Origin of the sequence: Streptomyces sp. NPDC090442, from assembly GCF_044769405.1 — a bacterium.
Lineage (GTDB): Bacteria > Actinomycetota > Actinomycetes > Streptomycetales > Streptomycetaceae > Streptomyces.
In genome coordinates, this window is record NZ_JBIVXW010000056.1 from 1 (window position 1) to 53,155 (window position 53,155).

The window sequence follows — 53,155 nt, forward strand, 5'->3', positions numbered from 1 at the left end:
TCTTCAGCGAGAAGACATGATCACGCAAAGGCCGTCCCTCTGCCTGCAGAACGGCGAAGCCCGTGGCCAGCTCAACGAGCTGACCACGGGCGGACGTTAAACGCCAAGCTGAGGGCTGGTCATATAGCCACCGGCTCGGGCCGCGAGGGGTCCGCAGGCCCGAGCCGGGGCGATCGGGGGGGTCTGTCAGGCGGTGTTGAGGCTGGTGTGGTTCCACCAGCCCTGGCGGCCGACGATGAAGTCGACCGTGAGGTTGCTGCCGCCGATCTTGCCCTGGTACTGCTGGCCCTTCTTCAGCATGCTCTCCTTGATCACGCCCTTGGGGTCGTTGATCGACTCGATGCCGATGCGTGTGACCTTCTTCAGGGTCTCGTCCTTGCTGTAAAGGTCCGCGTCCCTGAGCGCGTCGCCGTAGTCGCGTTCGGGCTGGTCCGGGCTGCGGCGTGCCGCGGTGCGCCCACCGCGGCCGTGTCGATCCGGGTCGGTTCGACACGGCCGTCGTGCGGTGCCGTGATCGTCAGGCGGTGGGCGTCACGGGTGCCAGCCACAGTCCGGTGAGGGCGTCGACGAGTCCGTCGGCGTAGGTGTCCCAGTCGGCGTGGACGGTGGTGGTGCCGTCGGCGAGGGCGCGTTCGCGTTCGGCGAGGATGTGCACCATCAAGTGGCGGGCCATGTCGCCTCGTTGGAGGCGTACGGGCACGGGGAGTCAGCAGCGTGGCGCGGTCGCCGCTGGGGAGAGTCACGGGGGCCACCGGGCACGAGGCGCGCAGCTCGCCCCATTCCGCGGGCGCCGCCAACGCGCTCGGTGCCGTGAGCGGATAGTCCAGTGCGGGGCCGCCGTTGTCGTGGCTCACCACCGTCTCCCTTCGTCCGGAAGTCGCTCGAAGTCGCTCGAAGTCGGCGGTCAGTCAACGCCGGCCAAAAACGTAAGTCAAGCAACTGATTTAAAATTGACGGGGGTCGGGGCCCGCGACGCGCTCGGGCTCCGGCTGCGGTGCTGGTCATCTCAACTGATCGAGTGCACTCCCGGAGAAGGTCGTCGCGCGTCGGCCAAGTAATCTCCGCGCCATGGGGACCTTCGCCGACGAAGCACGCATGGCCGGGAACAGCGAGCGGGACCGGGCGTTGATCATCGCGTATGTGGAGTCCACGCCCGAGCCTCCGCCGCTCGGGCCGCGCGGCATCCACACCAGCGGCTGCCCGCGGTGCCGGAACACCATGTGGGGTCAACGGGATCGGGACGGGCGCTCGATCTCCGTCTGCGCGCGGTGCGGATTCGTCAAGGAGGCCGACGGTGGACTGTCCTGACTGCGGCTTGCCGATGCTGGAGCCGGGCGCCCAGAGTAACCGGCACTGGTGCTATCGGTGCGGTCGCGTCGCGGCGACGGGCGAGACCGCGGACGACATCGCCACCCGCGAGCGGGGCCGGCAAGAGGCGTTCGTCCTGCTCGATTACGCACTGGCGCTGCGCGGCGGGTGCCGTGCGCGCCCCCCGATGGAGGATCTGCGCATGGGTCAGCTCATTGAGACCAGAGGCTGCGGCAAGTGCGGCGGCACCATGTACCGGACGGTCGAGACGGACGAGGACGGGAAGCCGACGCAGGAGAGTCAGTTCGTCTGCTCGGTCTGCGGACATGTGGAGTGAGGGGATTCGTGGAGTGAAGAGCCGTCAACCGGCCGACGTACAACGGCTGTTGGTGCGGTGGTGGGGTGCGAGGTCGAAGGGCCTGGGGTAGGGGCCGGGGCGGAAGGCTATGTAGCGGGCCGCGGTGGTGGGGTCGAGGCGGTGGGCCTCGGTGTTGAGGGCGGTGGGGCCGGTGTCGCCCCAGTGGCCGGTGGTGATCCGGCGGTCGACGGTGTGCAGGGCGGCGGCCCGTTCGGCGGGGGTGAAGGTGCAGTGACCGGCGTTGTCCACGTATGCCTGGCGGAGTAGGCGTGCGGTGCCGGCGGCGGACGTCGCGCGTCGGTAGGCGCTTTCGGACTGTACGGGGATGAGGGGGTCGCCCGTGGTGTGGATGTCCAGTTGGGGTTTGCGGAGGCGGCCGGTGAAGGCGATGTTCCGGGTGAGGTAGGCGACGGCGGAGGGGTCGGCGTGGAGCCTGGGGGCTTGTTGAGTGTGGCGAGGTCGTGGGCGAGGGATCGTCCGGCGGCCTTGTAGAGGGCCTTGACCTCCGGGTAGTTGGCGGAGTGGCGGAGCAGGGCGGCGTAGTTCACGCCGGTGTTCCAGGAGGGGGAGCCGCCGGCGCGGTGTTCGGTCTCCTGGCGCCAGGAGAAGGCGGGCATCGCCAGGAGGCCGATTATCGCCTGGTACTGGTTGGCCTGTTGGGCGGCGTAGTCGGTGGGGGCGGGGCGGGTCTGGGTGGGGTCGTTCCAGCCGGGGATGTTGTGCAGGGCGGCGGCGAGCGCGATGCGGGCCCGGCCGGTGGCGCTGCGCTGTGCGCGGGTGACGGCGCCGGTGAGGGCGTGGGCGGCGGCGCGGGCGTTGGTCTGGCTGCCGCGGCGGGTCAGCGGGAGGTGTGCGCCGGGGGCGAGGAGGGTCTTGAGGGCGAAGACCGGGTCGAGGGTGGAGTTCCAGTTGGCGACGCCGCCCTGGACGAGGCCGCAGGTCGACAGTGAGCCGTCGAGGCGGTCGGGGTGGCGTTCGGCGAGGGCGGTGGTCACCAGGCCGCCGTAGGACTGGCCCCAGGCGATGGTGCGTCGGGCCCGGCCGACGCGTGCGGTGAAGGCGTCGAGGGTGGCGAGTTGGTCGGGGACGGCCTGCGCCACGGCCCATCCGGTGGTGGCGTAGGAGGATCCGGCGAGGGCGTATCCCTCCGCGAGGAGCAGTCGCGCGGTGTGGGCGTCGGAGGCGTCCTCGGCGGGGTTCGGGGAACCGGCGGCGCGGTAGCCGTGGCTGAAGAGCAGGAGGGTGCCGTTCCAGTGGGCCGGTGCGTCGAGCACGTAGGTGGCGCCGGAGGCGAGCGTGCCGTGGAGGTGGACGGTCCGGCCGGTGGCGTACGCGGGGCGGCGGCGGTGAGGGTGCCGGCGGCGAGCAGGGCGGCGGTCAGGACGCCGGTGGTGCGTGGGGCCGGGGTGCGGGGTTTCACGGGCGGTTCCTCCTCGGTCGATGGGTGGGAGGGAGGACGTGCGGCCGGGCCGCACGTCGGGTACCGCGTGTGCGGCCCGGTCAGGGTTGGTCGGGCTCCGAGGTGCGGAGCAACAGCCCGTGCAGCGCGGTGCGTTCGTCCTCTGCGAGCGGTGCGAGCAGTCGCTCGGTGACGTGGCGGCTCATCCGGTCGGTGTCGCGCAGGAAGGCCCGGCCGTCTTCGGTGAGGACGACGAGGCGGCTGCGGCGGTCGGTGGGTGCGGGGCGTCGTTCGACGAAGCCGAGCCCTTCGAGGTCGTCGACGAGGCCGACGATGGCGCTGGGGTCGTAGCCGAGGCGGGTGCTCAACTCCCGTTGCAGGGCGCCCTCGGCGGTGGCGAGGTAGCGCAGCAGCGCGTAGTGGCGCAGCCGCACCCCGGATTCCTGGAGGGCGGCGTTGAACATCTGTCCGGAGCGCAGGCCGAGTCGGTAGAGGAGGTAGCCGGTGTCGGAGTGCAGGCCGCGCATCCAGGGTTGGTCGGGGGCGACGGATTCCGTTCCGCGGGTGGGCGGTTGCTTGCTGGCGATGGTGTGCTCCCTGGTCGGGGCCCGGGTGGGGCCGGTGCGCGGGGCGTGCTGCGCTCAGCATGGCGCAGCACTGGTGCCGCCGACAACCATTGACGTCAACAATTATTGGTCTTAGCTTCGCTGTGGATCGTCCGACGTGGATCGAGCACAGCTCTCCGACGCCTCTACCGCCCTGCGCAACTCCCCGCTCCGCGAAGGGACTTCCCATGGCACACCCCTCCCCCGTCGATCTCACCGGCAAGGTCGCCGTGGTCACCGGCTCCGGCCGCGGGCTCGGCCTGGCCTATGCCACCGCCTTGGCCGCCGCGCGCCGCGGTCGTCGTCAACGACGTCGACGAGGCGGCCGCCGAACAGGCGGTTTGAAGATCATCCTGGCCCATCCGTCGTTCCCGTGGCAGGACGAGGCGCTGGCCGTGGCCACCCACAAGCCGGGCGTGCACATCGACCTCTCCGGCTGGTCCCCGAAGTACTTTCCGCCCCAACTCGTGCGCTACGCCGACTCCCTGCTCCAGGACAAGGTCCTCTTCGGCTCCGACTACCCCGTGCTGACCCCCGACCACTGGCTCGCCGACTTCGCCGACCTCCCGATCAAGGACGAGGTCCGCCCCAAGATCCTCAAGGCCAGCGTCGACGAGGTGCCCGGCGGCGTGCAGTTCACCGTCGACGGCACGCTGGAGATCGAGGGCGGCACGAAACCGGCCTGCGTCCTGCAGAGCCTGTCCCGCTTCCTCCTCTGGCGCCGGCCGCCGACGCCGGCCTTCGCCCCGCACGACGTGTTCAGTCCGCCCGACCGGACGCGGCCACGGTCACCCCGAGGCCGATCATCGCCAACCCGCCGGCGCCGCCGACCGCCGACAGTCGCCGGGGCGAGCGCGCGAACCAGGCCCGCGCGGTCCCCGCGGCCAGCCCCCAGACGCTGTCGCAGGCCACCGCGATCAGGTTGAACACCAGGCCGAGCAGCAGCATCTGCCCCGCCACGCCGCCCCGCTCGCGCTCGACGAACTGCGGGAGCACGGCCGCGAAGAACACCATGGTCTTGGGGTTGGCCACACCGACCGCGAAGCCCTCCCGGAGCGTGCGCAGACTGCCCTTGGCGGCCCCTCGCTCGGCGGCGAACTCGGCCCGCAGTGCGCCGCGTTGTCGCCACGCCTTCACTCCGAGAAGGACCAGATAGGCCGCGCCCGCCAGTTTCAGCGCAGGTGAAGAGCAGGAGGGAGCGTTCCACCAGGGACCCGAGTCCCAACGCCACGGCCAGGATGAGGACATAGCAGCCCAGGGTGTTTCCCACCACGGTGGTCAAGGCGGCCCGGCGGCCGTGCGCCAGTGCCCGCCCGATGACGAACAGCACGCTGAGCCCCGGGATCACGATCAACAACAACGACATGCCCGCGAAGGCCAACAACCGGTCGGCTGACACCATGGCGCCCATACAAGCACGCACCCGCGCAGGACTCCACCGGGTTGCGGCAAGACACCCGCGGCGCCGGCGCGCAGTGAGGGGCACGCCTCGACAGTGGCATGCTCCTCTCCATGCAGGACGATCCGCGAAACAAGGCAACGACGGGGATATCGGGGCTGTGGGGGCGTAGCGCGTGTGCCTGGGCGGTCGCCTTCGCCGCGCTGCACTTCTACTGGGCGCTGGGCGGAAGTTGGGGGCTGAGCGTCTCGGCGGGGCCGCTGGCCGAGGAGCGTCCCGGGTGGTTCGTGGCGGCGGGCTTGTGGGGTGTGGGGGCGCTCTGCCTTGTCGGTGGTGGGTTGGGATGGCTGCTCGCCAGGCCATGGCCCGGAGACCCGGCGGGGTCGGTGCTCAAGGCTCTGGGGTGGTGCGCCTGCGCTGTGCTGCTGGTGCGTGGGGTCGCCGTCGAGGTGTTGCTGCTCAGCGGGGCGGCGGGCCCGGAGAGAGGCATAAGCCCGGCGCAACGGCTGTGGACGCTGGTGCTGTGGAACCCGTGGTTCCTGGTCGGCGGTCTCCTCTTCGGCCTGGCCGCCCGGAGGTTCGGACGGACGTGGGGCCCGCGTGACGGTGCCACCGAACAGTCGCTCACGCCCTGTCAAGAGCCCGATCGGTGAGGGCCGCCGCCGCTCCGGTGTAGTGGGCGGGGTCGGTCAACGCGTCCACGTCGACGCCGTCCAGGGCGGGTTCGGTGGCGAGCGCCTCGGCCAGGGTGCCGCCCTGGGTGCGGACGGTGCGCGCCGCCTCGGTCACCAGGCGGCGTGCTTCGGCCCGGCCCAGTCGGTCGGTGAGGGCGGCGGACAACCGCTCGGACACGATCATGCCGTCGGTCACGTCCAGGTTGGCGCGCATCCGCGCCGGGTGCACCTGGAGGCCGTTGACGAGTTCCGCGGCGTCCCGGGCCGCGCCCCCGGTCAGGCGGAGCAGGTCCCGCAGCGTCTCCCACTCCGCGTGCCAGGCACCGGCGGGCCGTTCGTCCTCCGCGGCCAGGCACCCGTAGAGGATTGCGGCCAACGCGGGTGCCCGGCGGGCCGCGGCGGCGAGGAGTGTGGCCCGCACCGGGTTGGCCTTGTGCGGCATGGCCGACGAGCCGCCGCCGGCGCCCTCGCTCACCTCACCGACCTCGGTACGGGAGAGGACCAGCACATCGGCGGCCATCTTGCCGAGCGCCCCCGCGGCGAAGGCGAGGCCGCCGGCGAGTGCGGCGAGGGGAGTGCGCAGGGTGTGCCAGGGCAACTCGGGTTCGGCCAGCCCCACTTCACGGGCGTACGCCCCGAGCAGCCCCAGCACGGCCTCCGTGGGGTCCGGCACCCGCTCACCCTCCGCATACGCCTGGCTGGCCGCCAACGTTCCCGCCGCGCCTCCCAGTTGTGCCGGAAGCGCGGCGCGCACCGCGGTGAGGCGATCGCGGGCGTCGAGTACCAGGCTGCGCCATCCCGCGGCCTTGAGGCCGAAGGTCGTCGGGACGGCGTGCTGGGTGAGGGTCCGGCCGGGCATGGCCGTCGCGCGGTGCTCGGCGGCGAGGTGGGCCAGGGCGCCGGCGGTGCGCTCCAGATCGTCCAGGAGCGGTCCCAACGTCCGGTGGGCGACCAGCATCGACGCGGTGTCGAGGATGTCCTGGCTGGTGGCGCCGCGGTGGACGTAGGGCGCATGGCGTTCGTCCACCGCGGCGGTGAGCGCGGCGACCAGCGGGATGACCGGGTTGCCGCCTGAGCGCCCGCGCAGCGCGAGGTCGCGGGCGTCGAAGCGTTCCGCGTGGGCGGCCGCGTCGACGGCTCGTGCCGCCTCGGCGGGGGCCAGGCCGACGGTCGCCTGGGCCCGGGTGAGGGCGGCCTCGGCGTCCAACATCGCCTGGAGATAGGCGATGTCTCCGGTGGCGGCCTCGGCCGGCGTCCCGACCCGTCCCGGCGCGAGCAGCCCGAAGTCGCCCTGACCGCCCTGCTCGTCACGCTCAGCACTCATCCGAACTCCAAGAACACGGTCTCCGCGCCGCCCTGTAGGCGGATGTCGAACCGATGGGTGCCCCGCGGCTCGGCGGTGGCCAGCAGTGTCGCGCGCCGTTCGGGTGGCAGGGCGTCCAGCAGTGGGTCCGCGGGCGTCGGTCGTCCGTCCGGTTCCGGTAGGTAGACCCGGGTGAACAGGTGGCGGGTGAGGCCGCGGGCGAAGACGCAGACCGCGAGGTGGGGGGCGCGCTCGCCGCGGGCGGCGGGCCGTAGTGTGCGGATCGTCCAGTGACCGTCGGCGTCGGTCGGTACGCGGGTGAAGCCGGTGAAGCCGACGCCGTCCCGGCCGAGGAAGCCGCCGGTTGCCGGGTTTCGGCGCAACGATCCGGCGGCGCGCGGCAGTTCGCCGTCGGGTCCGGGCCCCCAGAATTCCAGCAGCGCGTCGGGGACGGGGGCGCCGGCGCCGTCCAGGACGTGGCCGTGCAGGGTCAGCGCGTCGGGGTGTCCGTGCGGGGTTGCGTCACCGCCGTCGGGGAACGGTAGGGCGTATCCGTAGAACGGGCCGATGGTGTGGGCGGGCGTCGGTAGCGCGGGTGGGGGCGTCATCTCAGCGTCCCTCCTCGATCCAGGTGGCGGTGGGCCCGTCGAGCACGATGTCCCAGTGGTAGCCGAGGGACCACTCGGGCTGTGACAGGTCGTGGTCGTAGCGCGCCACCAGCCGTTGTCGCGCGGCCTCGTCGGTGACGGACTGCAGGATCGGGTCGCGGGGGAAGAGCGGGTCGCCGGGGAAGTACATCTGGGTGATCAGGCGCTGGGTGAACGCGGCCCCGAAGAGCGAGAAGTGGATGTGGGCGGGGCGCCAGGCGCCGGTGTGGTTGTGCCAGGGGTAGGCGCCGGGCTTGATCGTGGTGAAGGCGTAGCCGCCGTCGCCGTCGGTCAGCGTGCGGCCGACGCCGGTGAAGTGGGGGTCGAGCGGGGCGGGGTGCTGGTCGCGTTGGTGGGCGTAGCGGCCGGCGGCGTTGGCCTGCCAGATCTCGATCAGTTGGCCGCGTAGGGGACGGCCGGTGCGGTCCAGCAGGCGGCCGCTGACAGTGATCCGTTCGCCCAGGGGCTCGCCCGGGTGTTGGCGGGTGAGGTCGTTGTCCAGTGCGGTGATGTCGGTCTCGCCGAAGACGGGTGAGGCCAGTTCGACGGCTTCCGGGTCCCGCTCCAGTGTGATGGGGATCGGCGGTTGCGTGGGGTGGCGCAGCGCGCTGGAGCGGTAGGGCGGGTAGTTCCGGGCGGGGTGGTGGGTGCGCGGGGCTCCTGCGGCGACGGCTTCCTCGTACGCCGCCCGCTCCCGCGCGATCTCCTGGTCGATGTCGCCTTGCGTCGCTGTCATGGGTGGTGAACTCCCTTGATTCGATGGCTGCGTGGGCTCGCGCGCTCAGTTCCCCGCCTCGACGCCGCTCACCGACCCTCCGCCGCACCGGTCCGCTAACCGGACCGGTGCGGCGGTCTTCTCGACGATCTCCTCGGCCGTGACGCCGGGCGCCCGTTCGACGAGGGCGAAGCCGTCTGCGGTGACGTCGAGCACGGCGAGGTCGGTGATGATCCGGTCGACGCAGGCCCGGCCGGTGAGTGGGAGCGTGCAGTCGTCGACGAGTTTGGCCGAGCCGTCCTTGGTGGTGTGGGTCATGACGACGAGGACGGTGCGGGCGCCGTGCACCAGGTCCATGGCGCCGCCGATTCCGGTGATCAGCTTGCCGGGGACGGCCCAGTTGGCGAGGTCGCCGTGGTGTGAGACCTGCATCGCGCCGAGCACCGCGACGTCGATGTGGCCGCCGCGGATCATGCCGAAGGACAGGGCGGAGTCGAAGTAGGCGGCGCCGGGCAGGACGGTGACGGTCTCCTTGCCGGCGTTGATGAGGTCGGGGTCGAGTTGGTCCTCGGTGGGGTATGGTCCGGTCCCCAGGATTCCGTTCTCGGATTCCAGGATCACCTCGACGTCGTCGGGCAGGTAGTTGGGGATCAGCGTGGGCAGTCCGATGCCGAGGTTGACGTACTGACCGTCCGTCAGTTCTCGGGCGGCGCGGGCGGCCATCTCCTCGCGGCTCCAGGGCATCAGCGCGCCTCCCTTCCCGATGTCTCCGGCACGGCGACGGTGCGTCGTTCTATCCGCTTGTCGGCGGCCTGTTCCGCGGTGAGCGCCACGACCCGTTGCACGAAGATGCCCGGCAGGTGGACGTGGTCGGGGTCGATCTCGCCGGGCTCGACCAGTTGCTCCACCTCGGCGATGGTGACCCGTCCGGCCATCGCGGCAAGGGGGTTGAAGTTCCGTGCGGACTTGGCGAAGACCAGGTTGCCGTGTCGGTCGCCCTTGGCGGCCCGGACGAGCCCGAAGTCGGTGCGGATTCCGTGCTCCAACACGTAGCGGCGTCCGTCGAACTCCCGTACCTCCTTGGGTGGCGAGGCCACCGCGACCCCGCCCGAGCCGTCGTAGCGCCAGGGCAGTCCTCCGTCGGCGACCTGGGTGCCGACCCCGGCGGGGGTGTAGAAGGCGGGGATGCCGGCGCCCCCGGCGCGCAGCCGCTCGGCGAGCGTCCCCTGCGGGATCATCTCGACCTCCAACTCGCCGGCCAGGTACCGGCGCGCGAACTCCTTATTGGCGCCGATGTACGAGCCGGTGACGCGGGCGATCCGGCCCGCGGCGAGCAGCACGGCCAACCCCCGTTCCATCGCGCCGCAGTTGTTCGACACGATGCCCAGTCCGTCGACGCCCTTGTCGTACACGGCTTGGACGAGTACGTCGGGCACCCCGCTGAGCCCGAAGCCGCCGACGGCCAGCGTCGCCCCGTCCCGCACGTCGGCCACCGCCTCCGTGGCCGAGGCCACCACCTTGTCCATCCGCCCTCCTCTCGACGCATCACATACTCAGCACACTGACTGTCTTCGCCAATTCGGCAGCGTGGCATGATGAGATGACAAGGGCAAGACCCTCAGTGCACTGAGCATTGCGTGGCGAGCGTCGCGCAGTGCACACCGCCCGGGAGGACAGGACCGCCGTGCCCCCGCTCGATCTCAGCACCCACCCCGGCCACTTGGCCCGCCGACTGCAACAGGCGCACACGTTGCTGTGGACCGCGATGGTCTCGGAGGACGTCACCTCCCCGCAGTTCGCGGTGCTCAACACCCTGGTCGGCGCGGACGGCCTGGACCAGCGCACCGTCGGTGAGCGGGTCGGCCTGGACCGCTCCACCATCGCGGAGGTGGTGCGTCGATTGGTCGGCCGCGGCCTGGTAGACAAGGTCCGGGACAGCAGGGACGCCCGGCGTTCCGCGCTCCGTCTCACCGCGGAGGGCACCCGCCTTCACCGCAAGCTCGCCGCACGAACGGCCCGGATGAACGAGGTCTTCCTGGCCCCGCTGGACCCCCAGGAGCGGTCCGCTTTCCTGGAGTTGCTGCAACGAGTGTCCGACGCGGCCGAGGACCTGCGCGCCCCCATCACCCGCCCACCGGAGCGACCGGCGCCGTGAATTGCCGCGGCCCGCTCCCCCGCGCGCACAACGGACCCGCCCCGTCCCTGACCGAGGAGATCGGAACAGGGACGGGGCGGGTCCGTCGCGTCGAAGCCGTGGCTCAGCCGCTCAGTGGCGACCGCCACCGTGGCCGTGGCGGCCTTCCTTGTGGTGCTTGAAGTGGCCGTTGAAGCAGTGGTTGCCGAAGGCCGGGTTCAACAGCCCGATGAACTCGACGGTGTTGCCGCACAGGTTGATGGGAACGTGCACCGGGATCTGGATGACGTTGCCCGAAATCACGCCGGGTGAACGGACGGCGCTACCCTTTGCGCCGCTGTCGGCGAAGGCAGCCGAACTCCCGCCCAGAGCAGTGGTGGCAGCGAGAGCAGCCATGGCGGTAATTCGAGTGATCCGTGACATTCCAAACCTTTCGATCATTCCAAGCGGCCCATTGCCGCCCTCTGCTCTTCCCTTCGGCATACAGAACGTCACCATTAGGGCAGTTGCGGACAGTTCGCTCTTTCGCGCTGTTTCCTCTGGCATAGGCGTGTCATTCCTGGCATCGACCTTGCCATGCGCCTCAACCGTCGCCGTCGGCCCGCCCGGTCGCCTCGGCGTGCCGGGCGCGGGCCCGCCGCAGGGCGGCGTCGAAGTCGCGTTGGGTGTCGTCGCACCAGTGCAGCAGGTCGGCGAGGACGCACTGCAAGGTCTCGCCGGGGCTGCGGCGCCACCCCTCGGCGGACAACGTGTACGCCTGCAACGCCTCGTTGACGCGACGTACCGCCGCATCGCGACTCTCCATGCCGGTCATGCCGCCCCTTCCCCTCTCATCAACTCCCGCTCACCCGCGGGCACATCGGACATCGGGCGGTGAGCATCGTCTCTGCCCGAACCCAGAAAAGAGTAACGCATTGCATGTTTACAGTAGGATTCAATGAAGTCGATGCGGTGCGGGTGACCAGGTGGCTGGTCGCCGGGCGCCCGTGGCGGATCCGGAAAGGAGGGCGGGGCCATGACCTCGGCATCAGGGGGGCTGCGGGCGGTGACGGCCGTCCGGTACGTGACGCCGCTGCGCACTGGTGGATCGGTGCCCGGCGTCGTCGAGGCCGACGACCTGGGCACCTATGTCGTCAAGTTCACCGGCTCGGCGCAGGGACGGAAGGCGCTCGTCGCCGAGGTCATCGTGGGCGAGCTGGCGCGGCGACTGGGCCTGCGGGTGCCGGAGTTGGTCCTGGTCCACTTCGATCCGGAGGTTGCCAGGGAGGAACCGCATCAGGAGGTGCAGGACCTGTTGTGGGCCAGTGCGGGGCTCAACCTCGGCATGGACTTCCTGCCGGGGGCGGCCGACTTCACGGCCGATGCGGTGCACGTCGAGCCCGCGGAGGCGGCCCGGATCGTCTGGTTGGACGCGTTCACCGCCAACGTCGATCGCACCACGCACAGCCCCAACCTCATGGCCTGGCCGACCTCCGGGCATCAGCGGCCCCGCCTGTGGCTCATCGACCACGGTGCCGCCCTGGTCTTCCACCACCGTTGGGACACCGCGGGGGGCGCGGCAGGGCGGGCCTACGACTTCCGGCACCATGCGCTCGGCGCCCATCGCCCCGATGTGGCCGCCGCGGACGCGGAGTTGGCGCCACGGGTGACCGCCGGGCTGCTGCGCGAGGTCGTTGCCGCGGTGCCCGATGCCTGGCTCGTGGGCGAGCCGGGGTTCGCGACGCCGCAGGAGGTCCGCGCCGCCTATGTCGCCCATCTCGCGGCGCGCGCCCGGGAGTCGGGGCGTTGGCTTCCGGCGGGGTTCGCGGTCCGGGACGCCTGACGGCGCAGGTGCTCGGGCGCTCCGGTGGCCCGGCTGGATCGGCGGCGCGGCCTGCTTGCCGTCAGTGGGGCCAGGTGCCGAGTCGTCCGGGTGGGTCGTCCCGGCTCTGCGCTCCGGCCCGCTGCCGGTCCAGGGCGTCGTCCAGCGTGGTGGCGGCCATGATGAGGGACAGGTGGGTGAATGCCTGGGGGAAGTTGCCCAACTGTTCGCCGCTGGGGCCGATTTCCTCGGCGAAGAGGCCGACGTGGTTGGCGTAGGTCTGCATCTTCTCGAAGGCGTAGCGTGCCTGGCGGAGACGGCCGGCGCGGGCGAGGGCGTCGACGTAGAGGAAGGTGCACAGGCTGAAGGTGCCTTCGGAGCCGCGGAGACCGTCGGGTGAGGCGAGGGGGTCGTAGCGGTAGACGAGGCTGTCCGACACCAGGGTGCGTTCCATGGCGTCCAGCGTCGACAGCCAGCTCTCGGTCCTGGGTGAGAGGAAGCCCACGCGCGGCAGGAGCAGGAGCGAGGCGTCGAGCACCGTGCCGTCGTAGTGCTGGACGAGGGCCCGTTGCTCCGCGTCCCAGCCGCGCTGCATCACCTGTTCCAGGATCGTGTCGCGGGCGGCGGTCCAGCGGGCGGTGTCTGCGGGCCGGCTGTACTCGGCGGCCAGCCGCAGGCCGCGGTCGAAGGCCACCCAGGACATCATCCGGCTGAAGGTGAAGTCCTTGCGGCCGCCGCGGGTTTCCCAGATGCCCTCGTCGGGGCGGTCCCAGGAGTCGGCGAGCCAGTCCAGCGTCCGGGCGAGGTTCTTCCAGCCGTGGTAGCCGGCCCGCATGGCGGTCTCCCGGGCCTCCGACAGGGCGTAGAGCGCCTCGCCGTAGATGTCCAGTTGCAGTTGGTCGGTGGCAGCGTTGCCGACGCGCACGGGGGACGAGTCGCGGTAGCCGGCGAGGTGTGGCAGGAGTTCCTCGGGGAGGTCGGGGTCCCCGTCGACGCGGTACATGATCTGGAGCGGTTCGCCCCGGGCGTCCTCCGGGGGCTGGAGGCGGTCGCCCAGCCAGTGGGTGAACTGCGCCGCCTCCTCGGCGAACCCCAGGTCGAGCAGGGCCCGTACGGAGAGTGAGCCGTCGCGGACCCAGGTGTAGCGGTAGTCCCAGTTGCGTTCGCCGCCGATCTGCTCGGGCAGGCCCATGGTGGCCGCGGCGACCGGTGCCCCGGTGGGGAGGTAGGTGAGCAGCTTGAGGGTGATCGCCGAGCGGTGCACGACTCCCGGCCAGCGGCCGCGGTATCGGGAGGTGAGGATCCAGCGCTGCCAGAACTCCACGACCTGCCAGAGGCGTTCCGTCAGGGCCTCTCGGCACAGGGGTGGCGGCGTCGGTGCGTTCGGTGCGGCGTCGACGGTGAGGACGGCCGCGGCCAGCTCTCCGGCGCGCAGGGTGACCGTGCCGCGCACGTCGGTGCCGTCGGGACGCAGCGGGAAGGTGCTCTGCAAGTGTGCCGTCATGCCCGGTGCCCGGAAGGTGGCGATGTCGTCGCGCAGGTCGCAGGTGTGGTCGGCCCGTGCGTAGTCGAAGCGCGGGCGGCACTCCAGGTCGAAGCGGACCGTTCCGCGGACCGCTCTGGCGCCGCGGATCAGCACGTGCCGGTCGGACGGCGTGCCCGTGCGGTCGGGTGGCATGAAGTCGATGACCTCGCCGACGCCGTCGGGGGACATGAACCGGGTCACGAGGACCGCGGTGTCCGGGTAGTAGAGCTGTTTGCAGGTGCGGCTGCCCCGGTCTTCGGGGGCGAAGCGGAAGTGGCCGCCGCGGTCGTGGTCGAGCAGGGCGGCGAAGACGCTGGGCGAGTCGAACCGGGGCGCCGGGAACCAGTCGACGACCCCTTGGGAGGAGATCAGCGCGGCGGTCTGCAGGTCCCCGACGACTCCGTGGTCCGCGATGGCTGGGTACCGTTCCATGATCATCACGCTTCCGAGGGGCGCATACCTCCACTGTCCGCTCCCGTCGTCCGGCGCGCGAAAGCGGAGGCAGGCGCCGCGGCAGCCCTCGCGGTGCCGGCCCGGCTCTACCCCGGCCGTCCACCTCGCCGGCGAGGGGCACCGCAGCGCTCTCCCGCCGGGCGATCCTCAGGCCGAGGGCCCCGGCCTGCAAAGGTACGGCGATCGTGCAGGTCATGAAGCCGCGGCGGCCGAAGGGGGCGCGGTAGGGCCGTACGACGTCGGGTCGGCGGAGCCGGAACCGGACGAGTGCGGGGACGATGACCAGGTAGGACAGCAGCAGGGTGGGGGCCGCCCAGATCCTCGCGCGCCGCGCGGGCGCCCGCTCAGAGTTCGGTGGGTCGGATGGCGATCTCCCGGAGTACGTCCATGACGGCGCGGGCGCGGGCGGTCTGGGTCATGCTCCTCAGGGAGGCGATCCTGACTTCGAGCGGCGGCCCGCCGTCCCGGAGTTGGAGTTCCGCGATCTCGCCGCCGCCGTAGGTCTGGCTGGTCGCCGGCCGCTGGTTGAGCACGGAGTAGCCCAGTCCGCGGGCCACCAGGGAGCGCACGGTCTCGTAGCTCCGGGTGCGGTAGCGGACATCGGGTGCGGTGCCGGTGGCGGCCACCAGCGAGCGGAAGTAGTCGCGGCTGTACGGGAGGTCGAGCAGGACGAGCGGTTCCCCGGAGAGTTCGGCCAGCTCCACGCTGTCCTTGCCGGCCAGCGGGTGGTCGGCCGCCACGATGACGTACGCCGGGGCGTGGGCGATGGTCTCGTCGCGCAGGTCCGGCTCGGCCGACAGGCCGAGGTCGTAGGTGAGGGCGAAGTCGATGTGTCCCGCCGTCAGGGCCTGGACGAGTTGGTCGGTCTCCCCTTCCACGACGTCGATCTCGATGCCGGGATGGCGTCGGGTGCACTCGCTGAACAGGGGTGGCAGGTAGTAGGGGGCCAGGGTCACGAAGCAGCCGACGGCGACCGGCCCGGAGAGGGACTCGCCGTCTCCCCGGGCCTCGCGTTCGACCTCGCGGGCGCGGCCGAGCAGTTCCCGCGCCTGTTGTCGGAGCCGCTCGCCGGCCGGTGTCAGCGTCAGGCCCCGGCCCCGTCGGCGGATGAAGAGCTGCACCCGAAGGTCCCGTTCCAGGTTGTGGACGGCCGTGGAGACGGCGGACTGGGCGATGCGCAGCTCCGTCGACGCCTCCGTCATCGAGCCGCGTTCGGCGGCGACCAGGAAGTAGCGGAGCTGAACGAGCGTGAATCCCACTGGTGATGACATGCGTGGCCCTTGTGCCTGGTGATCCGGTTGGCGCCGACCTTAATTCCGCCCGGCCCTGGCCTGTCGGGCGGGCCTTGGTTCGGTGCCGGTTGGCGGGTCTCAGGGGGCCGCCGGCTCGGACACGTCCTCGGGGTGCAGTAGGGCGGAGCCGGCCGTCTCCCGCAGGGACAGGGCGGCGACGAGGCCGCCGGCGGCGAACACCATCAGGTACGGGCCGGGTACCAGGGTGCTGCGGGTCGCGGAGATGAGCACGGTCATCAGGTACGGCACGGTCCCGGCGAACAGGGCGGCGGTGAGGTTGTAGGCGACGGACAGGCCGCTCTGGCGGGTGCGGGTGGGGAAGACCTCCGCCGACCACACCGCGTACGTGCCGAGGATCGCCGCCAGGATCACGCCGAGCAGCAGACCGGCGATCCACGTGCCGACGAGCCCGGTCCGCATCAGCAGGAAGGCCGGGGTGGCGACGACCAGCAGCGCGGCCGTGGCGCCGACGAACACCGGCTTGCGCCCCACCCGGTCGGACAGCAGCCCGAACAACGGCACGAGCACGAGGCCGAGCAGCGAGATCGCCGTGGACAGCAGGGCGGCGTTGCCGGCCGAGCGCCCCAGGTGGTCGGTCTCGTAGGTGACGAGGTAGGTCAGCACCGCGTAGAAGGGCACGTGCATGGCCGCCATCAGACCCGCCGCCTGGAGCAACTGCCGCTTGTGACGGCACAGAAGTTCCCGTGCGGGGCTGCGGGGAACGGAGTCGTTGGCTTCGAGCGTGCGGTACTCCGGGGTGTCCTCGATCTTGTTGCGGATGACGAAGCCGATGACGCCCAGCGGCGCGGAGACCAGGAAGGGGATGCGCCAGCCCCAGGAGGTCAGCTGGTGGGTGTCGAGCTCCGTCGACAGCAGCAGGAAGACGAACGAGCCGGCGAGGAAGCCCAGGAGGGAGCCGACCTCCAGCCAGCTGACGCCGAAGCCGCGGCGGTGCCGGGGCGCGCTCTCGGCGAGGAAGCTCGCCGCGCTGCCGAACTCGCCGCCCGCGGCGAAGCCTTGGACGAGGCGCAGGACCACCAGGATCACGGGGGCTGCGATGCCGATCGAGGCGTGGCCGGGCAGCAGACCGATCGCCAGGGTGGCGCCGGACATCAGGAAGATGACCAGCGACAGGGTGCGCTTGCGGCCGATCCGGTCGCCGAGCGGCCCGAAGACCAGGGCGCCGACAGGGCGGATGCCGAAGGACACGGCGAACACCCCGAACACGGCGAGCAGTCCGCTCGTGCTGTCCTTGGCCGGGAAGAACACGGTCGCGACGGTGCCGGCGAGGTAGGCGTAGGCAGACCAGTCGAACCAGTGCACGAACACGCCGATGGCTCCCGCGATGACGCTCCTGCGCAGATCGACCACGTCGGTGGGCGCCGCGACGTCGGTCTGAGCGGTGCCGCTGTTCTGGGTGCGCATGCGCGCCTCCTTGTGGGGACGGGGTGAAGGGGCCGGAGCCGTGCGGGTGTCGGTGGCGGTGTTCAGTGCGGGGGCGGGCGGCGGCCGCCCCCGTCACTCCGCCGCTCCCCCGGCCAGTGCGGCGCGGTCCACGCCGGTCCAGGCGAGTGCGATCGCCCCGTCGAGCAGGGCGCGTTGCGCCGTCCCGCCCACGCAGTACGCGGCGAACTCGTGCTGGTGGTTGGTGGCGGGCAGGGAGCCGATGCCGATGTAGGGGTGGATGGCCGGCACCACCTGTGAGACGTTGCCCATGTCGGTGGAGGCGCGGTTCATCCGAGCGGCCTGGCCGGGCGGCGCGAACTCCCTGCCCAGGGCGAGGGCGTTGGTGCGGTAGTGGCCGAGGGCGGTCTGGTCCGTGCGGAACTCCGCGTACGGTTTGCTCTCCGGTTCGATCTCCAGCTCGCAGCCCGTCGCGAGGGCACCGGCCTCGAAGGCCCGCATGATGCGCGGCTCCAGCGCGGCCAGTTCGGCGAGCGTCTCGGCCCGCACGTACCAGCGTCCGCTGGACCGCTCGGGGATGGCGTTCGGGGCGTCCCCGGCGTGGGTCACCACGCCGTGCACCCGGGCCGAGGCGGGCAGTTGCTGGCGGAGCAGGCCGATCGCGACCTGGGCCACGGTGAAGGCGTCGGCGGCGTTGACCCCGGCCTCCGGATAGGCCGCGGCGTGCGCGGACTTCCCGGTGTAGGAGATCCGGGAGTGGCTGACCGCGAACGGCCGGGCCTCGGCGACGTCGACCGGCGCCGGGTGCACCATCATCGCGAGGTCGACCCCGGCGAAGGCGCCGCGGTCGAGCATCTCGATCTTCCCGCCGCCGCCTTCCTCCGCGGGGGTGCCGTAGACCTCGACGGTGAGGCCGACGTCATCGGCGACGGCGGCCAGGCCGAGGGCGGCCCCCACCGAGCTCGCCGCGATGAGGTTGTGTCCGCACGCGTGACCGAGGCCGGGCAGCGCGTCGTACTCGGCGCACAGCGCGATGCGGACGGGACCGCTGCCGATCCGGGCGTGGAACGCCGTCTCCAGGCCCAAGTAGGCGGAGGTGACGTCGAATCCGGCGCGGTCGAGCAGTTCGGGGACGGCGGCCGCGGCCCGGTGTTCCTCCCAGGCGGTCTCCGGGTCGGCGTGCAGCCGCTCGGAGAGACCGGTCAGCTCCTCCGCCCGGCGGTCGACCGCCCGCCGGGCCGCCTCCTTCGGCGCGCCCCTCACAGGTCGCCCGGGACGCCGTACGAAGGGGAGGCGGCGGGGTCGAGGCCGCGCCGTACGTAGTCGTCCCGCTGCGGCAGCCAGACGGCGAGGAGTTCGCCGAGTCGGTCCACGGGCTCGTCGGCCCAGTCGACCCGTAGGTCGGTCACCCGCCAGTCCACGTCCGCGACGACCGCCAGGCCCGCGGAGTACACCGGCCCCTCCTCGCCGCCGGCCGCGACGGCGGCCTTCAACGCGGCGAGCAGCCGCTCTTCGAGCTCCCCCGTGGCCTCGGCGAAGGCGTCGAGGAGAACGCGGGGAATGTGCTGGCCGGAGAGCATGTTGCCGGCCGCCACCGCGCCGTCCGCGGTGGCCGAGCCGTAGGTGCCGAGCGTCCGTGCGCCGCTGTGGGCGAACCCGGCACCGGAGCGGCCGAGGACGGTCAACTGCCGGTAGTCGACAGTCTTGGCGTTGCGGGGCGCGCCGGTGACGTCGGTCAAGGCGCGTGCCGCGTCGCCGTGGTCGGCCAGTCCCTCCAGGAGGCTCGTGCCGAGGGTGGGGTCGGTGATGTTCTGCGAGGTCGCCGCGCCGACCCCGGGCCGCAGGTGGGCGACCCGGGCGAACACGGCCGGACTCGACGAGGTGGCCACGACGCCGAATCGGGCGCCGTCGCGCACAACAAGGGAGAGGGTCATGCCAGTTGCTCCTCGGGGATCACGGCGATCGCGTCGATCTCGCACAGCCACTCCGGGCGGGCCAGGGCGGAGACGACCAGTCCGGTGGAGATGGGGTGCACGCCCTTGGTCCAGCGGCCCACGGCGCGGTACACCGCCTCGCGGTAGCGCGGGTCGATCAGGTAGATGGTCACCTTGACGAGGTGCTCCAGGCGGCTGCCGGCTTCTTCGAGCAGCATCTTGATGTTGGCCATGGCCTGCTCCGCCTGGGCCTCGGCGTCGCCGATGCCGACGGACTCGCTGGTGTCGAGGTCCTGGCCGATCTGGCCGCGCACGTACACCGTGTTGCCGGCGACGACGGCCTGGCAGAGGTCGTTGTCGAGGTTCTGCTCGGGGTAGGTGTCGCGGGTGTTGAACGGGCGGATCCGGGTGTGGCCACCGGCGACGATCGGGGCGTTGGCCCGTCGGCCCCCACCGGTTGGGGTCGTGGAGGTCATCGTCTGCTCCTCAGTGCTTCGGGGTCACGGTCGCGGCGTCGGGCGGTCGGTGAGGTCGTAGGCGAGGTATCCCCGTTGGGTCGCGATGTGGTCGGCGACGTATCTGGCGTCGTGCCATACGCCCCAGATGAAGCTGGACCCGCGGCGGGACAGCCAGGGCAGGCCCAGGAAGTAGAGGCCGGGTTCGCAGGAGACTCCCCGTCGTTGGTCCGGCCGGCCGTCCTCGTCGAACGCGTCCACGTCGAGCCAGCCGTAGTCGGTGGCGAAGCCCGTTGCCCAGACGATGGAGGTGACGCCGGCCCCGGCCAGGTCGAGCTCCAGGCGGGGGCTGGTCACGCAGTCCGGGTCGGGTCCCAGGACGTGGGCCGCGGGCTCCTCGGGGAGGTCGAGTCCGTTGCGCTCGACGTACGCGTCGACGGTTCGGAGGAATTCCAGGTGCTTGGCGTCGCCGAGGGCGATGTTCGCGGCGAGGTCCGGCGCGAAGTGCAGCATGCCGTCGTCGAAGGACGCGGTGAGGCCGACGAGTTCGACGCCGGTGTCGGCCAGGGTGCGGAAGTCCACGGTGTGGCCGCCCCGGGCCCCGCTGACCGCGATGGTGACGTGCTCCGCTCCCTGGGGAGGCGTCTGCGCGTCCCAGATCCCGAGCACGCCCATCCACCAGCAGAAGTCACGTCCGCGGTACGCGCGCGGCGGCCGGTCGTGCGGACCGACGGAGAGCAGCACGCGGCGGCCGGACCGGTGCAGTTCGTCGGCGATCTGGACCCCCGAGGATCCGGCCCCGACCACGAGGACCGTGCCTTCGGGAAGTTGCTCCGGGTTGCGGTACCCACTGGAGTGGATCTGCACGGGGACGGCGCCGTCGGGAACGATCGGCGGGATCACGGGACGCTGGAACGGTCCGGTCGCGGCCACGACGAAGCGCGCGTCGAGGGAGCCCTTCGACGTCTCGACCCGGAAGCCGGGCCGGCCGGCGCGCTTGCGCACCGAGGTCACGTCAACTCCGCACCGGATCGGGGCACTTACCTTCTCGGCGTAGGCGACGAAGTACTCCGCGACCTGCTCCTTCGACGCGAAGGCGTCGGGGGCGAGGCCGGGGAACTCCAGGCCCGGGAACCGGTCGTGCCACGCGGGCCCGTTCGCGACCAGGGAGTCCCATCGTTCGGAGCGCCATCGCTCGGCGATCCGGTGCCGCTCCAGGACGATGTGCGGGATGCCGTGGGCGCCCAGGTGCTCGCTCATCGCCACGCCCGCCTGGCCCGCCCCGACGACGACAACTTCGGTCTCTTCACTCGGCATTTGCGCCTCCACTCAGGCGGTAGTCCATCCCGGTGTCGCGGTGACTGCGCTACCGCAGGAGTCATCCTTGAGCGCGCCCGTGGAACTGTCCAACAGATGTTTTCGTTATGAGCAATCTGTTCTTTGGATGTTTGGGGCGCCTGTTGCGAGCGTGGTTCTATCCCGCGCCGGTCGCTCACGGTCGCTCATCTCACGGCCCGCGGCCAGGAGTTGGCGCGTATCCCGTCCGCCGGCGTCCGTGGCACGCCGCACCCTGCGGCGCTCGGGACGGACCACCGAAAGCGCAATGGAATGCAAAGATGCAGTGCGGTTCGGTGTCCGGGTTAGGGTTGGGGCATGAGTGAAGGGCTGCGGGAGCGCAAGAAGCGGCAGACACGGCAACGCATCTCGGAGGTGGCCATCGGCCTCTTCGTGGAGCGGGGCTTCGACCGCGTGACCATCGCGGAGGTCGCCGCGGCCGCAGAGGTCTCGGTCAACACCCTCTACAACTACTACGAGTCCAAGGAGGACTTGGTCCTGCCGCCGGACCAGGCGTCCCCGCAGCGGCTCGCCGACATCGTCCGCGCCCGCCGGGCCGGCGAGTCCGCCGCCGGGGCCGTCCTCGCCCACCTCCGCGACGAACTGCGGCGCCGCGACCGCGCGGTGGGCCTGACCTCGGGCTTCGGGCGGGTCTTCGAGATGATGCGGGCCGCGCCCACCCTCACCGCCCGCCTGGAGGACCTCGGCCGGCAGATGACCGACGCGCTCGGCGTCGTCCTCACCGAGGAGACCGGCGCCGCCGCGGACGATCAGACACCCCGCGTGGTCGCCAGTCAGATCGGCTGGTTCCACTCCCTGGTCTACGCCGAGGTCGGCCGGCGCATCGTGGCCGGCGAGGGCCCGGACGCGATCGCCGAGGCGGTCCTGGAACTCCTCGACCTCGTGGAGGGGACGTTGAGCGAGACCGCCCTCGGCTACGCCACCCGTCCGACTGACGGGTCGTCCGGTTCGTCAACCGCCTGATGGTGACGGGGCGTTGACCTCGGGTGCCTGGCCCGAGCGGGCCAGGCACCCGAGGTCCGGTGGGGGTGGTCAGCCGTTGAGTGCGGCGATGCCCGCCTGGGCGAACTGCTCGTCCTGGTCGCCGCTGGGGGCGCCCGCGACGCCGACGCCCGCTATCGGGGCGCCCTTGGCCTGGACGGGGGCGCCGCCGGCGAGGAACAGGGTGCCGGGAATGTCCTTCAGGGTGGGCGCCGTCTCCAGGCGCTTGGCCAGCGCCGAGGTGGGCGCGTTCCAGGACACCGCGGTGAACGCCTTCGCCTCCGACGCCTTGTACGACTGGGGGCCCGCGCCGTCGCCGCGCAGCGTGACGAGGGTGTTGCCGTTGCGGTCGACCACCGACACCGACACGTGCTGGTCGGCCTTCTCGGCGGCGGCGAGCGCGGCCTGCGCCGCCTTGGTCGCCGCGGCGACGGTCAGGTGGTCGGTAGCGACGACGCTCTGGGTCGGCGCCTCCCCCGCGGTCGCCGCGGCGGGCTTGCCGCTCTTCTCCGGGGCCGCGACGGCGACGGCGCCGACGGCGGTCAGTCCGACGGCGGCCAGCGCGGCCGCGCCGGTGACGATCCGGACGCGCTTGGACGGCATCTGCATGGGAGTGCTCCTCTTCGTCGACCCGGGGCCGGGCGGCCCGCGGCCCGCAGTGGTTGCGGTGTGTCCATCCTTGGCGGGCCCGGCGCGGGGGCGGTCGGCGGAGCGGATGGCGTCACGGAGCATGATGGATGACGTCGGTGTCAACCGATCGGATGACAGGTGTGGGTCGGAATCCGGGCTACGAATCAGGGATGAACGTGAAGCACGTGAGCCGCGAAGGTACCGGAGCCGCGGACGACGGAGCGCCGGCGGGAGTCGCCGCCGGCTCAACCGGCCGCGGGATGGAAGCGGTGATCTCGGCCTCGTTCGTCCTGCTGTTGATCGCCGCCATGGCGCGCTTTCTCACCCACCACCCCGGCGCCTCCAACACCTGGTGGGTGATCGGGCTGACCTCGCTGCTCGCGGTGGCCTACGTGGCCCGGCCGGCGGTGGACGGGGAGATCCCGGTGCCGTGGCGGCGTGCCTGGCTCGGCGCGTTCGTGTTGGGGTGGGTGGTCCTGGTGCTCCAGGCACCCAGCTTCGCCTGGAGCGCGGTGGCGATCGTCTACACCGCGCTGCAACTGCTGCCGACCCGGGCCGCGCTGGCGCTGATCACCGTACTGACCGTGTTGGTGGTGGTCGCGCAGTTGCGCATCAACGGGCCCGATCCGCTGCTGATCGTGGTGCCGCCGGTGGTCGCCGGGTTGGCCGCGGCGGTGTTCGTGCACATGCAGCGGCAGTCGATCCGGCAGCGTTCGCTGATCGAGGACCTGGTCCAAACCCGTCGCGTGCTGGCGTCCAGCCAGCGGCAGGCCGGCGTGCTGGCGGAACGGGAGCGGCTGTCGAGGGAGATCCACGACACCCTCGCCCAGGCGCTGTCGAGCCAGTTGATGCTGCTCCAGGCCGCCGAACGGATCTGGGACGCGGATGCGGAGGCGGCGCACCGTCATATGTCCACCGCGTCGGACATCGCCGAGCGCAACCTCGTCGAGGCGCGTCGGTTCGTCCATGACCTGGCGCCCGCGGACCTCGCGAGCGGCGGGCTGCCCGAGGCTCTACAGGCCCTGGCCCGGCGGGAGTCCGCCGCCGGGGCCGCGGCGGGATCGTCGCCCGGTGGGCCGGTCGTGCGCTTCCGGGTCGACGGCGAGCCCGTCCCGTTGCCGCCGGCCGTCGAGGCGGGGCTGCTGCGGGTGGCCCAGGGCGCCGTCGCCAACGTACGGGAGCACGCGCACGCCAGCGACGCCGTGTTGACCCTCAGCTACCTGGACGAGGACGTGGTCCTCGACATCGCCGACAACGGCCGCGGCTTCCCGCCCGAGCAGGACGCGCGGCGGTCGGCGCCGCACCGGGGCCACGGACTGCGCGCCATGGAGGCCCGGTTGCGGCAGCTCGACGGCACGCTGACCGTCGAGTCCCGCCCCGGGGAGGGCACGGTCGTCTCCGCCGCCGTCCCCCTCCGGGCCGCCGGCCCAGCCCCTGCCCCGGAAGACGAGGAGTGACCGCATGTCCCCCACCGCCCCGAACTCCCGCGCGGGCGCGCCGGAACGACGCATTCGCCTGCTGCTCTGCGACGACCACGCCGTGGTCCGGGCCGGCCTGCGCGCCCTGCTCTCCGCCGAACCGGGCATCGAGGTCGTCGGCGAGGCGGCCACCGGCGAGGAGGCGCTGGCCGTCGCCGCGAAGCAGCGGCCCGACGTGGTGCTGATGGATCTCAGCCTGGGCACCGGCATCGACGGGATCGAGGCCACCCGCCGCCTCGTCACCGAGGTGCCCGGCACCCGCGTCCTCGTGCTCACCACCTACGACACCGACGCCGACGTCACCCGGGCCATCCAGGTCGGCGCGACCGGCTACCTCCTCAAGGCCGAGCGCCCCGAGCAGCTCTTCGCCGCGATCAGCGCCGCCGCGGAGGGCCGGGCGGTACTGTCCGCGCCCGCGGCCGACCGCGTGCTGGAGCACGTTCGCAAGCCCCGTGCCGCACTCACCGAGCGCCAGTTGGACATCCTCGGCCAGCTCGCCCGCGGCCTGGGCAACCGGGAGATCGCCCAGGCCCTGTTCATCAGCGAGGCGACCGTCAAGACCCATCTGGTCCGCATCTACGCGAAGTTGGGTGTCGAGACGCGCGCGGGCGCGGTGGCCGCGGCCAAGGAGCAGCGCCTGATTCCGTGAGCGGTGGATGCCGACTGGGCTTGGAACCCGCAGCAGATTCCTGTAACTACTAGTATGTACAGCCCATGTGTGCCACCGGTGACAACCGTCAGGCACACAACACAGGAGACACGGGAGACCACCATGCCCTTCGTTCGCATTGACGCGCTGCGGGCCGATCCCGAGCGGCTCGACGCGCTCGGTCGCGCCGTGCACGAGGCCCTGATCGAGGCGATCGGCATCCCGGCTGACGACCACTTCCAGGTCCTGGTCAGCCACGACGGGGTCAACAGCACGCTGCACCACGGCACTTACCTGGGCGTGCGGCGTGACGACGGCATCGTGTACGTCGCGATCACGATGCGCGCGGGACGCACACCGGAGCAGAAGCAGGCTCTCTACCGCCGGATCGCCGAGCTGGCCCAGGCGTACGCGGGGACCGAGCCGCGCAATGTGTTCGTCACCGTGACGGAGAACGCGTCGGCGGACTGGTCGCTCGGCAACGGCGAGGCGCAGTACCTCGCCACGCCATAACCATCGGCTATCACCGCAACTCTTGGACCGGCGTGGTGGCGTGCCGGCAAGCTGTGGCCGGCAGACGTCGAGGCGATCAGGGGAGTGCGAGAGATGAGCAAGGTGTGGCTGGTCACGGGGGCGAGCAGTGGCTTCGGCCGGGCGATCGTCGAGGCCGCGGTCGCCGCAGGCGACATCGTCGTGGCGGCGGCGCGCCGCGCAGCGGCGTTGGACGATCTGGTCGCGGCGCACCCGGGCCGGGTGGAGGCGTATCCGCTGGACGTCACGGACCTCGACGCCGTCGAGGCCGCGGTACGCGAGATCGTCGAACGGCACGGCCGGATCGACGTGTTGGTCAACAACGCCGGTCGGGGGCATGTCGGCGCGGTCGAGGAGACCACCGACCGGGAGTTGCGGGACTTGATGGAGCTGCATGTGTTCGGGCCGGCCGCGTTGACCCGGGCGGTGCTCCCGCACATGCGTGAGCGCAGGTCGGGGGCCGTCGTCCAGATGTCGAGTATGGGCGGCCGGTTCGCGTTCGCCGGCGTCGGGGCCTACTGCGCGACGAAGTTCGCGTTGGAGGGGCTGTCGGAGGCGCTCGCCGCCGAGGTGGCACCGTTGGGGATCAAGGTGCTGATCGTCGAACCGGGCGCGTTTCGCACGGGGTTCGCCGGTCCTGGCGCGCTGAACCGGTCGACCGCGCTCCCTGCCTACGAGGAGACGGTCGGCCCGGTCCGGGCGTCGCTCGCGGACAGTGACGGGCAGCAGCCCGGCGACCCGGTCAAGGCCGCCGCCGCGATCCTCACCGCCCTGGATGCCGAGAACACCCCGCTGCGACTGCTGCTCGGCAGTGATGCCGCCGATGCGGTCTCCATGCAACTGGACGGCTCCCGGGCGGAGTTCGAGGCGTGGGAGGAGCTCACCCGCTCCACCGATTTCGACGCGTAGCGATTCGGCATCCGGCGGAGGCGCGGCGAGGCCCCGTGGGCCGGCAGCGGACTGCCGACCCACGGGGCTTTGACGTCGGTCGGGCGATCAGTGGTGCTGGTGCCGGTCGCCGCCGTTGTTCTCCCGCCAGAAGCGGTAGACGTCCACCGCCGCGTCGCGCCGTTCGTAGCGCAGAGGGAGGCGGCGCTGCTGCCAGGGCTTGGCGAACTCGTCGTAGAAGGTGGCGAGTTCGAAGTACTTGCGGTCGTCCACGTAATGCGGCTCGTAGGCGTCGCGGGTGGTGAGGAAGACGACCTCGTCCGGCGAGCAGCGGTAGAGCGCGCCCAGGCACATCGGGCAGGGGTGGGCGAGGACGTAGACGGTGGTGCCGGTCAGGTGCTCGGTGCCCAGCTTCGTGCACGCCTCGCGAAGGGCGAGGACCTCGGCGTGCGCGGTGGGGTCGTTGGTCTGGGCGACCTCGTTGGGGCTCTCGGCCAGGACCTCACCGTCCTTGACGATGACGGTGGCGAAGAGCCGGCCGCCCTCGGCGACGTTCTGACGGGCGAGGTCGATGGTGCGTTGGACGAAGTCCATGGTGTCCCTTCGGCGCGAGGGCGGTCGGGTGCCTGGGGCCGGGGTCAGAAGGGCTTGGTCGGCAGGTACTTGCCGTCCAGGGTGATCACCGCGCGCTCGCCGCCCTCGGGGTCGGCGACCTTCTTCACGTCCAGCCTGAAGTTGATCGCGGAGATGATGCCGTCACCGAACTGCTCGTGGACCAGGGCCTTGAGGGTGGTGCCGTAGACCTGGAGCATCTCGTAGAAGCGGTAGATGGTCGGGTCGGTGGGGATGCCGCCGGGGATCGAGCCGCGGGTGGGGATGGCCTGCAGCAGCATCACCGCGTCCTCGTCGAGGCCCAGCAGGCCGGCGACGGCGCGGGCGGACCGCTCCGGCAGGGCGTGCTGGCCGAGCACGGCGGCGGTGACGAAGGCGACCGACAGCTCGGCGGCGTCGGCGATCTGCTGCCAGGTCAGGTCCTTGCGGGTCTTGGCCTCGACCGCGGCGACGGCGAGCGCCTGGCGCGCGTCGGGGTGGAACTGGGCGTGGGCGGTGGGGTTCGTCATGGGGTGGGTTTCCTTACGTTGTAGGTGGGTTGGTTGGGGTGGGGGCGGGCGGTGCGGGCGGGGCCGCTGCCCGGCAGGTCAGGGGGTGGTGGTGACGGGGTCGACGGTGCCCGCGGCGATGTCGTAGACCCAGCCGTGGAGGCGGACGGTGTTCTCGGTGAGCGCGTGGGCGACCGAGGGGTGGGTGGCGAGGTTGGCGAGCTGTGCCCGCACGTTCTGCCGGACCATGGCGGCCACGTCCACGGGTTCGCCGGCGGCCTCGGCGCGGGCCCGGGAGGCGTCCGCGTGGTGCAACCAGTGGGCGAGGGCCGGCGCGTCGGAGAGGTCGTGGCCCTCGGCCAGGGCGGTCATCGCGCCGCACGCCGAGTGTCCGCAGACCACGATGTCGCTGACGCCGAGCGCGGCGACGGCGTACTCGATGCTCGCCGTCACGCCGTCGCCGGAGCGGCGGCGATAGGCGGGGACGAGGTTGCCGGCGGTGCGGATGACGAACAGTTCGCCCGGTTCGCAGGCCGTGATCAACTCGGGGACGACGCGGGCGTCGGAGCAGCCGATGAACAGGGTGTGGGGTTGGTGGTGGGTGGCCAGGTGGCGGAACAGGTCTGCCTTGGCCGGGTAGACGTCCCGCTGGAAACGCGTGAGGCGTTCGGCGAGGTCGGGCATGGGCGGTCCCTTCGATCCGTGCCGGCCTGTCCGTTCTGGCCGGCGAGATTCACCTTGCACGACCTGCCTCCATAGAGTCCAAGAGTAATCAGCCATGTTTGCCATAGATGGCATCTATAGTTGCTTCTATAGTGGCGGGTATGGCCCTGGAACTGCGTCATCTGCCCTGTTGGACGACGACCTCGATCTCGGCATCGCGTTCACGGGGCCGCATCTGCCCGGGATCGAGGCGGCGGACCTGTTCACCGAGACCCTCAGCCTGGTCACCGCCGCGCCCGAACCCGGCACCGACCGCCCGCAACCACTCCCGGTGACCGATCTGGCGGCACGCCAACTCGCGCTGCTCAGCGGCGACTTCGCCACTCGCGTTCACATCGACCGCTACTTCGACCAGCACCACGTCGACCCCCGCATCACGGTGGAGGCCAACTCCATCCAGGCACTCACGAGATCGTCCGGCGCACCTCGCTGGCCACCGTCCTGCCCGACGCCATCACCCACGACCACCCACACCTGACGCCCCTCCCCCTGGCCCCCGCGCTCCCCACCCGCACGGTCGCCCTGCTCCGCCGCTCCGACGCCTACCGCAGCGCCGCAGTACGCGCCTTCACGCTCCTCGTCCGCGAGCTGGTCCGCGGTCGGGGGTACACGCCGGCCTGAACGACGGGTGCGGCCCGCACGGAACGCAGGAAGTCAGTCGCAACTCCGGCCCACGGCAACCACACTGGGACGCGCAGGCACCACACGTAACGAAGGAGCGCACCGCAGTGAAGATCGCCGTGGACGACCTCTCCGGACCCGAGATCGCCGCCTTCCTCGCCGCGCACGTCGAGCAGATGCGTGCGGCCTCGCCGCCCGAGAGCAAGCACGCCCTCGACCTCGACGGCCTCCGCAGGCCCGAAGTCACCTTCTGGACGGTGCGGGACAACGACCAACTGGTGGGGTGCGGCGCGCTCAAGCGGCTGGACGCCCGTCACGCCGAACTGAAGTCGATGCGCACCGACCCGACCCGCAAGCGGAGCGGGATCGCCTCCCTGCTGCTGGAACACCTCATCGCCGAGGCCAGGTCCCTCGGCTGCACCCGGCTGAGCCTGGAGACCGGGGCGAGCGACTTCTTCCTACCCGCCAGGAAGCTCTACGAGAAGTTCGACTTCGCCGCCTGCGCGCCGTTCGCGGACTACCGTCCCGATCCCCACAGCGCGTTCCTGACACGGGAGCTGTGACGCCGGGGCCGTCCCGGTCCGTCGGGCGCGCGCCGGACCGGGGCGGGCGGATCCCGCTGCGTAGCATGAGGCGGTGGCAGTATTCCGGATCGCTCGCACGGCACCGCTCTCCCCCGAGGTCGCGTGGCGGCGGTTGACGCGCTGGGAAGCCCACGCGGCGCGCGTGCCGTTGACCACGATCACCGTGACGACGCCGCCTCCCGCCGGGTTGGGCACCACCTTCGTCGCCCGCACCGGCCTCGGCCCCGTGTCCTTCGACGACGTGATGCGCGTCGTGGAGTGGGAACCGCCGTCGGGCAGTTCCGCCGCCGGGGTGGTGGGCCGGTGCCGGGTGGAGAAGCGGGGGCGGCTGGTCTCCGGCTGGTCCACGATCGAGGTGGCCCCCTGGGACGAGGGCTGCCGCGTTGCCTGGAGCGGCGAGATCCTCCTGCGCGCGCTGCCTGGTGTCTCGTTTCCGGTGCCGGCCTGGTTGGCGCGGTGGCTCTACGAGCGGATCTTGCAGGGGTTGTTGGAACGCTAGGGGCAGGAAGTTCCCTGGCGCCTCACCGTGCGGTGTCCGGCTGTGCGGGCTCCGACTGTGCAGTCAGGAACTCCCTTACCACCGCGGCGAATTCGACGGGGGCGTCGTCGTGTACCCAGTGGCCGCAGTGGGGGAACTCCCGCAGGGTGGTGTTCGGTCGGCGTCCGGCCATGTCCCGCGCCATCGGCGTCGGCAGGATGCCGCTGTCCAGGCCGTGCACCAGCAGCGTCGGGCAGGTGGAGCCGAGCCAGTCGGGCCACCAGTCACCGATGAGCGACTCCTGCGAACGGACCATGTCGTCGTAGTCGAAGAGGAACCCCCAGCCGTCGGGCTGTTCGACGGCGCTCTCCAGGAAGTAGCCGGCGTCCGGGATGCCGTGCGCCTCCACCTGGCGGCGCAGTTCGCCCAGTGTCGGCGCCCGGCGCGGCCAGTCGCGTACGTCGAGGACCGGATGCGCCATCTCGGGGCGGCGGTTGAGCGCGCCGCCCTCCTCGACGATCAGCGACCGGACGAGTTCCGGGTGGCGCGCGGCCATCCGGAAGCCCATGACGCCGCCCATCGAGTGGCCGAGCACCGGCAGCGGGCCCAGTCTCAACTCCCGTACGAACGCGGCGGCGTCGGCGGTGTAGGCGTCCGGGGTCAGGTCGTCGTGGCGTTCGCTGTGGCCGTGGGCGCGCTGTTCCAGTGCGATCACCCGGAACTCCGGCGCCAGCGCGGCGGCCAGCCCGGCGAACTGTCGGGCCCGACCGAAGTGCCCGTGCAGCGCCAGCACCGGCTGCCCCGGCCCGCCGGCATCCGCGTAGGCGAGGCGCAGGCCCCGTACGGTCATCGTCTTCACGGTCATGGGGATCTGCGTGGCAGCGGCAGTCATGGGGTGCCTTCCTGTGGTGGTATACCGTCGGATGGGTTTCTGGGCCGTGGACCACGTGCCGTCACCGCAGACGAACTGCGCCGGCGGAAGGGGGCGTTCGGCCCCGCGCCCGCATCGCTCCCGAAAATCGGTTGCCACCGTTCGTATCGTCTCTTGTGTGGCAGACATCGACCCGGGTATCGACCCAGACATCGACTCTAGTGCGGCGGACAGTGCGGACGTCGCCGGTTTGCTGGTGGCCTACGACCAGCAGATGCGGGGCGAGCCGCCCAACCCCGCGGACGGGGTCGTCTACGAGCAGGACGGTCCGCTGTTGCGGGTCGTCGGGCAGTTCCGCGGCTTCGTCAGCGCTCCGCGCGATGTCGGCGTGCGCGGCGCCGAGTTGGACCGGTTGATCGCCCGTCAGCGGGACTTCTTCGCCGCGCGCGGGGAGGCGGTGGAGTGGAAGACCCGGGGGCACGACCGCCCCGCCGATCTCACCGAGCGGCTGCGCGCGGCGGGCTTCGTTCCCGAGGAGCGGGAGACGGTGCTCATCGGCCGGGCGGAGCGGATGGCGGCGGCGCCGGTCCTGCCGGACGGGGTCACCCTGCGGCGGGTGACCGCGGATGCCGACATGCATCGCATCGCCGCGATGGAGTCGGAGGTCTGGGGGCAGGACTGGGGTTGGTTGGGCGAGGACCTGATCGGCCGGGTGGCGGCGGCGCCGGAGGCGATCGCCGTTCTGGTGGCCGAGGTCGGGGGCGAGGTGGTGTCCGCCGCGTGGCTGGTGGTGCGGGAGGGGACCGAGTTCGCGGGGCTGTGGGGCGGTACGACGCGTCCGGCGTGGCGCGGTCGGGGCATCTATCGGGCGCTCGTCACCACCCGCGCCGAGCTCGCGGTGGCCCGTGGCGTCAGGTACCTCCAGGTCGACGCGTCGGACGACAGCGCGCCGATCCTGCGTCGGCTGGGTTTTCAGGCGGTGACGACCACGACGCCGTATGTGTGGTCGCCGTGGTCAGGGGCGTGATGCGGGCGGGGAGGTAGCGAGCTCGGTTCGTCGGCCGGGCAGTCGGGGCGGGTTCGCGGCCGGGCGGCCGTGGAAGGCGGTGCGGTAGGACTGCGGGGTGGTGCCGACCACGCGGCGGAACCGGTCCCGGAAGGCGGTCGGCGAGCCGAAACCGGCCTGGTGGGCGATGCGTTCGACCGGGTGGTCGGTGTTCTCCAGGAGGTACTGGGCCCGGCGGACCCGGGCGCGCAGCAGCCACTGGAGTGGGGTGGTGCCGGTCTGTTCGCGGAAGCGGCGGCTGAAGGTCCGTTCGCTCATGCCGGAGCGGGCGGCCATGGCCGTGAGGGTGATCTCGTGCGCGAGGTTGTCCTCGATCCAGTCGAGGACGGGCTGGAGTGTGGAGCCCTGGGGCATCGGTGGGTGCTCGTGGACGATGAACTGCGCCTGGCCGCCCTCGCGTTCGAGCGGCATGACGGACAGCCGGGCGGCGTCCGCGGCGATCGCCGAGCCGAGGTCGCGGCGGATCATGTGGAGGCAGAGGTCCAGGCTTGCGGCGGCGCCGGCCGAGGTGAGGATCTGGCCGTTGTCGACGTAGAGGACGTCGGGCTGGACCTCGATGTGCGGGTAGCGGCGGGCGAGTTCGGCGGCCGCGATCCAGTGGGTGGTGGCGCGCAGGCCGTCCAGAAGTCCCGCCTCGGCCAGGACGAAGGCGCCGACGCAGACCGAGGCGATGCGGGTGCCGGCGGCCGCCGCTTCGCGGAGTGCCCGCAGGGCCTCCGGGTGCGGTGCGCCGGCCTGTTCCGAGCAGCCGGGCACGATGACGGTGTCGGCCTCCGCCAGTGCGTCCAGTCCCCGTTCGACGTTGAGGGTGAAGCCGTCGGTGCGTACCTGGGGCGTGGGGGCGCAGAGCCGTGTCCGGTAGGGGCGGCGTCCGTCGGGCAGGCGGGTGCGGCCGAAGATCTCCAGGGGTGCCGCCATGTCGAACGGCACCACATGGTCGAGGACGAGGATGGCCACGGTGTGCATGGCGACACGATAGTTGGATTCCCGCCAGTGGTCAGTTCCCTGGATAGCGGCGGTGGAGGCCACATAGGCGCTCTGCAGAGCGTTGGCGGGAATCCGTGGAAAGTTGTCATTCTGGCCACTGTGTGGCGCGGGTCGGACTTTCTAGCGCGCACTGCTGATCACGACTGGAGAAGAGGCACCGCATGCTCGTCCACTGCGTACTGTTCGACGGCTTCGACCCGCTGGATGTCATCGCGCCCTACGAGGTGCTGCACTGCGCCGGCATGCTCACCGAGGGGGCCGTCCGCGTCGAGTTGGTGAGCGCCGAGGGGGCGCGGGAGGTGCCCAGTGGGCTGGCGGCGGTGTCCCTGCGCGCCACCACGGCGTTGGATCCGGCGCGCGCCGACGTGGTCGTGCTGCCCGGGGCGGTGGGCGATCTGCGCGATCCGGCGGGGCTGAGCGCGGCGGAGCGGGCCGGGACCATTCCGGAGATTCTGCGGCGGGCCGTCGACACGGACCTGACGCGGTTGGCCGGTGCGGCGCTGGCCCGGCCGGACACGTTGGTGACGACGGTCTGCGGCGGGTCGCTGCTGCTGGCCATGACGGGTCTCATCAAGGGGCGTTCGGTCAACAGCCATGACATGGGGCGGGAGTTGCTGGTGGCCACCGGCGCCGAGCACGTCGACGCGCGGGTGGTCGACGACGGCGATCTGATCACCAGTGGTGGGGTCACCTCCGGTCTCGATCTCGCCCTCTACGTGGTCGAGCGCGAGGTTGGTCCCCGGGTGGCGCGTGCCGTCGAGCGGGTCTTCGCTCACGAGCGGCGCGGCACCGTCTGGTCCGCCACCGGCGCCGCGCCGGCGCAGCCCCTCCCCTTCTGACCTCCCCGTCGATCAGCTCGCTTCACTCAGCTCACTTCACTCATCTCTGTTCGCTCAGCTCTCTTTGCTCGCTCAACGAGAAAGTCTCTTTGGCACATGTACCTCGTAGTTCCGCGGTCGGTGGGCCGTGGCGGTCCGGTCGACGGGTGGTCGACGCTCTCCCAGTCCCGGGTCCGTGCCCGCTCCTCCTGGACGGTTGCCGACCGATGACCAAGATTTTGCTTTCGCTGCACGTTCTGGCCGCCATCGTCGCGGTCGGCCCGGTCACCGTGGCCGCCAGCATGTTCCCGCCGGCCGTCCGTCGGGCCCAGGCGGGTGGGGACGGGGCGGGCACCCGGGCGGATGCGGTGGGCACCGTCCGGCTGCTGCACCGCATCTGTCGGGTGTACGCGGGGGTCGGCATGGCCGTGCCGGTGTTCGGCTTCGCCACCGCCTCCGCGATGGGGGTCCTGGGCGACGCGTGGTTGATCGTCTCCATCGCCCTGACCGCGGCCGCCGCCGGTGTCCTGGTCGCCCTGGTGTTGCCCCGGCAGGACGCCCTGCTGGTCGCCCTCGACGGCGACGAGCCGACCACCGCACCGCCCTACCGTCCTGCCCAACTGGCCATGTTCACCGGGCTGTTCAACCTCCTGTGGGCGACGGTGACGATCCTCATGATCATCCGTCCCGGCTCGACGACAGGAGCATGACGTGCCCGTTACGCCCACCCGCCGGCCCCTGCGCGCCGCGGCCACCGTCGAACTGGTTTCGCTGATCATCCTGCTGACCAACCTGGCCACGGTGCACCTGCCGGCCGTCTCCTCACTCGCCGGCCCGCTCCACGGTTGCGCCTACCTCTTCACCATCGGGGCCGTCGCCCGCGACCCGCATCGCACCGGCCGGTCGGTGCTGCTGGCCTGTCTCCCCGGGGTCGGCGGCCTGCTCGCGCTGCGCCGGCTCACCAGCACCGGGACGGTCGCCGCCACGGCCGCGTGAGCGCGGCGCGGGGGCCTGCGGGCGCCCTCCGGCGCTCCATACGGGGTCGCACCCGGCCCCGGGACCCCGGCAGTCGGGGAATGCTGCCACACTGTGCGTGCCGCAGCGGTGTTCCGTGTCCCGCGGTCGCCGCTCGGGCGGCGCGGCGCGGGGCACGGCGCCGTCGGCGAGCACATCGATTGACCTGGTGAAAGGGTTCCCATGGTGGCCTCCGCAGGGCACAACAAGAACGGCAGCGAAGCGACGCGAAAGGGCCCTCGCGGCAACTGGCGCAACTACGCGGTGATCGGCGTCGGGCTCGCCGTGATCTGCGGCGCCGCGGCCTGGATCGGCCAGTACGCCCGGTCCGGCGAGGCCACCGCGTTCGAGCCGCCGTCCAACGCCGTGGGGACGACGGCCGATGGGGACAAGCTGGCCCTTCCGGTCAAGCCGACTATTCCGGTCACCTTGACGGTGTACGAGGACCCGCGGAGCCCGGAGTCGCGGGCCTTCGCCCAGCAGTACTCCAAGACGTTCGGTCAGCTCCTCGCGTCCGGCCAGGCCCAGATCAACTACCGTCTCGTGACCGCGAGCGACCGCCAGTACGGCGGGTCGGGTGCGAAGGAGGCCGCCGCCGCGGCCGCCTGTGCTCAGGACCAGGGTCGGTTCAGCGAGTTCATGGACCAGGTGTGGGCGAACCAACCGGCCCCGCAGCAGGACGGCTTCAAGAACCGGACGCTGCTGAAGAAGATGGCCAAGAAGGCCGGAAAGATCGAGCACGACGCGTTCAACCTCTGCCTGGACCGTGGCACGCGGCAGGGCTGGGTGACCAAGTCCCAGCAGGACTACGCCAGTTCGGGTCTCGGCCCGGTCCCGGTCGTGCAGCTCAACGGGAAGACGATCGCCGACCCCGCGACCAAGCTGACGCCGAGCAAGCTGACCGCCTTGGTGAACAAGGAGGCCCAGAAGGTGGCGGCCGCGGGCCCGACGGCCTCGCCGTCGCCCAGCCCCTCCTCCTGACGCGACCCCTGGGGGCCGGGTCCGCGACTGTCCGCGGACCCGGCCCCCAGGGCGTTCACGCCAGCGTGACCAGCTCCCGATAGTCGTCGCTCCACAGGTCCTCGTCCGCGTCCGGCAGCAGCAGGACGCGGTCGGGGTGCAGGGCGTCCAGGGCGCCCTCGTCGTGGGTGACCATCACGATCGCTCCGGGGTAGGAGTCGACGGCGGCCAGCACCTCGTCCCGGGAGGCGGGGTCGAGGTTGTTGGTCGGCTCGTCCAGGAGCAGCACGTTGGCTCCGGAGTGGACCAGTCCGGCCAGTGCGAGCCGGGTCTTCTCGCCGCCGGAGAGGACGCCGGCGGGTTTGTCGGCGTCGTCCCCGGTGAACAGGAACGCGCCGAGCACGCGCCGGCGTTCCTGGTCGGTGAGGTGCGGGGCGGCCGCGGCCAGGTTGTCCAGGACGGTGCGGGCGCCGTCCAGGGTGTCGTGTTCCTGGGCGAAGTAGCCGATCCGTAGCCCCTGGCCGTGCACCACCCGGCCGGTGTCCGGGGTTTCCGCGCCGGCCAGGAGGCGCAACAGGGTGGTCTTTCCGGCGCCGTTGAGGCCGAGGATCACCAGTCGGCTGCCCCGGTCGACGGCGAGGTCCACGCCGCGCAGGACCTGGTGGTCGCCGTAGGACTTGGTCAGGCTGATCGCGCCGAGCGGCATCCGGCCGCAGGGGTGCGGCTCGGGCAGTCGGATGCGGGCGGTCTTCTCGGTGCGTCGGGTGGGTTCCAGGTCGGCGAGCAGGCGGTCGGCGCGGCGGGCCATGCTCCTGGCCATCGTGGCGGTCGCGGAGCGGGCCTTCATCTTGTCCGCCTGGGTGCGCAGCGCCGTGGCCTTGCGCTCGGCGTTGGCCCGTTCGCGGGTGCGGCGTCGGGTGTCCGCCTCGCGCTGGGTCAGGTACGCGGTCCAGCCGGTGTTGTGGAGGTCGATCGCGGCGCGGGTGGCGTCGAGGTGGAGGACGCGGTTGACGACGCCGGCGAGCAGGTCGGTGTCATGGCTGATGACGACCAGGCCGCCTTGGTGGGAGCGGAGGAAGGTGCGCAGCCAGGCGAGCGAGTCCGCGTCGAGGTGGTTGGTCGGCTCGTCCAGGAGGAGCGTGCCATGGTCGCCGGCGAAGAGGATGCGGGCCAGTTCGACGCGGCGGCGTTGGCCGCCGGAGAGCGCGCCGAGGGGCCCGCCGAGGGCTCGTTCGGGCAGTCCGAGGCCGGCGGCCACCCGGGCCGCCTCGGCCTCCGCCGCGTAGCCGCCGGCGGCCTGGAAGGCGGCCTCGGCGCCGGCGTAGGCGGTCATGGCCCGGTCCAGGGCGCGGCCGCCGTCGGCGTCGGCCATCGCGGATTCGGCGGCGCGGAGCCGTTGGCGGGCGGTGTCGAGGCCGCGGGCGGACAGGATGCGGTCGGTGACCGTCCGGGTCGGGTCGGCCGCGCGGGAGTCCTGGGCGAGGTGGCCGACCGGGCCGGTGGGGGTGATGGTGCCGGCCGCGGGCTTGGTGTGGCCCGCGAGGGCGGTCATCAGGGTGGTCTTGCCCGCTCCGTTGCGGCCGACCAGGCCGATCCGGTCGCCGGGCGAGACGGTGAAGGAAACGTCGGACAGCAGCAGGCGGGCACCCGCGCGCAGTTCGACATCACGAACGGTGATCATGCTTGAACACTCCGAAAACAGCGAAGGACACACTTCTGGCGTGGAAGCGGGTCCTCAGCTAGGAAATTCGGGGCGTAGACATGCGGCCACCGTAACGGATGCCTGCTGAGCAGGGCATCCGTTTTTACGGTGGCCCGTTGGATGGTCAGCCGGCGAGTTCGCCCAGCAGCTTCCAGGTACGGCGTCGGTCGGCGTCGCCGGCCATCTCCGTCCCGGCGAACACCACCTCGCTCGCTCCGGCGTCCCGGTAGCGCTGGACCTCGGCGGCGACGGTCTCCTCGTTGCCGATCACGGCGACGTCGGAGGCCCGTTGGGCACCGGACAGTTCGATGACCCGGGCGTAGGAGGGGACCTGTTCGTAGAAGGCCAGGTTCTCGGTGGCGGTGGCGCGGACCGCGTCGACGTCGTCGGTGACCACGCCGTGGACGAGGGCCACGATGCGGGGGGCGGGGCGCCCGGCGGCCTCGGCGGCCTTGGTGACGGCCGGCACGATGTGCTCGGCGAGGGCGCGGGGTCCGGCGAGGTAGGGCAGGATGCCGTCGGCCAGTTCGCCGCTGGCTCGCAGCGCCTTCGGGCCCATGGCGGCGACGAGCACCGGGACGCCGGACTCGGCGCCGGGCACGCGGGCCGGGATCGGGGTGGCGGCGGTGAGCAGTTCGCCGTGGAAGTCGGCGTTGCCGGTCTCGGTCAGTTGTCGTAAGGCGGTGAGGAATTCCCGCAGGCGGGCCACGGGCCGTTCGAAGGGGAGCCCGAAGCCGCCTTCGGTCAACAGCTTGGTGCCGAGGGCCAGTCCGAGGTGGTAGCGGCCGTGGGTGGCGGCCTGTGCGGTCTGTGCCTGGCTGGAGACGATCAGCGGGTGTCGTCCGAAGACGGGGATGGCGGACGTGCCCACGTGCAGTCCGGGCACCTCGCGGCCGACGATCGCGGCCAACTGGGGCGAGTCCGCCCCGAAGGTCTGCCCGAACCAGGCGGACCGCAGTCCCGCGGCCGCGGCTTCCTTGGCGAGCTCCACGCTCGCGTCGATCTGGTTGGCGGGGGTGAGCGGATTGAGAGCAACTCCAACAGTCATGTTCGTGGAGAACAGGGGATGTTGGTGGTCTATTCCCCGTCAGGGTGACGAGTTGATGTCGGGTGTCTGTCGTGCGGAGCCGGCACCGTGGCGACCTCCTGCTGGTGGCGAAGCTCCTTGGCGGTCTCCGGGGCCGAGGTCGGCCAGTAGGTCGCTCAGCACGGCTTCTTCCTCGATGCGGACGCCGAGTTCGGTGAGGGCCGCGGGCAGGTCGGGGTCCCAGGCGGCGGGGGTGGGTGTGCCGGTCAGGATGGGGGCCAGGGGGGTGGTGGCGGCTGCGTTGCGGTAGTCGGTGGTCGTGTAGCGCCAGGGGTGCCAGGGGACGCGGTGGAGCAGCGTGGTGGCGATGCGGAGGCCGCCCCAGTCGAAGTCACCGTGGTAGCGGAGGGTGGAGCCGTGGGTGTGCAGGTGGTGCAGCAGGGTGAGGGCGGCGGCCGAGGGTTGGCCCTGGAGGCAGACCAGGGGTTGGCAGTCGGTGCCGTGGGTGTCGGCCGCGGTGGCCAGGACGGTCGGGTTCTCGCAGACGTGCACCACGGTGGGGGCCGTGCGCGGTGGGGTTCGGGTGAGTTGGCGCAGGGTGAGGACGGCTGGTTCTCCGGCGTCGGTGAGCCAGTCGAGGGCGGGGGTGCCGCGCAGGCCGAGGGTGAGGACGGTGGAGGAGAGCGCGTCCTTGAGGAGGCCGGCGCACGCCCATGCCTCGCGCCGCCATTCGGCTCCGGTGCCGTCCGGGAAGCCGGTCAGGGCGCGGATGCCGGACAGGACGAGGGTGGCGAGCGGGGTGCCGTCGTCGAGGGCGTGGGCGTCGCCGAGGGTGCGGGCGGCGAAGGCGGGCAGGGAGACGGCGGGGTCGGCGGGCAGTCGGTGCAGGACCTCTGCGGTGTCGGCGAGCAGGGCCTTGGCTGTGTGTGGTGTGCGGGCGAGGCGGCGTACGAGGCCGTCGCTGCGCAGTTGGTGGGCCCAGTCGGCGAGTTGGGGTGTGGTGGTGTGGACGAGGGTGTCGAGGGGGGTGTGGGCGTCGCGCCAGTCGTTGGCTTCCTGCTCGCGTTGGTCGGCGAGGCGGGTGACGGGGCCGGTGAGGGCGGTGACGGCGGTGACGAGGCCGTGGGGGCTGGCTCCGGAGCGGCGTAGGACGGCGTCCACCGCGTCGAGGCGCAGGCTCAGGGACCGTCCGGTGCCGGGGCTGCGGCCCAACAACCGCTCGGCGGCAGCGCGCTGTTCGGTGGTGGGGGCGGCCAGGGTGACCGGGCCGGTGAGGGGTTCGTCGCGCTCCATGCGGCGGCGTACGCGGTCGACCAGCCAGCCCAGTTCGGGTGGGCCGAGGAGTCTGGTCAGGCGGTCGTGGTCGACGGGGGGTGGGGACTGTCCGGGTGCGTCGGGGTCCGCGTGCGGTGCCGGTTCCCGGCCGGGTTCCTGGTCGGCGTTCACGTCCACAGGGTGTCCTGGCTGTCGGCGGGTCCTGCGGGGAGCTGTGCGGGGATGTGGGGGGAGGGTGTCGGTGTGTGGGGTGCCGGTTCGGTGCCTCGGGTGCGTTCGGTTCCGTCCCATTCCCAGCGGGTCACCAGGACTGCCTGGATCTCGTCGACGCGGGAGAGTTGGGCGATGGCGATGCCGGGGACCTCGGGGTAGCAGGCCCATTCGCGTTCGCTGGTCATCACCACGTCCAGGTCGAACGCGTGCAGCAGGCCCAGGCACTTGGCGCGCGAGTCGTCGTCGACGCCGGCGAACGCCTCGTCGAGGGTGACCAGGCGGGGGGCGTTGGCGGCGGCCGTGGCGTAGTGCGAGGAGGCGGCGGCGAACAGCGGCACGCTCACCGCCAGGACGCGTTCGCCTCCGGAGGCGGGGCCGGTGGCCGGGACCCATTTTCCGTGCTGGTGGCGTTCGATGCCGAACTCGTGCCAACTGCGGTAGTCGAGCGCGGTGGTGAGCACCTCCAGCCAACTGCCGGCGGTGTCGTCGGACTGTCGGCGGCCGATCTGGGTCTGGAGGAACTCCCCGACGGCTGCCCGGTCCTCGGGGGTCCAGGCGTCGGCGGACTGGCGCAGGCGCTCGCGTGCCTGGGCCAGTCCGGCCGGTGCCTTGCGGGAGGGGCGCCAGACCAGGCGGAGCTTCATGCCGGTGGAGGTGGGGCGCTGGTCGAGCTCGGCGTTCATGGCGTTGACCTGGCGTTCGGCGGTGCCGATGAGTTCTTGGAGGGTGCCGGCGACCTCGGTCAGCAGGTGGGTTTCGAGGATCTCGCGTTCGTGTGCGGACAGGATGCGGGTCAGCTCGGCGACTTCGGTGGCGAGGGCCTCGGCCAGTTCGGGGACGGCTCGTTCGCGGCCCTGGTAGATGATGTCGACGACCATGCCGTCCTCGGCGATCCGGGCGGTGGCGGTGTGGCCGCCACGGGAGAGCGCGTCCTGGAGTTTCTTGTACTCCTCGCTGAGCTTCTTCTGTACGCGTTCCCAGGCGCCTGCGGAGTCGTCGGTGCCGGCCAGTTCGGCTTCGATGGTGCGGGCGAGGGTGACGGCGGGGGTGGCGGCCCACGGTCCGCCGTCCAGGGGCGGCACGGTGGCCTGCGGCAGCGCGACGGTCAACAGGCCGGTGGCGGCGAACCGTTGGAGGGCGGCGATGGCCTCGGCGCGGGCCGCCGTCGCCTCGCGCAGGTCGACCTCCAGTCGTTCGATGTGTCCTTGGGCGAGGTGTGCGCGCCGGTCGGCGGCGGTGTGGTCCTCGCGGGCCTGGCGTTGGTCGCGTTCGCATGCGGCGCGGGCCGCGGTGGTTTCGGCCAGGCGTCGTTCCAGTTCCGCGACGGCGGCTCCCACTGTGGAGCGCAGGGTGGCGTGGCGTTCCTGGGCGGCGCCGGCGAGCTGGCGCGACTCCTCGGTGCGCAGGGTCAGTTCGGCCGTCCTGGTGCCGGCCTGTTCGGCTTCCGCGCGCTCGTCGGCGAGGGCCTGCTGCGCGGCGGTGTGTTCGCGCAGAGCGGGCCACAGAGCGGCGAGGACGGCGGTGTAGTCGGCCAGGGCCTGGCGGACGGAGGCGAGTGCGCCGCGGTCGGCGGGCAGGTTCACGGCGGTGGCGGTGTCGGCGAGTTCGGTGTCCGTCTCGGCCTGCCGTCGGGTCACCTCGGCCAGTTCGGTGGAGCGTTCGTCGCGGCGGGTGCGGGCCCGGTGGGCGGCGTCCGCGGCGGTCGCGGCGAGGGCGTGGGCGTGGCGGAGGGCGGCGTCGTCGGGGACGGCGGCCAGTTCGGCGTCCAGGGTGCGTCGGCGGTGGGCCACCGCGATGCGTTCGGCCTCAAGGCAGGTCGTGTCGTCCTTCAGGGCGGCCAGTTCGCCGCGCAGCGCGGTGATGCGGGCTCGGCGTGCCTCCTCGCGGGCTCCTTCGCCCACGTACGCGGCTGCCTCCTTCGACCAACTGCCGGTGAGGGCGCCGACGCGGAAGCGGCCGTCCGTCGCCACCCAGGTGTCGTCGCCGGAGCCGAGGCCCACGGCTGTCAGGAGGCGGGCCACCGTCTGCTCGCCCACCGCCGTGGCGCGGGCGTCACCGTGGTCGACCGCGGGCCGCAGTACGTCGGCGAGGGTCGGCCCGGTCGGCTGGTGGGCCGGTGGCAGGGGGGACAGGAGGGTGTCGTGCCCCTCGGCGTGGACGGTGGTGCCGTCCGGGCGCACCCAGGCGTCCAAGAGCCCGGATGCCTCCAGTGCGGCTTCCAGTCCGGCCCGTTCGGTGGCGGTGATGTGGTCGTGGAAGTCGACCAGTCGCCACAGGGGTGCTCCGGGCGCCCGGTCGCGCACGCCGGGGGTACGGGTCGGGGGTGCGGCGGGGCCGCGCTGGCCGCCCGCCTCCAGTTCGGTCAGCTCCCGCTCGGCCTCGGCGTGCCGGCCCCGCAGGGCGGTCAGTTCCTGTCCGAGGGCGGCGCTGCGGTCGGCCAGGTGCGCCGCGCGTACGCGGTGGGCCTCGCCGGCCTGTTCGCGTGCCGGGTAGGGGCCTTGGAGGTGGGTGACCCAGTCCTGGAGTGCGTCCAGGAGGCCGGTGGGGTCGGCGACGGTCAGTTCCTCGCAGGAGTCCAGGTGGCCGCCGACGAGGGTGACGAGTTCCCGGCCTGCCGCGGTCGCCCCCTCCTCCGCCCGGGTCTGCCGCTCGGCGGTGTGGCCGGCCTCGATCTCGGCCTCGTCCAGGCGGCGGGCGGCGTCCCTCCGTTCGCCGGCCGCGGTCTCGGCGTGTGCCATCAACTCCTCGACGTGGTCGAGGGTGCGGCGCCTGCGGGCCACCGACTCCCCCGCCGCACGGCGCAGTTCCGCCTCCGGTACGCCGTCGGTTTCCGGCAGGCCGTCGAATCGGGCCGCCGAGGCCGCTTCCCGCTCGCGGGCGAGGGTATCCGTGATCTGCTCCGCGGCCGTCGTCAGGCGGCGTTGTGCGGTGTCGAGGCGGCCGAGTGCGCGGGTGTGGGCCTGGCCCGCCTGTGCCTGGTCGGCCGCCGCGCGGGCCAGTTCGTCCGCGGTGCGGCGGGCGTCGGCTGCCGCCTGTTCCAGCTCGCGGGCGCTGCGCATTTCGGGGCCCTCGCGCAGTGCGGCGTCCTGTGCCGTGAGCCGGGTGGCGGTCTCCGCGAGCTCCGCGAGCAGGTCGGCGGCGGTCGTCCGGGCCTTCTCGGCGTCCGAGCGGTCGGTCTCGGCGGCGGCCAGGTCGCGGTGGAGCTGTTCGTAGCGGGCGTGTTCGGTGCGGGGCAGGCGGGCCCGGCGGCGGGTAGCGACCCGGGCGTAGCGGCGGTAGTGGTCGAGGAAGGCCGAGGCGGCCCGCTCCGCCTCGGCGGCGGCCCGCAGTTCGTCCTTCTCCTCGTCCAGGGACCGGAACGCCTCGGCGACGTCGGCGATCACCGCCTGGTCCATCGGCGGCAGCGATTCGGTCAGCGCGCGGGAGAGGGCGACCTCGTTGGGGCGCTTGGACAGTTGCGGCTGCCGTAGCTGGATGAGGAGGTCCACCAGCGCCGCGTGGCGTCGCTCGCCGAGTCCGAACAGTGCCTCGTCGACGGCCCTGCGGTATGCCTTGGCCTGGTCGTAGACCAGGCCGCGGCCGGCGATGGCCTCCGCGAGCCGGTCGCGGGAGAGCGCGGTGTCGGTGGCGTCGAGCAGGCTCAGTTCCTCGCCGACGCGCTGGTCGGTGACGGCGTACCAGTGGCGGGCGATGCCCCGCCCGGACACCGCCTTCAGTCCGCAGGCGAGGGTGACGAAGTGGTCCTGGCCGCTGGTCTCGTCGCGGCGGCCGAACTCGATCCAGGTGTAGCCGAGTCGCTCGGGGTGCTGGTGCTGCCCGCCGAGCAGCAGGTTCCACTCCATGCGCTTGCCGGGGTCGGCGTCGGGCTCCACCCGGCGGGCGGAGAGGTCGCCGTCGAGGAGGAAGGGCAGGGTCAGGGCGAGGACCTTGGACTTGCCGGTGCCGTTGTTGCCGCGCAGCAGCAGGCGGCCGTCGTGGAACCAGAACTCCTCTTTGTCGTAGTAGAAGAGGTCGACCAGTCCGATGCGCAGCGGCCGCCACCGACCGGGTGCGGGGAGGGGCAGGGCGGTCACGACGCTGGGGCCTTTCGTTGCGGAGTGCGGGTGCCCGGTTCGAGCACGACGGTCTCGCCGACCGCGTAGCGGGCGAGGGCGGGGAGGGGGGCGACGCCTCCCGGTGTGCGCGTGACGAGTCCGAGTGCGGTGAGTTTGGTCAGTGCCTGTTCGACCAGTTCGGCTTCCGCGCCGGGCTGTTTGGCGCTCTTGGACCAGAATCCGCCGTGCTCGACGGCCAGTTCCCGCACCCGGCGTTCCAACTCGCCGCGGCCCACCTCGCCGCCGGCGGCCGCGAGGTGTTCGGCGAGCAGCAGGGTGACGTGCCCGTGGGTGCCCTGCTCGGGCATGCGGACGTCGGTCAGGTCGTCCAGTGGGTCGACCATGGCGATGCCTTCGGCCCGCACCTCTGCCACCAGGCCGGTCAGTTCGCTGATGCGTGCGGTGATGAAGCCGCGCTGCCGGGTCAGGTAGACGAGTTCCTCGTCGGCCAGCTCGTCGTAGTACAGCACCGGGTCGTCCAGCAGGCAGCGGGTCAGGGTCTGGCGGATCGCGCGGAACCGCAACTCGTCGCTGTCCAGGGCGCTTTCCGCGATCAGTCCGGCCAGGCGGTCGTCGGCGTCCTCGGCGGCGACGGTCGAGGGTCCGTGGCGGGCGGCGAGCAGTCCGGCCAGGACCCGGCGCTCCACGTCGTAGAGCACGTCGCCCGCGCCGCTGACGTAGGCGTCCTCGTCGCCGGCGACCCGGCGCAGTACGCCGTACCGCAGCAGCAGCCGCACCACCGCGGCGAGGTCCAACCGCTCGTCACGTCGCTCCAGCGTGAACTGCACTCCGGCGGTGGCGAGTTGGGGATCCGCGGCATCCAGTACGACCTGTTCGGCGAGTCGGCCGAGGGCGATCTGCGCCTCCCCGCGTTCCAACGCTGCCAGGGCCAGGCACAGCAGTACGTACCGGCGGCGGGTGAACGGTGCCTGCGCCCTGGACGCCTCGCGCGCCGGGTGGGTGGGGTCGGCCGGGGCGCCGGGGGTCTTGCGCAGCCGGGCGGCCTCCGCGTCCACCCGCAACGACCATCCGACGTTGCGGTCGAACCAGTCGCGCAGTTCGGCGGCGTGCTGCCGCACCAGGCGGTACTCGTCGGCGTAGGGGCCGTGCGCCAGCAGCAGCGGCTCCTTCAGCAGGGCGCGGGCGGCCTTCTGGAACTCGGCCGCGCGCCGGCTGTCCAGTACCTCGCCCAGGGGTGTGGTCATGGCTCCTCCCTCACAGGTCCCCGCGCCGGGGTGTCGTGCGTACGGACCCGGCCGCTCCGGGTGAGGTCGGTGATCTCGACCAGGTGGTCCGGGCCCCGGAACACTCCCCCGGGCGTGCGGATCTCGGCCTTCGTGCCGTCCGTCAGCGCCGTGAGGCGGATCTCCATCGAGCCGTCGTTGCTGGTCACCATCGTCGTGGTCATGTCCGGCCGCCAGGTGGCCAGGGCGTCGCCGAGCAGCCGCAGGAACAGGCCGAAGGCGAGTGGATCGAGCTCGCCGAGCGCGGACAGTCGGGTGGTGCCGTCCGTTGCCAGGCGGGTGCGGGCTGCCGTGATCTCCGCGGCCTGTCTGGCGGCGATCTCGGCGAGGCGTCGCCGGTCCTCCGAACGGTCCTGCACCTTGCGGGTCTTCCCGCGCCGCTCGTAGCTGCCGGTGCGGCGCAACTGCGGGCTGATGCGCAGCGGTTCGGCCTCGCCCCACGGGGTGGAGGCCAGCACCGGATGGGCGGTGCGCTCGGTGAGGGTGTCTGCGTCGATGGTGAGGTGGCGGGCGGGGTAGAGGCCGAAGGCGGCGCGCCACAGCCGATGCCTGGCCTCGTCGTCGGGCGCCTCGGCGAACCAGCGGGCCAGGGTACGGAAGTCCGCCGACCGATCCGACCTTCCCGCCCGACGCTCGTTCAACTGTCGCACCACCGCGAGAAGTTGGGGAATCGCACCCAGTGCACGACCACGGAGCAGGCGCGCCTGTGACTCGCGGCCGTCCGCCGAGACGAACCAGGCGGACAGCCCCGCCCAGCGCCCCGCCCAGCGCGCGTATGCCTGCGCTTCCGCGCTCTCCAGCTCGTCCGGTGCGGCGTCCGCGGCCTCACGGACCGCCGCCAGCCGCAGCAGCGCATCGGCCCGGTTCTGCCCCTCCAGCTCCCCTATGAGCAGGGCGATCCGGCCGCCCAAGGTGATCAGGTCCTGGATGAACCGCTCCAGGTACTGGATCAACCGGTCCTTGTAGGCGAGGAAGACCTCGACCTCCACGCCGTGCAGGTCGATGGTGCGCTGCAACGACCCCATGAACGCCCGCGCGTTCTCCGCCAACGCCTCGAACCGACTGGCCAGCGCGGACAGCGCCAGGTGGGCCTTGGCCGCGTCCGGCTCCTCCTCCCCCGCGATCACCAGCAGGGCCCGCAACTGCGTGACGATGTCGTGCAGCGCCACCGCCTGGAGCGCGCCGCGCCGCCCCAGCGCCTCGTCGTACGCGGATAACGCCTGTTCGGCGGCCTCTCCGGCGTGCGTGAGCTGGTAGATGAAGCGCTTGCGGTAGAAGTCCTCGACCGCGGTGACCCGGGAGGTGTCGGGGTCCGCCCTCAGGTTGCCCCAGTCGACGAGGCTGTCCAGTGCCTTGACCACGGTGTCCAGTTCGGCGGGCCGGTGTTCCGGCGTCAGCGCGGCGTGCACGTCCTCCGGACGCAGGTGCACCGCGAACCGCTCCTTGGCCGCCAGGAATGTGCCCATCACCCGGCGGTAGAGGGCGGAGTTGGGCACGGTGAGATGCGCGAAGGGGGCGTATCCGGCCCGATCCGGCTCAACAGGCTGCGACGTCATCGCCGGACATTCTTCCTGACGCACACCCCGAAGCGGAAATCCCTTCCGAACCATGGCCGGAACAACTCGGCCGGCCGGTCAGGCGTCGTGGGGAGGTTGTGGTGGCGCGACCGGTGTGGGGGTCACCTCGACGAACGGGATGTGGTCGCGGCCGATGAGGTAGTAGCCCTCGGTGCTGCCGTCGGTCTCGATGTCGCGAACTCCCCTGAGGCGGCGCGCGGTTCGGGGGTGCCGGGAGGCGTACTCGGCCATGACGCGCCCGGATTCCTCGGGCGTCATGGGACGGGCGAGGGTGCGGCGCCGCCCGACCTGGATCGCGACCTGGGGCGTGTGCTGGATGTTGCGGAACCACTGCGAGGTCGGGCCGAAGCCCGAGGGCAGGCGGTAGGCACCGGTCCGAGGATCGCGGCCGGCGACCTCCGGACGACCTGGCGGGGCTGGCCGCTCTTACGGCCGGCGTGGGTGAGCAGCAGGATTCGGCTACCCATGAACACGCCCAGGTGCCAGCGGTACAGGTGGATCGGGGCACCTGCGATCAGACGAAGCCACCCCGTGGGAGAGGGAGTGGCTCGGACTTTGCGTGGCATCGTGAGCCCTTCGGTCGGACGGCGGGGCAGTGACCGGCGTCAGTGACGATTCGGCACGCCACAGAGGACTGACCGCACGACTCGCCCCGGAACCGGCCTGGTTGACAGCGTTGCGCAGCCCCCGCCCTGACCGCGCGCACCTCTCCGCCGTCCAGAAAGCCGCACACCGTCTCACCGACATTGGCCGGATCACCAACACGATCTCCGGCGTCACCGTCTCCCCCGACCGGGGCTGCGCCGGTACCGGACGAGCGGGACAGCGCCCACACGCCTGGTCAAGGCGCCCACCCAGGAGAGCGACCGCCGCGGCGGCGGTGATCAACTCATCACCGCCACAACTCACCACCATCGAGAGATTTCGCCACCAGAACGCCCCGGGAGAGGGCGTCGCCAGCGCGCCCGGAACGACCCAACCGGGACAAATCGGCACGTCATCCATGCACAAAACGTCAGAGCGGAACCAAGGTTGAGTCAAGCCCTTGCGTTCTAGCACAGGCTCGAAGGTAGCCTCTCAGCGTACGACGGGTTTGAGACACCTCGTTCAGTACGGCGTCTTCACGGACACCGGCTCCCGCCGCGTGCCGTGCCTTGTTCGGCGCATGCGTGCGCCTCGGCCGGGAGGAGGCGAGAGCCATGGACGGTCACAGCCATGGAACGGACCACAGTCGCCCCCGCGCCCGCGGCCCCTCCCCCACCTCCGGTGCGCGATAACCACCCCTCCCACCCATTCCACACGCCTCCCCCTCACACCCCTGCGACCAACAACCGTGCCGGGGCGCCAAGTTGCGCCCTCAGTTGACGTAGAGAACCAGGAACGACCCAACCCGCGGCCTCTCCCCCACTCCCACCCCCACACGCTCGCTCGCGCACGGACGCAGCCACACGGCCCTCGACGCCGTGCTCCCGCCCATCCGCGCCCTCCCTCATCAGGCCATCACGAGCTCCCACCGCCAACCGCACCATGGCGGCGGTCAGTCACGCCCCGGTCTCCGATCCGCTCAAAGGAGCCGCATGAAACTCCTGTCTCTCTTCGCTCCGTTCCGGCGGCCCAAGAACGTCGTGCACCCCCTACGGACGCACTGCACGCTCCAAGCCGTCTGTGACCGTCGCGTCGACACGAAGATGCGCACCCTGTACACACGGGCGTTCACGAACACCAACACCCCCCTCGACAGCGTGCACACCATCAAACCGGACGGCAGCGTCCATGTGCGGCTCCAGATGACCCTCACCGCAGGCGGTCCCGGCGCCGCCGCCCTGGAACGGCTCGTCGTCCAACTCTCGCGCGAACCCCACATACGTGCCCTGCGCTGGCACCTGCAGACCGACGGCGGCTCCACGTCGCAAAGTCGCGCGCGTGCCCTGGAGCGCCCACCTGCCACGGAGGCCGACCACCGGCCCAGTCAGGTCACTTCCCGCCACCGGCCTCTCGCCCAGCTCCGGCCTCACGCGGGAGGAAACGTCGTCCCCTTCCAACGCAAGCGAAGGGGATCCCGTCTCCTCGATCGACAACCGGACAAGCCGATGCGAGAAGACGGCCGGTTCATGGGCCTGACGGGTCGAGGCACAGGGCTCACCCTCTTGACTTCTGCATCATGTCGACCAGCGGCAGCAGGTCCGTCAACGGAGCCTCGGGATCGAGCGCAGTGAGACGATGGGCGTGATGCCTGTCAAGCCGCCATAGGGAATGAGGGAATGGAGCCCGGCCTGCGCGCGGCCGAGCTGGGTCGGTGTCCGCGTGGAGAGCAGGCCGGTCCTCGTAAGGGCTTCGCGGCGCTCAGCTCGCGATGCCGACCGGGTGAACCTTGATGGTCTCGTCGTACGAGCCGCCCAACTTCAGCGCGTCCGCAGGCCACTTCAGGGACACGCTGTGGGTCTCGTTCGGCGGCGTCACGATGATGTTGGTCGGGTTGGCGAGGCTGTCGCCGCTCAGGTCGGCCTTGTACGAGATGCTGAACGTGGCGGTGTCACCAGGGTTCAGGTTGGTGATACGGGGCACCTCACCCCCACGGTGAACAGGGGCGGAGGTGCCATCGGCGTCCTTCAAGTCAACGCCGGCGAAGCCCGTCACCGAGCAGGCGCTCCCGGCCTTGCTGGTCATCTGAATGGTGATGTCACCCGTCTTCGGATCGCGCGAGGAGTTGTCCGCCTCCATCACCAGGTCGGACGTGCGGCAGAACTTGCTCTTGCCAACACCCCTGGCCGCGCCGTTCCCGGAGTGGACACGGGACGAGTTGACCTCGCCGGCGCCCGACTTCGCCTTGCCCTCCTGCTTGTCGGTGCTCTGTATCCCGGACCAGCCCGAGGCGCTGGCCCCGGCACCGGCCGAACCCGTGCTCGCACCCGCCTGGCTCGCAGGCTTCGCCGCATTGGCGTCCGAACCGGAGCAGGCGGTCAAGGACAACGCGGCGGTCGCGGTCAGAGCCGCGGCGGCAACACCCACGGTGCGGCGGCGAACGATGCGGGCGTTGGTGGTGGAGCTCATTTCGGGTCCCCCCGGTGAAGTCGGTGTCGGTATCTCCTCGGTACGACACCCACTTTGATCAAGGCCGCTATCGCAACGCTGCCGCACCGCTAACGCCCAGCTAACAGGGGCGCGAGCAGGCGACGGCCATCAAGAGGGACCCGATGAACCAGACCATGGGTTGACCGCCCCTGGGCGTGGTTCAGCCGGTGGCGGCCTGCTGGCCGTACCGTGCTCTGCTCCGTGCCACGTACTCGGCGCTCACCGGTGAAGAGATGGCGTACACATCACCGATGCGTTCGTCCCATCGCCGGCGCCTCTCGCTCTCGTGGGCTCGGACCACCAGCACGGAGACTTCGGAGGCGGGCTGCCAATGCAGGGTGATGGTCGGCTCGTTGACGTCCGGGACGTACTCCATGGGTACGCCACGCTTCGCCAGCAGCCGCTCCAGCTTGTCGAACCGAAGATGCCGATCGAAGCGGCCGTACCGATCACGAATCGCCTGGTTGACGAGGCTACTGCCCCAGGACGTCAGCCGATGCACCTGCAGGGTGAAGTGGTGACCCTCCCAAGGATGGTCCGGCGATTCCCGGATCCAGAAGAACTCGACCATTCCGTAGTCGCGCCACATGCTGTAGTCGTCAAGGGAGTTCTCGGCAAAGTCGGAGCCGAGGATCTCGGTCACTCGGTCAGGGCTGTCCGTCGGCTTGGCGCCGAGCACGGTCCCGGACGCGACCGCGTCCACGTAGAACGCGAGGGAATGTGGGGTCAACAGGTTTGTCCTTGGGAGGGTTGGGGGGGTGGTCAGGAGCGTTCGCCCCGACGTAGGCGGCCGGGGCGCCATTCAGGTCTGCCGGACTGGACTCATGGGGCGGTCAGCACGCCCCGTCGGCAAGCTGTCTGGCTCAGCGGAACTCGTTCGCGCGATCTTGATCGCGTAGTCCTCGTCGAGGACCGGATAGAAGATCGGCTGCTCGGGGAGGCGGGGCGGCCATCCACGCCAGTCCAACTCACGGACCAGATCCAGCCCCTCGGGGCCGGTGGGGCGCCAAAGGGTCGTCGTTGCCTGCTGGCTGGTCATGTGGATCGCTCTCCGTGCTGGTGAAGCCGCTGGTACGGGCTACCGGACGCCGGACAATACCGGCACCGCCAACCCGACGGCTACGCAGTTTCGCCCCTGGCCACCACCATGACCGACCCATCGAGCGGCCGCGTCTCGGCCCGGAACGCGCCGCGTCACCTGAGGTGGCCGCCCACTCCTCCAACAGACGGCCACCCCGGTCACGTCACTTCTCGCCGACGGCCATCTCGCCCAGCTCCGACCAACCACCTTGCGGGACGGTGAAGTTCACGACCCTGGGGGTCTCCACGAGGTGCGGGGGCAGGGTCTGCTGCGCGGCCTTGAAGTGGGCGGACTGGACGTGCGTCGCCCCGGCTTCGTCGTCGCGGAACGCCTCGACGAGGACGTACTCATTGGGGTTGTCCACGCTGCGGGACCAGTCGAACCACAGGCAGCCGGGCTCGGCGCGGGTCGCGGCCGTGAAGTCGGCCGCGATCTGCGGCCACCGGTCGGCGTGTTCGGGACGGACGAGGAACTTGGCGGTGATGAAGATCATGATGATGGTGTCCTTGTTCAGCCGGGTTGACCGGCCTGCTGGTGAGCGTCTGGGCGGTGAGTCGCCAATGGCGCCCGGGGTTCAGGCGGTTCGGCTTGCTCCATGGCAGGCCGCGCAGGTCATACGGCGGGCGGGATCGGGCGAGGAGACCTGTCCCAGGCCCGCCAGTCGGCGCACTGCGCGTTGCGCGACGATCACGTGGGCGGAGCACTGGCCGGCACCGCAGCCCTGGCACAGGGCGACCGCCACGGTCTCGCGACCGAGTGCGGCACAGTCGAAGCAGTGCATCAGCCGGTCGCCCCGGTGTCGGTGCTGCGCTGCCGCAGCAGGCGGACGAACTCACGCAGCAGCGGGGCGTTTTCCGACCAGTCGCGTACGGCGACCAGGTTGCCGTCGACGACCGGCGCGTCGTCGAGGAAGGTGCCTCCGCCGAGGTCGACCTCCGGTGCGACGCCCGGGAACGCGGTCGTCGTGCGGCCCTTGAGGACGCCGAGCGGTGCCAGGGCGATGGCCGCGTGGCAGGTGTGCGCGACGGGCTTGTCGGTGGCGAAGAAGTGCCTGACGAGGCGCGCGAAGTCCGGGTGGTGGCGCAGGTGTTCCGGTGCGCGGCCGCCGGGCAGGAAGAGGCCGGCGTACTCGGCCGGATCGACATCCGCGAAGGCGACGTCCGCGGGCCAGGACTTGCCCGGGAACTCGGTGTACGTACCCGGGTAGGTGCCGTCGAAGTCGTGCGAGACGAACTTCAGCCGCTCCTTGCGCGGGGCGGCGATGGTGACGTCGTACCCCTCTTCGGTCAGGCGTTGGAGTCCGTAGAACAGCTCCAGGTCTTCGGTGGCGTGGCCGGCGAGGATGAGGATCTTCTGGGGGGTCATGGGGAGTTGGGGTCTCTCGTGAGAGGGGCGGGACGGGGCGGGTCAGGTGCAGGACGGGGTGGTCTGGCGCGGGTCGGCGGCGCTGGCCTTCTGCGCGTACTCGGCCTCGTAGTCGACCATCGCGTCCATGAGGGGCGCCCATGCGGAGGTGGGGTCGTAGCGCAGGTCAAGCCACTGGTCGACCAGGGCCTGGGCGTGGTGCAGGCTGACGCACATCTGGCCGAGGGCCATCACCTGGGCGTTGTTGAGCAGGACCGATCCCTCGACCTGGTAGGCGTCGTTGACGGTGACGGCGCGGATGCCTGGGACGAGGTTGGCGCTGATGGCCATGCCCAGGCCGGTGCCGCAGATGAGCAGCGCGCGATCGGCCTCGCCGTCGGCGACGATCTCGGCGGCGTCCACCGCGATGTGTGGGTAGCCGGTGTTGGTGTCGCCGGTGACGCCGACGTCCTGCACCGAGGCCACCCGCGGGTCGTTCTCCAGGAACGCCTTGAGGGGTTCCTTGTAAGTCAGCCCCCGGAAGTCGCTCCCGATGACGATGCGGAGCTTCCCGTTCATGTTTTCCTCCCAGGAATTCGTCGTGTCGCTTGGTGGTGCCGTTTGACGCTGCCGATTGGCATCGACGACGTCAGTAATGCCGGAAATGCTCGGCGATCGGAATTACCTCCGCACCTCCGCTCTCCCCTCTCTCCGTTTCCCGTGGCGTAGCGGCGACGTACTCGACCTTGCGGCGCCAGGAGGGCATGGAGCAAGCCCACAAGCAGGTTCGCCTTTCCCTCCGTTATGGCTTTCCTGGGGTTTGGCATTCCTGGTGATGGCGTTCCTGGGTTTGGCAGTACCACCCTTGGGTTCGGGCATAATGGAGGCATGGATCGACGGGCCGAGTTGCGTGATTTCCTGCGGTCCCGGCGGGCCCGGGTGCAGCCGCAGGACGTGGGCCTGCCGGCGGCCTCGCGCCGACGGGTGCCGGGGCTGCGGCGCGAGGAGCTGGCGCTGCTCGCCGGGGTCAGCGTGGACTATTACGTGCGGTTGGAGCAGGGGCGCAGCGGGAATGTCTCGCCGCAGGTCCTCGATTCCGTGGCCGCCGCGCTGCGCCTGTCGGCAGCCGAACGGCAGCATCTTTACGCCCTGGTGCATGCGGAGACCGAGGGACCGAAACCACCGTCACAGCAAGTCCGGCCCGGACTCCATCACGTATTGGAGTCGCTGGAGCACGCGCCCGCTTATGTGGTGGGGCGCCGCTTGCAGGTCCTTGCCTGGAATCGCATGGCGCGCGTGCTCATCGCCGATTTTCCACGGCTTCCCGAGGAGCAGCGCAATCTGGCCCGGCTCACGTTTCTCGACGAAACGTCCCGGCACCGTTA

At 71.5% G+C, this 53,155-nt stretch carries 56 protein-coding genes and 5 pseudogenes (1 of these 61 cut by a window edge); 22 read left to right on the top strand and 39 right to left on the bottom strand.

The genetic code is table 11. The features are described 5' to 3' along the window. Positions 1-186: 186 nt before the first annotated feature. Positions 187-315 carry a hypothetical protein gene (locus ACIQU6_RS31390; protein WP_403485102.1) on the bottom strand — a complete coding sequence of 43 codons (129 nt, stop codon included), beginning with the start codon at positions 313-315 and terminating at the stop codon, positions 187-189. 202 nt (positions 316-517) lie between these two features. Then, positions 518-673: a hypothetical protein gene (locus ACIQU6_RS31395; RefSeq protein ID WP_403485103.1), complete on the bottom strand. Its 156-nt coding sequence runs from the start codon at positions 671-673 to the stop codon at positions 518-520. A gap of 395 nt (positions 674-1,068) precedes the next feature. Here ACIQU6_RS31395 and ACIQU6_RS31400 point away from each other — a divergent pair, with 395 nt between their 5' ends. Together ACIQU6_RS31400 and ACIQU6_RS31405 are read left to right on the top strand one after the other, a co-directional pair. After that, positions 1,069-1,308, top strand: a complete 240-nt coding sequence (locus ACIQU6_RS31400) for a hypothetical protein (RefSeq protein WP_403485104.1) — start codon at positions 1,069-1,071, stop codon at positions 1,306-1,308. Next, positions 1,295-1,645: a hypothetical protein gene (locus ACIQU6_RS31405; RefSeq protein WP_403485105.1), complete on the top strand. Its 351-nt coding sequence runs from the start codon at positions 1,295-1,297 to the stop codon at positions 1,643-1,645. The genes ACIQU6_RS31400 and ACIQU6_RS31405 overlap by 14 nt, the downstream gene beginning before the upstream one ends. A 107-nt stretch (positions 1,646-1,752) precedes the next feature. Here ACIQU6_RS31405 and ACIQU6_RS31410 read toward each other — a convergent pair whose 3' ends face one another. Both ACIQU6_RS31410 and ACIQU6_RS31415 read right to left on the bottom strand, forming a co-directional pair. Then, positions 1,753-3,141, bottom strand: a complete 1,389-nt coding sequence (locus ACIQU6_RS31410; protein ID WP_403485106.1) for an alpha/beta hydrolase family protein — start codon at positions 3,139-3,141, stop codon at positions 1,753-1,755. A gap of 25 nt (positions 3,142-3,166) precedes the next feature. Beyond that, complete coding sequence (locus ACIQU6_RS31415) at positions 3,167-3,592, bottom strand: MarR family winged helix-turn-helix transcriptional regulator (RefSeq protein WP_403485107.1); 426 nt, start codon at positions 3,590-3,592, stop codon at positions 3,167-3,169. 419 nt (positions 3,593-4,011) lie between these two features. Here ACIQU6_RS31415 and ACIQU6_RS31420 point away from each other — a divergent pair. Then, positions 4,012-4,296: pseudogene (locus ACIQU6_RS31420) on the top strand (amidohydrolase family protein); the annotation flags it as partial. Further along, a pseudogene (locus ACIQU6_RS31425) lies at positions 4,273-4,380 on the top strand (MaoC family dehydratase); the annotation flags it as partial. The pseudogenes ACIQU6_RS31420 and ACIQU6_RS31425, both read left to right, overlap by 24 nt. A gap of 49 nt (positions 4,381-4,429) precedes the next feature. Here the strand turns inward: ACIQU6_RS31425 and ACIQU6_RS31430 are convergent. After that, positions 4,430-5,072 (bottom strand): annotated as a pseudogene (locus ACIQU6_RS31430) (LysE family translocator). A 110-nt stretch (positions 5,073-5,182) separates the two neighbouring features. Between ACIQU6_RS31430 and ACIQU6_RS31435 the strand changes: the two are divergent. Continuing rightward, a complete protein-coding gene (locus tag ACIQU6_RS31435; protein WP_403485108.1) occupies positions 5,183-5,722 on the top strand; it encodes a DUF3995 domain-containing protein in 540 nt (179 codons plus the stop codon). Here the strand turns inward: ACIQU6_RS31435 and pcaB are convergent. Genes pcaB through ACIQU6_RS31460 form a run of 5 tightly spaced genes read right to left on the bottom strand, consistent with a single transcriptional unit; the run spans position 5,694 to position 9,934 of the window. Then, the gene (gene pcaB / locus ACIQU6_RS31440; protein ID WP_403485109.1) at positions 5,694-7,067 is read right to left on the bottom strand and encodes a 3-carboxy-cis,cis-muconate cycloisomerase; all 1,374 of its coding nucleotides are present in this window, start codon (positions 7,065-7,067) and stop codon (positions 5,694-5,696) included. The genes ACIQU6_RS31435 and pcaB overlap by 29 nt on opposite strands. Further along, positions 7,064-7,654: a protocatechuate 3,4-dioxygenase subunit alpha gene (gene pcaG / locus ACIQU6_RS31445; protein ID WP_403485110.1), complete on the bottom strand. Its 591-nt coding sequence runs from the start codon at positions 7,652-7,654 to the stop codon at positions 7,064-7,066. Before pcaG ends, pcaB begins: the two co-directional genes overlap by 4 nt. Position 7,655: 1 nt before the next feature. After that, on the bottom strand, positions 7,656-8,429 hold the full coding sequence (gene pcaH, locus ACIQU6_RS31450) for a protocatechuate 3,4-dioxygenase subunit beta (protein ID WP_403485111.1): 774 nt from the start codon (positions 8,427-8,429) through the stop codon (positions 7,656-7,658). Positions 8,430-8,474: 45 nt separating this feature from the next. Beyond that, a complete protein-coding gene (locus ACIQU6_RS31455; protein ID WP_403485112.1) occupies positions 8,475-9,152 on the bottom strand; it encodes a CoA transferase subunit B in 678 nt (225 codons plus the stop codon). Further along, on the bottom strand, positions 9,152-9,934 hold the full coding sequence (locus ACIQU6_RS31460) for a CoA transferase subunit A (protein ID WP_403485113.1): 783 nt from the start codon (positions 9,932-9,934) through the stop codon (positions 9,152-9,154). The genes ACIQU6_RS31455 and ACIQU6_RS31460 overlap by 1 nt, the downstream gene beginning before the upstream one ends. Before the next feature lie 158 nt (positions 9,935-10,092). Between ACIQU6_RS31460 and ACIQU6_RS31465 the strand changes: the two genes are divergently transcribed. Continuing rightward, complete coding sequence (locus ACIQU6_RS31465) at positions 10,093-10,563, top strand: MarR family winged helix-turn-helix transcriptional regulator (protein ID WP_403485114.1); 471 nt, start codon at positions 10,093-10,095, stop codon at positions 10,561-10,563. Between the two features lie 111 nt (positions 10,564-10,674). Here the strand turns inward: ACIQU6_RS31465 and ACIQU6_RS31470 are convergent, their stop codons facing one another. Both ACIQU6_RS31470 and ACIQU6_RS31475 read right to left on the bottom strand, forming a co-directional pair. Further along, a complete protein-coding gene (locus ACIQU6_RS31470; RefSeq protein ID WP_403485115.1) occupies positions 10,675-10,938 on the bottom strand; it encodes a chaplin in 264 nt (87 codons plus the stop codon). A 187-nt stretch (positions 10,939-11,125) separates the two neighbouring features. Beyond that, on the bottom strand, positions 11,126-11,356 hold the full coding sequence (locus ACIQU6_RS31475) for a hypothetical protein (protein ID WP_403485116.1): 231 nt from the start codon (positions 11,354-11,356) through the stop codon (positions 11,126-11,128). Between the two features lie 201 nt (positions 11,357-11,557). Between ACIQU6_RS31475 and ACIQU6_RS31480 the strand changes: the two genes are divergently transcribed. After that, on the top strand, positions 11,558-12,364 hold the full coding sequence (locus ACIQU6_RS31480; RefSeq protein ID WP_403485117.1) for a HipA family kinase: 807 nt from the start codon (positions 11,558-11,560) through the stop codon (positions 12,362-12,364). 61 nt (positions 12,365-12,425) lie between these two features. On the opposite strand, the gene ACIQU6_RS31485 is transcribed toward ACIQU6_RS31480, so the two are convergent. The 7 genes from ACIQU6_RS31485 to ACIQU6_RS31515 all read right to left on the bottom strand — a co-directional run bounded on the left by ACIQU6_RS31485 (position 12,426) and on the right by ACIQU6_RS31515 (position 20,723). Further along, positions 12,426-14,300: a glycoside hydrolase family 15 protein gene (locus ACIQU6_RS31485; RefSeq protein WP_403485118.1), complete on the bottom strand. Its 1,875-nt coding sequence runs from the start codon at positions 14,298-14,300 to the stop codon at positions 12,426-12,428. A gap of 365 nt (positions 14,301-14,665) precedes the next feature. Next, positions 14,666-15,592 (bottom strand): LysR substrate-binding domain-containing protein, encoded by a 927-nt coding sequence (locus ACIQU6_RS31490; RefSeq protein WP_403485119.1) that lies wholly within the window; start codon positions 15,590-15,592, stop codon positions 14,666-14,668. Between the two features lie 99 nt (positions 15,593-15,691). Continuing rightward, entirely contained in the window at positions 15,692-17,038 is a 1,347-nt protein-coding gene (locus ACIQU6_RS31495) for an MFS transporter (protein ID WP_403485120.1), read from the bottom strand. A gap of 93 nt (positions 17,039-17,131) precedes the next feature. Next, positions 17,132-18,280: a M20 family metallopeptidase gene (locus ACIQU6_RS31500; protein WP_403485121.1), complete on the bottom strand. Its 1,149-nt coding sequence runs from the start codon at positions 18,278-18,280 to the stop codon at positions 17,132-17,134. Further along, a complete protein-coding gene (locus ACIQU6_RS31505) occupies positions 18,277-18,951 on the bottom strand; it encodes a DUF1028 domain-containing protein (RefSeq protein WP_403485122.1) in 675 nt (224 codons plus the stop codon). Before ACIQU6_RS31505 ends, ACIQU6_RS31500 begins: the two co-directional genes overlap by 4 nt. Then, positions 18,948-19,427, bottom strand: a complete 480-nt coding sequence (locus tag ACIQU6_RS31510; RefSeq protein ID WP_403485123.1) for a RidA family protein — start codon at positions 19,425-19,427, stop codon at positions 18,948-18,950. Before ACIQU6_RS31510 ends, ACIQU6_RS31505 begins: the two co-directional genes overlap by 4 nt. A gap of 24 nt (positions 19,428-19,451) precedes the next feature. Then, a complete protein-coding gene (locus ACIQU6_RS31515) occupies positions 19,452-20,723 on the bottom strand; it encodes a flavin-containing monooxygenase (protein WP_403485124.1) in 1,272 nt (423 codons plus the stop codon). Between the two features lie 336 nt (positions 20,724-21,059). On the opposite strand from ACIQU6_RS31515, the gene ACIQU6_RS31520 reads away from it, so the two are divergent. After that, the gene (locus tag ACIQU6_RS31520) at positions 21,060-21,725 is read left to right on the top strand and encodes a TetR/AcrR family transcriptional regulator (protein WP_403485125.1); all 666 of its coding nucleotides are present in this window, start codon (positions 21,060-21,062) and stop codon (positions 21,723-21,725) included. 69 nt (positions 21,726-21,794) lie between these two features. Here ACIQU6_RS31520 and ACIQU6_RS31525 read toward each other — a convergent pair whose 3' ends face one another. Then, complete coding sequence (locus tag ACIQU6_RS31525; RefSeq protein ID WP_403485126.1) at positions 21,795-22,352, bottom strand: heme-binding protein; 558 nt, start codon at positions 22,350-22,352, stop codon at positions 21,795-21,797. A gap of 191 nt (positions 22,353-22,543) precedes the next feature. Here ACIQU6_RS31525 and ACIQU6_RS31530 point away from each other — a divergent pair, with 191 nt between their 5' ends. From ACIQU6_RS31530 to ACIQU6_RS31545, 4 genes are all read left to right on the top strand, one after another. Then, on the top strand, positions 22,544-23,830 hold the full coding sequence (locus ACIQU6_RS31530) for a sensor histidine kinase (RefSeq protein WP_403485127.1): 1,287 nt from the start codon (positions 22,544-22,546) through the stop codon (positions 23,828-23,830). Between the two features lie 4 nt (positions 23,831-23,834). Next, on the top strand, positions 23,835-24,500 hold the full coding sequence (locus tag ACIQU6_RS31535) for a response regulator (protein ID WP_403485128.1): 666 nt from the start codon (positions 23,835-23,837) through the stop codon (positions 24,498-24,500). Positions 24,501-24,623: 123 nt separating this feature from the next. Beyond that, on the top strand, positions 24,624-25,013 hold the full coding sequence (locus tag ACIQU6_RS31540; RefSeq protein WP_403485129.1) for a tautomerase family protein: 390 nt from the start codon (positions 24,624-24,626) through the stop codon (positions 25,011-25,013). Positions 25,014-25,106: 93 nt separating this feature from the next. Next, entirely contained in the window at positions 25,107-25,940 is an 834-nt protein-coding gene (locus ACIQU6_RS31545; protein ID WP_403485130.1) for an oxidoreductase, read from the top strand. Between the two features lie 87 nt (positions 25,941-26,027). Here the strand turns inward: ACIQU6_RS31545 and ACIQU6_RS31550 are convergent, their stop codons facing one another. The 3 genes from ACIQU6_RS31550 to ACIQU6_RS31560 form a co-directional block, all read right to left on the bottom strand. After that, complete coding sequence (locus ACIQU6_RS31550) at positions 26,028-26,513, bottom strand: nucleoside deaminase (RefSeq protein WP_403485131.1); 486 nt, start codon at positions 26,511-26,513, stop codon at positions 26,028-26,030. A gap of 44 nt (positions 26,514-26,557) precedes the next feature. Continuing rightward, the gene (cynS, locus tag ACIQU6_RS31555; RefSeq protein ID WP_403485132.1) at positions 26,558-27,040 is read right to left on the bottom strand and encodes a cyanase; all 483 of its coding nucleotides are present in this window, start codon (positions 27,038-27,040) and stop codon (positions 26,558-26,560) included. 78 nt (positions 27,041-27,118) lie between these two features. Next, complete coding sequence (locus ACIQU6_RS31560; protein ID WP_403485133.1) at positions 27,119-27,703, bottom strand: carbonic anhydrase; 585 nt, start codon at positions 27,701-27,703, stop codon at positions 27,119-27,121. Positions 27,704-27,863: 160 nt separating this feature from the next. On the opposite strand from ACIQU6_RS31560, the pseudogene ACIQU6_RS31565 reads away from it, so the two are divergent. From ACIQU6_RS31565 to ACIQU6_RS31575, 3 genes and pseudogenes are all read left to right on the top strand, one after another. Next, positions 27,864-28,363 (top strand): annotated as a pseudogene (locus ACIQU6_RS31565) (LysR substrate-binding domain-containing protein); the annotation flags it as partial. Between the two features lie 107 nt (positions 28,364-28,470). Continuing rightward, entirely contained in the window at positions 28,471-28,926 is a 456-nt protein-coding gene (locus ACIQU6_RS31570; protein ID WP_403485134.1) for a GNAT family N-acetyltransferase, read from the top strand. Positions 28,927-28,999: 73 nt separating this feature from the next. Beyond that, positions 29,000-29,446: an SRPBCC family protein gene (locus ACIQU6_RS31575; RefSeq protein ID WP_403485135.1), complete on the top strand. Its 447-nt coding sequence runs from the start codon at positions 29,000-29,002 to the stop codon at positions 29,444-29,446. Positions 29,447-29,468: 22 nt separating this feature from the next. Here the strand turns inward: ACIQU6_RS31575 and ACIQU6_RS31580 are convergent, their stop codons facing one another. Then, entirely contained in the window at positions 29,469-30,317 is an 849-nt protein-coding gene (locus ACIQU6_RS31580) for an alpha/beta fold hydrolase (protein WP_403485136.1), read from the bottom strand. 253 nt (positions 30,318-30,570) lie between these two features. On the opposite strand from ACIQU6_RS31580, the gene ACIQU6_RS31585 reads away from it, so the two are divergent. Beyond that, complete coding sequence (locus tag ACIQU6_RS31585) at positions 30,571-31,323, top strand: GNAT family N-acetyltransferase (RefSeq protein WP_403485164.1); 753 nt, start codon at positions 30,571-30,573, stop codon at positions 31,321-31,323. On the opposite strand, the gene ACIQU6_RS31590 is transcribed toward ACIQU6_RS31585, so the two are convergent. Then, positions 31,312-32,328 (bottom strand): GlxA family transcriptional regulator, encoded by a 1,017-nt coding sequence (locus ACIQU6_RS31590; RefSeq protein ID WP_403485137.1) that lies wholly within the window; start codon positions 32,326-32,328, stop codon positions 31,312-31,314. The two genes, ACIQU6_RS31585 and ACIQU6_RS31590, sit on opposite strands and share 12 nt — an antisense overlap. 182 nt (positions 32,329-32,510) lie before the next feature. On the opposite strand from ACIQU6_RS31590, the gene ACIQU6_RS31595 reads away from it, so the two are divergent. The 4 genes from ACIQU6_RS31595 (at position 32,511) to ACIQU6_RS31610 (ending at position 35,162) form a co-directional block, all read left to right on the top strand. After that, positions 32,511-33,188, top strand: a complete 678-nt coding sequence (locus ACIQU6_RS31595; RefSeq protein WP_403485138.1) for a DJ-1/PfpI family protein — start codon at positions 32,511-32,513, stop codon at positions 33,186-33,188. Between the two features lie 206 nt (positions 33,189-33,394). Next, positions 33,395-33,877 carry a DUF2269 family protein gene (locus ACIQU6_RS31600; RefSeq protein ID WP_403485139.1) on the top strand — a complete coding sequence of 161 codons (483 nt, stop codon included), beginning with the start codon at positions 33,395-33,397 and terminating at the stop codon, positions 33,875-33,877. Position 33,878: 1 nt separating this feature from the next. Further along, positions 33,879-34,163, top strand: coding sequence for a DUF3817 domain-containing protein (locus ACIQU6_RS31605; RefSeq protein ID WP_403485140.1), 285 nt, complete (start codon positions 33,879-33,881; stop codon positions 34,161-34,163). A 201-nt stretch (positions 34,164-34,364) separates the two neighbouring features. Beyond that, entirely contained in the window at positions 34,365-35,162 is a 798-nt protein-coding gene (locus ACIQU6_RS31610; RefSeq protein ID WP_403485141.1) for a DsbA family protein, read from the top strand. A gap of 55 nt (positions 35,163-35,217) precedes the next feature. Here the strand turns inward: ACIQU6_RS31610 and ACIQU6_RS31615 are convergent, their stop codons facing one another. The 7 genes from ACIQU6_RS31615 to ACIQU6_RS31645 form a co-directional block, all read right to left on the bottom strand. Then, positions 35,218-36,822, bottom strand: a complete 1,605-nt coding sequence (locus ACIQU6_RS31615; RefSeq protein WP_403485142.1) for an ABC-F family ATP-binding cassette domain-containing protein — start codon at positions 36,820-36,822, stop codon at positions 35,218-35,220. A gap of 145 nt (positions 36,823-36,967) precedes the next feature. Beyond that, positions 36,968-37,891 (bottom strand): LLM class F420-dependent oxidoreductase, encoded by a 924-nt coding sequence (locus ACIQU6_RS31620; RefSeq protein WP_403485143.1) that lies wholly within the window; start codon positions 37,889-37,891, stop codon positions 36,968-36,970. Positions 37,892-37,930: 39 nt separating this feature from the next. Next, a complete protein-coding gene (locus ACIQU6_RS31625; RefSeq protein WP_403485144.1) occupies positions 37,931-39,316 on the bottom strand; it encodes a TIGR02679 family protein in 1,386 nt (461 codons plus the stop codon). Next, positions 39,313-43,431: a TIGR02680 family protein gene (locus ACIQU6_RS31630; protein WP_403485145.1), complete on the bottom strand. Its 4,119-nt coding sequence runs from the start codon at positions 43,429-43,431 to the stop codon at positions 39,313-39,315. Before ACIQU6_RS31630 ends, ACIQU6_RS31625 begins: the two co-directional genes overlap by 4 nt. Beyond that, on the bottom strand, positions 43,428-44,657 hold the full coding sequence (locus ACIQU6_RS31635; RefSeq protein ID WP_403485146.1) for a TIGR02678 family protein: 1,230 nt from the start codon (positions 44,655-44,657) through the stop codon (positions 43,428-43,430). The genes ACIQU6_RS31630 and ACIQU6_RS31635 overlap by 4 nt, the downstream gene beginning before the upstream one ends. Then, the gene (locus ACIQU6_RS31640) at positions 44,654-46,252 is read right to left on the bottom strand and encodes a TIGR02677 family protein (protein WP_403485147.1); all 1,599 of its coding nucleotides are present in this window, start codon (positions 46,250-46,252) and stop codon (positions 44,654-44,656) included. Before ACIQU6_RS31640 ends, ACIQU6_RS31635 begins: the two co-directional genes overlap by 4 nt. 78 nt (positions 46,253-46,330) lie before the next feature. Next, positions 46,331-46,531: a hypothetical protein gene (locus ACIQU6_RS31645; RefSeq protein ID WP_403485148.1), complete on the bottom strand. Its 201-nt coding sequence runs from the start codon at positions 46,529-46,531 to the stop codon at positions 46,331-46,333. Between the two features lie 1,319 nt (positions 46,532-47,850). On the opposite strand from ACIQU6_RS31645, the gene ACIQU6_RS31650 reads away from it, so the two are divergent. Then, positions 47,851-48,489, top strand: a complete 639-nt coding sequence (locus ACIQU6_RS31650; protein WP_403485149.1) for a hypothetical protein — start codon at positions 47,851-47,853, stop codon at positions 48,487-48,489. A gap of 127 nt (positions 48,490-48,616) precedes the next feature. Here the strand turns inward: ACIQU6_RS31650 and ACIQU6_RS31655 are convergent, their stop codons facing one another. The 7 genes and pseudogenes from ACIQU6_RS31655 to ACIQU6_RS31685 all read right to left on the bottom strand — a co-directional run bounded on the left by ACIQU6_RS31655 (position 48,617) and on the right by ACIQU6_RS31685 (position 52,349). Further along, positions 48,617-49,324, bottom strand: a complete 708-nt coding sequence (locus ACIQU6_RS31655) for a DUF4232 domain-containing protein (RefSeq protein WP_403485150.1) — start codon at positions 49,322-49,324, stop codon at positions 48,617-48,619. A gap of 181 nt (positions 49,325-49,505) precedes the next feature. Then, the gene (locus ACIQU6_RS31660; RefSeq protein ID WP_403485151.1) at positions 49,506-50,075 is read right to left on the bottom strand and encodes a hypothetical protein; all 570 of its coding nucleotides are present in this window, start codon (positions 50,073-50,075) and stop codon (positions 49,506-49,508) included. Positions 50,076-50,201: 126 nt separating this feature from the next. Next, positions 50,202-50,384 (bottom strand): annotated as a pseudogene (locus tag ACIQU6_RS31665) (hypothetical protein); the annotation flags it as partial. 205 nt (positions 50,385-50,589) lie between these two features. After that, on the bottom strand, positions 50,590-50,919 hold the full coding sequence (locus tag ACIQU6_RS31670) for a putative quinol monooxygenase (RefSeq protein ID WP_403485152.1): 330 nt from the start codon (positions 50,917-50,919) through the stop codon (positions 50,590-50,592). Between the two features lie 81 nt (positions 50,920-51,000). Beyond that, a complete protein-coding gene (locus tag ACIQU6_RS31675) occupies positions 51,001-51,207 on the bottom strand; it encodes a DUF2180 family protein (RefSeq protein ID WP_403485153.1) in 207 nt (68 codons plus the stop codon). After that, positions 51,207-51,791 carry a DJ-1/PfpI family protein gene (locus ACIQU6_RS31680; protein ID WP_403485154.1) on the bottom strand — a complete coding sequence of 195 codons (585 nt, stop codon included), beginning with the start codon at positions 51,789-51,791 and terminating at the stop codon, positions 51,207-51,209. The genes ACIQU6_RS31675 and ACIQU6_RS31680 overlap by 1 nt, the downstream gene beginning before the upstream one ends. Positions 51,792-51,833: 42 nt before the next feature. Continuing rightward, positions 51,834-52,349 carry an RpiB/LacA/LacB family sugar-phosphate isomerase gene (locus tag ACIQU6_RS31685; RefSeq protein ID WP_403485155.1) on the bottom strand — a complete coding sequence of 172 codons (516 nt, stop codon included), beginning with the start codon at positions 52,347-52,349 and terminating at the stop codon, positions 51,834-51,836. Between the two features lie 309 nt (positions 52,350-52,658). Here ACIQU6_RS31685 and ACIQU6_RS31690 point away from each other — a divergent pair, with 309 nt between their 5' ends. Beyond that, on the top strand, positions 52,659-53,155 hold the 5' portion of the coding sequence (locus tag ACIQU6_RS31690; RefSeq protein WP_403485156.1) for a helix-turn-helix domain-containing protein. Its footprint extends 358 nt past the window's final position; 497 of the gene's 855 nt are visible here — the first part of the coding sequence; its start codon is at positions 52,659-52,661; its stop codon lies beyond the right edge, outside the window.

What these genes read in the sequence shown, in the direction of transcription:
- ACIQU6_RS31395 (WP_403485103.1), bottom strand. Translation starts at nt 673, where the DNA reads ATGGCCCGCCACTTGATGGTGCACATCCTCGCCGAACGCGAACGCGCC.
- ACIQU6_RS31400 (WP_403485104.1), top strand. Translation starts at nt 1,069, where the DNA reads ATGGGGACCTTCGCCGACGAAGCACGCATGGCCGGGAACAGCGAGCGG.
- ACIQU6_RS31415 (WP_403485107.1), bottom strand. Translation starts at nt 3,592, where the DNA reads ATGCGCGGCCTGCACTCCGACACCGGCTACCTCCTCTACCGACTCGGC.
- ACIQU6_RS31435 (WP_403485108.1), top strand. Translation starts at nt 5,183, where the DNA reads ATGCAGGACGATCCGCGAAACAAGGCAACGACGGGGATATCGGGGCTG.
- pcaB (WP_403485109.1), bottom strand. Translation starts at nt 7,067, where the DNA reads ATGAGTGCTGAGCGTGACGAGCAGGGCGGTCAGGGCGACTTCGGGCTG.
- pcaG (WP_403485110.1), bottom strand. Translation starts at nt 7,654, where the DNA reads ATGACGCCCCCACCCGCGCTACCGACGCCCGCCCACACCATCGGCCCG.
- pcaH (WP_403485111.1), bottom strand. Translation starts at nt 8,429, where the DNA reads ATGACAGCGACGCAAGGCGACATCGACCAGGAGATCGCGCGGGAGCGG.
- ACIQU6_RS31455 (WP_403485112.1), bottom strand. Translation starts at nt 9,152, where the DNA reads ATGCCCTGGAGCCGCGAGGAGATGGCCGCCCGCGCCGCCCGAGAACTG.
- ACIQU6_RS31460 (WP_403485113.1), bottom strand. Translation starts at nt 9,934, where the DNA reads ATGGACAAGGTGGTGGCCTCGGCCACGGAGGCGGTGGCCGACGTGCGG.
- ACIQU6_RS31470 (WP_403485115.1), bottom strand. Translation starts at nt 10,938, where the DNA reads ATGGCTGCTCTCGCTGCCACCACTGCTCTGGGCGGGAGTTCGGCTGCC.
- ACIQU6_RS31475 (WP_403485116.1), bottom strand. Translation starts at nt 11,356, where the DNA reads ATGACCGGCATGGAGAGTCGCGATGCGGCGGTACGTCGCGTCAACGAG.
- ACIQU6_RS31480 (WP_403485117.1), top strand. Translation starts at nt 11,558, where the DNA reads ATGACCTCGGCATCAGGGGGGCTGCGGGCGGTGACGGCCGTCCGGTAC.
- ACIQU6_RS31485 (WP_403485118.1), bottom strand. Translation starts at nt 14,300, where the DNA reads ATGGAACGGTACCCAGCCATCGCGGACCACGGAGTCGTCGGGGACCTG.
- ACIQU6_RS31490 (WP_403485119.1), bottom strand. Translation starts at nt 15,592, where the DNA reads ATGTCATCACCAGTGGGATTCACGCTCGTTCAGCTCCGCTACTTCCTG.
- ACIQU6_RS31495 (WP_403485120.1), bottom strand. Translation starts at nt 17,038, where the DNA reads ATGCGCACCCAGAACAGCGGCACCGCTCAGACCGACGTCGCGGCGCCC.
- ACIQU6_RS31505 (WP_403485122.1), bottom strand. Translation starts at nt 18,951, where the DNA reads ATGACCCTCTCCCTTGTTGTGCGCGACGGCGCCCGATTCGGCGTCGTG.
- ACIQU6_RS31510 (WP_403485123.1), bottom strand. Translation starts at nt 19,427, where the DNA reads ATGACCTCCACGACCCCAACCGGTGGGGGCCGACGGGCCAACGCCCCG.
- ACIQU6_RS31515 (WP_403485124.1), bottom strand. Translation starts at nt 20,723, where the DNA reads ATGCCGAGTGAAGAGACCGAAGTTGTCGTCGTCGGGGCGGGCCAGGCG.
- ACIQU6_RS31520 (WP_403485125.1), top strand. Translation starts at nt 21,060, where the DNA reads ATGAGTGAAGGGCTGCGGGAGCGCAAGAAGCGGCAGACACGGCAACGC.
- ACIQU6_RS31525 (WP_403485126.1), bottom strand. Translation starts at nt 22,352, where the DNA reads ATGCAGATGCCGTCCAAGCGCGTCCGGATCGTCACCGGCGCGGCCGCG.
- ACIQU6_RS31530 (WP_403485127.1), top strand. Translation starts at nt 22,544, where the DNA reads ATGAACGTGAAGCACGTGAGCCGCGAAGGTACCGGAGCCGCGGACGAC.
- ACIQU6_RS31535 (WP_403485128.1), top strand. Translation starts at nt 23,835, where the DNA reads ATGTCCCCCACCGCCCCGAACTCCCGCGCGGGCGCGCCGGAACGACGC.
- ACIQU6_RS31540 (WP_403485129.1), top strand. Translation starts at nt 24,624, where the DNA reads ATGCCCTTCGTTCGCATTGACGCGCTGCGGGCCGATCCCGAGCGGCTC.
- ACIQU6_RS31545 (WP_403485130.1), top strand. Translation starts at nt 25,107, where the DNA reads ATGAGCAAGGTGTGGCTGGTCACGGGGGCGAGCAGTGGCTTCGGCCGG.
- ACIQU6_RS31550 (WP_403485131.1), bottom strand. Translation starts at nt 26,513, where the DNA reads ATGGACTTCGTCCAACGCACCATCGACCTCGCCCGTCAGAACGTCGCC.
- cynS (WP_403485132.1), bottom strand. Translation starts at nt 27,040, where the DNA reads ATGACGAACCCCACCGCCCACGCCCAGTTCCACCCCGACGCGCGCCAG.
- ACIQU6_RS31560 (WP_403485133.1), bottom strand. Translation starts at nt 27,703, where the DNA reads ATGCCCGACCTCGCCGAACGCCTCACGCGTTTCCAGCGGGACGTCTAC.
- ACIQU6_RS31580 (WP_403485136.1), bottom strand. Translation starts at nt 30,317, where the DNA reads ATGACTGCCGCTGCCACGCAGATCCCCATGACCGTGAAGACGATGACC.
- ACIQU6_RS31585 (WP_403485164.1), top strand. Translation starts at nt 30,571, where the DNA reads ATGCGGGGCGAGCCGCCCAACCCCGCGGACGGGGTCGTCTACGAGCAG.
- ACIQU6_RS31590 (WP_403485137.1), bottom strand. Translation starts at nt 32,328, where the DNA reads ATGCACACCGTGGCCATCCTCGTCCTCGACCATGTGGTGCCGTTCGAC.
- ACIQU6_RS31595 (WP_403485138.1), top strand. Translation starts at nt 32,511, where the DNA reads ATGCTCGTCCACTGCGTACTGTTCGACGGCTTCGACCCGCTGGATGTC.
- ACIQU6_RS31600 (WP_403485139.1), top strand. Translation starts at nt 33,395, where the DNA reads ATGACCAAGATTTTGCTTTCGCTGCACGTTCTGGCCGCCATCGTCGCG.
- ACIQU6_RS31610 (WP_403485141.1), top strand. Translation starts at nt 34,365, where the DNA reads ATGGTGGCCTCCGCAGGGCACAACAAGAACGGCAGCGAAGCGACGCGA.
- ACIQU6_RS31615 (WP_403485142.1), bottom strand. Translation starts at nt 36,822, where the DNA reads ATGATCACCGTTCGTGATGTCGAACTGCGCGCGGGTGCCCGCCTGCTG.
- ACIQU6_RS31620 (WP_403485143.1), bottom strand. Translation starts at nt 37,891, where the DNA reads ATGACTGTTGGAGTTGCTCTCAATCCGCTCACCCCCGCCAACCAGATC.
- ACIQU6_RS31635 (WP_403485146.1), bottom strand. Translation starts at nt 44,657, where the DNA reads ATGACCACACCCCTGGGCGAGGTACTGGACAGCCGGCGCGCGGCCGAG.
- ACIQU6_RS31640 (WP_403485147.1), bottom strand. Translation starts at nt 46,252, where the DNA reads ATGACGTCGCAGCCTGTTGAGCCGGATCGGGCCGGATACGCCCCCTTC.
- ACIQU6_RS31645 (WP_403485148.1), bottom strand. Translation starts at nt 46,531, where the DNA reads ATGACGCCCGAGGAATCCGGGCGCGTCATGGCCGAGTACGCCTCCCGG.
- ACIQU6_RS31650 (WP_403485149.1), top strand. Translation starts at nt 47,851, where the DNA reads ATGAAACTCCTGTCTCTCTTCGCTCCGTTCCGGCGGCCCAAGAACGTC.
- ACIQU6_RS31655 (WP_403485150.1), bottom strand. Translation starts at nt 49,324, where the DNA reads ATGAGCTCCACCACCAACGCCCGCATCGTTCGCCGCCGCACCGTGGGT.
- ACIQU6_RS31670 (WP_403485152.1), bottom strand. Translation starts at nt 50,919, where the DNA reads ATGATCTTCATCACCGCCAAGTTCCTCGTCCGTCCCGAACACGCCGAC.
- ACIQU6_RS31675 (WP_403485153.1), bottom strand. Translation starts at nt 51,207, where the DNA reads ATGCACTGCTTCGACTGTGCCGCACTCGGTCGCGAGACCGTGGCGGTC.
- ACIQU6_RS31680 (WP_403485154.1), bottom strand. Translation starts at nt 51,791, where the DNA reads ATGACCCCCCAGAAGATCCTCATCCTCGCCGGCCACGCCACCGAAGAC.
- ACIQU6_RS31685 (WP_403485155.1), bottom strand. Translation starts at nt 52,349, where the DNA reads ATGAACGGGAAGCTCCGCATCGTCATCGGGAGCGACTTCCGGGGGCTG.